We start from the raw sequence: 57,671 nt of genomic DNA, 5'->3' as shown, positions 1-57,671 counted from the left end.
GCAGGTGTCCGTGTGGACGGCGATCCTGGCCATCCACGTCGTGCTGTGGCTGGTGATGCGCTACTCGCTGGTGATCATCCGGATCATCAAGGACGGCGGTGTGGTCCTGGTGACACGGCTCGCGGGCATGATGCTCTCCGCGATCGCCGTGCAGCAGATCATCAACGGCGTCACCCAGGTGATCCGGGGGAGCTGACCGGGCCCGTCCGGCCCGGCCGAGCCGATCGCGCCGGCCGCTTCCGAGTGGGCGAGGCGCTCGTCGATGGGGTGCGCGCGGTCTCGGCCGCTGGAGACGGCCGGCTGGGCTTGCCCCGGCGCTCGTCCTCCAGCGGACAGCCGATGGCCACGCCGTCGGTGCGGCACCGGACGTTGACCCAGTCGCGCACCCTCGGCGGCCGGTGCGGGCGGGCCGCGGGCCGGGAGCCGTTCACTGACGCCGTCCAGTTCGTGCGGTTCCTCGTCCGGCCGGCCCGTCGCCGTCATGTGGTCCACCGTCCCGTTCTCGCTCGCGTAGTGGCCCTCGGCCAGTACGCCCCCGGTCGCGGAAGTCCGCGACAGCGAAGCCCCCGCACGGCCGATGCCGGGCGGGGGCTGCGAAGTGTGGGAGAGCGGCGCGCGTTATGAGGCCGTGGTCTCGGCCGGGCGGATCCACAGGCGCTGCCCGATGGCGGCGGCCTGCTGAACGATGCGGTTGACGGAGGCGGCGTCCACAACGGTCGAGTCCACGGGTGTGCCGTCGACGTCGTCGAGTCGCATGATTTCGAAGCGCAAGGGGCTTCTCCCTTCGTCTGGTCATCCTCCTGAGGAGAACTACTTGGGTGTGCGGCCCACCGGGCTTCTGTGCCCGGTGTTCCTTATGGGTCAACAGTGCTGCACGTTCCAAACATTCCCTACGCTAAGGAAATTTTTCGAACTGCTAATTACTGAGCCGTAAGAGTGTCGTTACAGGACCGACCGGGACCGGTTGTGTTCGCAGCGTGACCGCCGGGACAATGGAGGTGATGAACGACGACCTCGCGGCCCTCAGCGCCCGCATCGACCGCACCAACGAGCTGCTCCAGCGCATGCTCGCCGAGGTGGCGAAGACGCCCTCGACCCACGCGATCTTCGTCGATGCCGGGTATCTGTACGCGGCCGCGGGACGCCTCGCCACCGGCACGGAGGACCGCCGGGCCTTCGACCTGGACGCCGAGGGCCTGATCGACGCGCTCATCGACAGGGCCCGCACGATCTTCGCGGACAGCAGGTTGCTGCGGGTCTACTGGTACGACGGCGCCCGCCGCCGCATCCACACGGCCGAGCAGCAGTCCATCGCGGAGCTGCCGGACGTCAAGGTGCGGCTGGGTAATCTCAACGCCAACAACCAGCAGAAGGGCGTCGACTCCCTCATCCGCTCCGACCTGGAGTCCCTCGCCCGGCACCGCGCCATCAGCGACGCGGCCCTGCTCGGCGGCGACGAGGACCTGGTGTCGGCCGTGGAGGCGGCCCAGGGCTACGGCGCCCGGGTGCACCTCTGGGGCATCGAGGCGCCCGAGGGCCGCAACCAGGCGGAGCCCCTCCTGTGGGAGGTCGACAGTCAGCGCACCCTCGACCTCGACTTCTTCAAGCCGTACGTCTCCCGCCGCGCCGCCCCTGCCTACGAGGCGACCCCGGCCCGGCCCGCCCGCGAGGACGTGCGGTTCGTGGGCGCGCAGATCGCGGCGAAGTGGCTGGCGGCACGCGGCCGGGACACGCTGGTGGAACTGCTGCCCGGGCACCCGTACCTGCCCGGCTCGGTGGACCAGGACCTGCTCGTCGAGGCGGAGGGCCTCCTCCAGTACTCGCTGCGTGGCCAGGCCGACCTGCGGCGGGCACTGCGCGACGGCTTCTGGGAGCACCTGCGGACGCAGTACTAGACCGCTCGGACGCCGTCCCAGAAGTCGGCGAGGGCGTGGGCCGTCGGCACCGGCTGATCGGCGTTGGGGGAGTGCTCGGCGCCGGCGATGACCGTGCGGCGCGCGTTCAGCCGTACGGCCATGTCGTCGAGGGTCGCCACCGGCCAGGTGTCGTCGTGCGCGCCCGACAGGACGTGGAACGGCAGTGGAACGGCGGCCAGTTCGGCGACGCGGTCCGGCTCGGTGCACAACTGACGGCCGGTCGCGAGAAGCTGGGCGGGGCTGTGGCCCAGCCAGCGGCGGCGCAGCTGCTCCTGGTCACCGATACCGCGGGCGGGTCCGCCGACCTCCTCCGGCGGTCCCATCGCCTGGATCGCCTCCCACACCTCTGCCATCGACATCACGGCGAGCGCGTCCCGCAGCAGCTTCACACGCTGCTGCTGGGAGACGGAGATCTCCGCCGGGCCGGACGAGACCAGGGTGAAGGAGAGGAAGGGGGAGTGGTCGAGCAGCACGGCGGCTCGGGCGATCTGCCCGCCGAGCGAGTGCCCGACGAGGTGCACGGGCACGCCGAGCACCTCGGCCTGCGCGTGCACGTCACGGGCCAGTTCCGGCTGGGCGTAGGCGGATTCGTCGTCCAGCGGCCCGTCCGACTCGTGCTGACCCCGCCCGTCCACGGCGACGACCCGGTACCCCCGCGCCGCGAGCGGCTCGTGCAGCAGCCCGAAGTCCTCCTTGCTGCCGGTGAATCCGGGCAGCATCAGGACGACCCCCCGGACCTCGGTCCCCGCCCTCGGCGACGAGTCGACGGTGGCGAACTCACCCTGGGCCGTGCGCAGGTGGCAGGCGCGGGCGCCCGGAGGCGTGGGGAAGGTGGGGTGGCTGGTCACGGGGGTGAAGGGTAGCGGGTGGGGCGGGACTGACCGGGTGCCCGGGGTGAACGTCGACGCCAGGCATGGGACCGGGGCGGGGCCGGCCGGGTGCACCCGGTGCACGCCGACGGCCCGGCCCCATGGGGTGGGGCCGGGCCGTCGAAGAGGGAGTGTCAGCCCTCTGTGGGCTCCACTGCGGCGGTGGCCTTGCGGGTGCGGCGGGCCTTGGGCTTCGCCTCCGTAGCGTCCTGCGAGTCAGCGGCCGGGGCGACCACGGCCGCCTTCCGCGTCCGGCGCGGCTTGGCCTCGGCGGCCTCCGGCTCCTGGGCCGTCTGGGCCGGGATCTCGGCGGTGGTCTCGGCGGCCTTGCGGGTGCGGCGGCGCGGCTTGGCTTCCGTGCCCTCGGCCGTGTCGACGGTGGCCTCGGCCGCGGCGGCGGTCTTGCGGGTGCGGCGGGGCTTGGCCTCGGCGGCTTCAGCCGTGTCGACGGTGGCCTCGGCCGCAGCCGCGGTCTTACGCGTCCGGCGCGACTTGGCCTCGGTGGCCTCCGCCTCGGGAGCCGCGGCGGCGGCAGCCGTCTTCCGCGTCCGGCGCGGCTTCGTCTCCGCCGGCTCCGGCGTGGACTCGGTGGTGCCCTCGGCCGTGTCGACCGCAGACTCGGCAGCGGGCGCCGTGGTCTTGCGGGTGCGGCGACGCGGCTTGGTGGCGGCGGCCTCGGGCCCCGTGGTCACCGACGTGGCAGCCGCGGCAGCCGTGGGCTCCGTGGCCGACGGCGTCACCGCGGCCTCGGTCTCCGCTGCGGGCGTCTCCGCCGGCGACTCCACGACCGGCGTCTCCGACCGGCGCGTACGGCGCCGGCGCGGCTTCGCAGCCGTCTCGGCAGCCTCCGCGGCCGTGCCCTCCGCCGTCGTCACGGCGTGCTCCGCCTGCTCGGACGCGGGGGCCTCGACCGTCGTGGCCGGTGCTGCCTCGGCTGACGCGCCGCCGCGGGTGCGGCGACGGTGGCGCGGCGTGCGGGGAGCCGTGACGGCCTCCGCCTCGGCGGCACCGCCGGTGGCGGGGATCTCCGGTGCGGTGGTGCCCGCGGTGGCGACGGTGGTCTCCGGCGCTCCGTCCAGCGGGGTCCCGCCGCGCGTACGGCGGCGGCGTCGCGGCGTGCGCGACGGACGCTCGGGGGCGGCCGACCGGGACTCGTTCCGGTCGCCGCGGCCACCCCGGCCGCGCGGCCCCCGGCCGCCCGTTTCGCCCAGGTCCTCCAGCTCCTCCGCGGCCAGCCCGGCGCGCTTGCGCTCCGAGCGCGGCAGGACGCCCTTGGTGCCCTCGGGGATGCCGAGGTCGGCGTAGAGGTGCGGGGAGGTGGAGTACGTCTCCGGCGGGTCGTTGAAGCCCAGGTCCAGCGCCTTGTTGATGAGCTGCCAGCGCGGGATGTCGTCCCAGTCGACGAGCGTGATCGCGATGCCTTTGGCGCCCGCGCGGCCCGTACGGCCGATGCGGTGCAGGTACGTCTTCTCGTCTTCCGGCGACTGGTAGTTGATGACGTGCGTCACGCCCTCGACGTCGATGCCGCGGGCGGCGACGTCGGTGCAGACGAGTACGTCCACCTTGCCGTTGCGGAAGGCCCGCAGGGCCTGCTCGCGGGCGCCCTGGCCGAGGTCGCCGTGGACCGCGCCGGACGCGAAGCCGCGCTGCTGGAGCTGGTCGGCGAGGTCCGCCGCGGTGCGCTTCGTGCGGCAGAAGACCATGACCAGTCCCCGGCCGTCGGCCTGCAGTATGCGCGCGACCATCTCGGGCTTGTCCATGTTGTGCGCGCGGTAGATGTGCTGCTTGGTGTTCGCCACCGTCTTGCCCGCGTCGTCCGGCGCCGTGGCGCTGATGTGCGTGGGCTGCGACATGTAGCGGCGGGCCAGTCCGATGACCGCGCCCGGCATGGTGGCCGAGAACAGCATCGTCTGACGCCGGACCGGCAGCATGTTGATGATCTTCTCGACGTCGGGCAGGAAGCCCAGGTCGAGCATCTCGTCGGCCTCGTCGAGGACCAGGCACCTGACGTGCTTCAGGTTCAGCTTCTTCTGCCCGGCGAGGTCGAGCAGCCGGCCCGGGGTGCCGACGACCACGTCGACGCCCTTCTTCAGGGCCTCGACCTGGGGCTCGTAGGCCCGGCCGCCGTAGATCGCGAGGACGCGCACGTTGCGCACCTTGCCCGCGGTCAGCAGGTCGTTGGTGACCTGCGTGCACAGCTCTCGCGTGGGGACGACGACCAGGGCCTGCGGGGCGTCGGTGAGGTCCTCGGGCTCGGCGCGTCCGGCCTCGACGTCGGCGGGGACGGTGACGCGCTCGAGGAGCGGGAGGCCGAAGCCCAGCGTCTTGCCGGTGCCGGTCTTGGCCTGGCCGATGACGTCCGCGCCCGAAAGGGCCACGGGAAGCGTCATCTCCTGGATGGGGAAGGCGGTGATGATGCCGACGGCCTCCAGGGCCTCGGCGGTCTCGGGAAGGATCCCGAGCTCTCGGAACGTGGTAGTCAGGGTGCTGCCTCTTCTGTGTGGGCGACGCGAGGCGAGCGCGGGGGTCGTGTCGGACCGTGCCGGGGACGTCGGCTGCCTACGGGCGGGCCGTGGAGCACGGGACCGCGCCGACGCTCGAGCGCTCGTGCCGCTGAGGGTGTCCCCTCCGGGTCTCGTACGCACAGTGCCGTACGGCCGGGGAGGGCTGTCGGGTCGGAGCCGATCGGGCCACCGACCGGGCATCCTCATACGTGCGGCCTGTCGAGGTACGGCGACGTACCAGCAGGCGCATTACCACCATACCCCGGAATCGCGCACACGCGATGGCCGATTTGGTCACGTAGTCGTCGTCACAGTGATTGACCAGGGCCTTACGCCTCCCGGCGGGCGAGCTATTGTGCGCTTCATGACGAGCTCTGACAAGCCTGAGAACGCCTCGGACACCGCTGCCGCATCCACCTCAGTCGCCGCCCGGGACTGGGCGACGGCCTCCGCCGACCCGCAGTACCGTGCCGCGGTCGTGGACCTGCTCGGGGCGCTCGCGTACGGGGAGCTGGCGGCGTTCGAGCGGCTCGCGGAGGACGCCAAGCTGGCACCGACGCTGGACGACAAGGCGGCGCTGGCCAAGATGGCCTCGGCCGAGTTCCACCACTTCGAGAGGCTGCGCGACCGGCTCGCCGAGATCGGGGAGGAGCCGACGCGCGCGATGGAGCCGTTCGTCGCCGCGTACGACGGGTTCCACAAGCAGACGGCCCCCTCCGACTGGCTGGAGGGCCTCGTCAAGGCCTACGTCGGCGACTCCATCGCCAGTGACTTCTACCGGGAGGTCGCCGCCCGGCTGGACTCCGACTCCCGCAGCCTGGTGCTGGCGGTGCTCGACGACACGGGGCACGGCGGTTTCGCCGTGGAGAAGGTGCGCGCCGCGATCGACGCCGACCCGCGGGTGGGCGGGCGGCTCGCGCTGTGGGCGCGGCGGCTGATGGGTGAGGCGCTGTCGCAGTCCCAGCGGGTTGTCGCCGACCGGGACGCGCTGTCGACCATGCTCGTGGGCGGTGTCGCGGACGGGTTCGACCTCGCCGAGGTCGGCAAGATGTTCTCCCGGATCACCGAGGCCCACACCAAGCGGATGGCCGCGCTGGGCCTGGCCGCGTAGCGCCGCGCGAAGGGTACTCCCGGCCGGAACGCGATCGCGACAGCGGGCGGGCCACGGGCGGACGGGGTGGCCGGGGGCGGTGCGCCTCGCCCCTGACGGCTCCGGCTACGCCGTGGCCGCTCCGGCTTACGCCGTCGCTGATCGGCGCAGCCGGCCCGCGGGGCGCAGCAGCAGCGACAGCGAGGCCACCGAGACGATCACCGCGCCGAGCAGGACGAGTAGCAGATGCCCCGCGTCCAGCGCGCTGTGCATCACGAAGGCCCCGAAGAGGGCACCGGCGACACCGGTCGACACGACCAGGGGGCGCGCCGGGAGACGGTGCGACAGGCGGTGCGTGGCCGCCCAGGCCAGAGCCAGGCCGAGGATCGCGGAGCTCAGCGCTTCCAGGAGCATGTCGGGGGTCCCTCCCACATGGCCGGCCTGCCAAATCGGTCGTAGGCCGTCTTACCCCTGACCTGCGGAATCCAATCCACTCGCGTGGGCGACTTGTGCTCCATCCGTGGAGGAACCGGTGTGCCGCAAGGGGACATCGCGAAGGCGGGGAACGCGACGGGGGAGATCGACGATGGCGGAGATCGCGAAGACGGAGATCGCGAAGGAGTGAACGCAAAGGGGGCGGGTCGGCCGACAGCCGTCCCGCCCCGCTTCGCACCGGTGCCTACAGCGCGCCGAAGCCCACCTTGCGCGGGGCCGGCTCGCCGATCTCGATGTAGGCGAGACGGTCGGCCGGGACCAGAACCTTGCGGCCGTGCTCGTCCACGAGGCTCAGCAGCGGCGACTTCCCAGCCAGCGCCTCGGACACGGCCCGCTCGACCTCCTCGGCACTCTGACCGCTCTCCAGAACGATCTCGCGGGGCGCGTGCTGCACGCCGATCTTGACCTCCACGGCTATGTCCCTCCGACGGTCAGTGATGTGCGCGACCTTCCGCGCCGTACGCAGCACACATTAGCCCGGTGAGGGGACGTACAGGCTCCGCCCGAGAACGCCACGAGCGAACATCGGGCGGGAACAACGCGCCCGTCAGTGGTGCTGCTGGTCCGTCCCGTGCAGCGGGAACCCCGCGATGCCGCGCCACGCCAGCGAGGTGAGCAGCTGCACCGCCTGGTCACGGGGCACGCTGCGGTCGCTGTGCAGCCAGGAGCGGGCCACCACCTGGGCAAGTCCGCCCAGGCCCGAGGCGAGCAGCATCGACTCCGCCCGCGACAGGCCGGTGTCCTCGGCGATCACGTCGCAGATCGCCTCCGCGCACTCGTTCGTGACCTTGTCGACGCGCTCGCGCACGGCGGGCTCGTTCGTCAGGTCCGACTCGAAGACCAGGCGGAAGGCGCCACCGTCGTCCTCGACGTACGCGAAGTAGGCGTCCATCGTCGCCCGGACGCGCTGCTTGTTGTCGGTCGTCGACGCGAGCGCGTTCCGCACGGCCTGGATGAGCGACTCGCAGTGCTGGTCCAGCAGCGCGAGGTAGAGGTCGAGCTTGCCCGGGAAGTGCTGGTAGAGCACCGGCTTGCTGACGCCCGCGCGCTCCGCGATGTCGTCCATCGCGGCCGCGTGGTAGCCCTGGGCCACGAAGACTTCCTGGGCGGCACCCAGGAGCTGGTTCCGTCGGGCACGGCGCGGCAGGCGTGTGCCCCGCGGGCGAACCGCCTCTGTCTGCTCGATGGCTGTCACGCCGCCTCCCATAGTCGTCCACGTGCGGATCTGGCCGCGTCGCCATCGTACTTTTCGGTAACCGTGGTGTGCGCGGTGAGAGCGCAGAATTTCACGGACCGGACGGTTGCGAAAGCGGTTGCGAAGGTTTCAAACAGGGTCAGAGCGGGCAAAATGCTGCCCCTTTCCTGCTCGACGGCGTCCTCCGCCGCCCCTCCGGCGGCGTGCGTCACCGGTAGTCGTCCTCGTCCAGTGAGACGATCCGGGTCTGCTCCACCAGGTCCGCCTCGTTGGCGCGGTCCGGGTCGACGCCGGTCAGCGGGTCGTCGCGGTCCGGCGCGATGTCCGCCTGCTGCTCGGCCGCGTCGACCTCCGGGGCCTCGACGTCGAACTCCTGTACCTCCGGCGCGTCCTCGGTCTCGAACGTCTCCGGGTCGGTGGGGTCTACGGCCATGCTGGGCTCCCTTCCTACGAACGTCCCTGGGAATGCAGGGGCCACACGCGGGTGCCCTCTGTACGAGCCTAGGAGACACCCGATCCGGACGCTATGCGATCCGCGTCCGGAGCGTGACGCGGTGCGTATCCCTTCGACTGCTTTCCATGGTGCTCCCGGTTGCCTTTTCCGCCGCCCCCTCAATGGGCCGATTCCTGTGACGGCGAACACAGGCGAACACATGAGTCACTGCGTGATCGTCTCGTAACATTGCCGCATGTCTTCGACCGAGCTGCCGTTCGTGCCGCCGCCCGCCAACGTGCTGCCGAGGGTGGGGACCGTCAGGGTCGCGGAGGGCGAGCGGCTGAGGTCGGTCCAGCTGCCCGGGGTCACGCTGACGGTGCGGTCGAGGCCGCCCGCGCGCGAGGGGCTGCCCCCCGCCCTGTACGTGCACGGGCTCGGGGGTTCCTCGCAGAACTGGTCGGCGCTGATGATGCTGCTGGAGGACACCCTCGACGGCGAGGCCGTCGACCTGCCGGGCTTCGGTGACTCGCCGCCGCCGGATGACGGCGACTACTCCGTCACGGGGCACGCGCGCGCGGTCATCCGGTACCTCGACGCCTCCGGGCGCGGTCCCGTGCATCTGTTTGGGAACTCGCTCGGCGGCGCCATCACCACCCGTGTCGCGGCGGTTCGGCCCGATCTGGTCCGTACGCTCACGCTTGTGTCGCCCGCTCTGCCGGAAATCCGCGTTCAGCGCACCGCCGTGCCCACGGGGCTGCTGGCGGTGCCCGGCGTGGCCTCGCTCTTCACCCGGCTCACCCGGGCCTGGACCGCGGAGCAGCGGGTCCGCGGCGTGATGGCACTGTGTTACGGGGATCCGGGGCGGGTGACGCCGGAAGGGTTCAGCAACGCCGTGCATGAGATGGAGCGGCGGCTGCGGCTGCCGTACTTCTGGGACGCGATGGCGCGCTCCGCGCGGGGGATCGTGAACGCGTACACGTTGGGTGGCCAGCACGGACTGTGGCGTCAGGCCGAGCGCGTTCTCGCACCGACCCTGCTCGTCTACGGCGGCCGTGACCAACTGGTGGGCTTCCGCATGGCGCAGAAGGCGGCCCGGGCCTTCCGGGACTCCCGGCTGGTGACGTTGCCGGATGCGGGTCATGTGGCGATGATGGAGTACCCGGAGACGGTGGCCATGGCATTTCGTGAACTCCTGCAGGATCCGGGAGAGTTGGGTGCGCAACATGCGCAGCCTGCGCAGCGTGAGCCGGAGGCCAAGGGCGCCGCGACGGGTGAGGGTGAGTCAGAGGGCATCAACGAGAGCATGGGGGGCTGAGGCGCGACGTGGGACGCCACAGCCGCCGTGGGTCCGTCGCCAAGGGCGACGCCGCGGACACCGGGGCCGGGTCGGAGCAGCGCCCGGCGCGGGGCCAGGGGCAGGGTCCGGACGCGAGCCGGGGCGGCCGTACGGCACCGCCCGGTTCCCCGCAGGGCGGCTGGTCGCCGCCGGGCCCGCGTCGAGTGCCGGGGCCACGGCCCGCACCTGCCCCCGGAACACCGCCGCACGGCACGCCGCGCCTGCCGGACGGCTGGCTTCCGGACGGGACTCCCGCGCGTGGTGTGCCGCGTTTTCCTGACGGGACTCCCGCACAGGGTGCGCCGCGGCTTCCCGACGGCACTCCTGCGCACGGTGTGCCGCGTTTTCCTGACGGGGCTTTGGCGCACGGTGTGCCGCGTTATCCCGATGGCACCCCCGTGCAGGGCTTTCCGCAAGCGCGTGGAGGGCACCCAGAACACCGGGAAGCCGGTGGTGGCTGGAGTGAGTTGAGGGGGAGTGGCGGGGGGCCCGCCGGCGGCGGAGCGCCGATACCGCGGCAGCGCCGGGCCTCCGGGCCCGGGCCGCGGCAGGACTATCTCGATGCCTTCGACGAGGAGGACGACGTCTTCGCGCCCCGAACGCCCGCCTCCGCGCACGCCGCCGACGTCTACGCCTCCGTCTCGGACTGGAACGTCGGCACCCCGGCCGACTCCGGGTCCGGTTCCGGCGACGCGGGGCCCACAGGCACGCCTGCGCCGGGCAAGGCCGGCAAGGGCCGTACCTTCACCGGTATCGCGGCCGCCGCCGTCACCACCGTGCTGGCCGTCATCGTCGCAGGTCAGGTCGCAGACGACCCCGCCGGTGGCGACGTGCAGTCGCAGTCCGCCACCGACCAGGCCCGCGACGTCCGGGACGCCGCGTCCCGCGCGGACGGACGGGCGCCCGCCCCGGAATCCAGCGCGGCGCCGCTGACCTACGACCAGAAGATGGGTCGCGTCTACCCGCTCGACGCCCAGCTCAAGGCCTCGGGCAAGTTCGACGCCGTCCCCGGCATCGCCAAGGCGCCGGGCGCCGGGCAGAAGTACACCTACCGTGTGGACGTGGAGCAGGGGCTGGGGCTCGACGGGGAGTTGTTCGCCGAGGCCGTGCAGAAGACCCTCAACGACCAGCGCAGCTGGGCCCACAACGGTGCGAGGACCTTCGAGCGCATCCACTCCGGGCGACCCGACTTCGTGATCACTCTCGCCAGCCCAGGCACCACCGCCGACTGGTGCGCCAAGTCCGGCCTGGACACCACCGTCGACAACGTCTCCTGCGACTCGGCCGCGACCGAGCGCGTGATGATCAACGCCTACCGGTGGGCACAGGGCGCGGAGACGTACGGCGACAGCAGGATCTACGCCTACCGGCAGATGCTGATCAACCACGAGGTAGGACACCGCCTCGGCTACGGCCACGTCACCTGCGACAAGGACGGCGACCTCGCCCCGGTGATGCAGCAGCAGACCAAGTTCCTCGACCACGACGGCGTCCGCTGCCGCGTCAACCCCTGGGCGTATCCCGGGAGCTGACAGTCACGGTGGGCCGTGTGGCGCGTTTCGCGTCGACCTGTGCCGACCTGTGTCGACCTGTGCCGACCTGTGTCGACCTGTGTCGACCTGTGTCGACCTGTGCGGAGAGTGCCCACACCTTCCGGGCATGTCGCCCGAGCCGCGGCGCGAACCGGGGCTCGCGCTGGTCTTCGTCGCGCATCACCTGGCTGTCGTACGCCAGGTCGGCGGCCAGGGTGCGGTGATGCGGCGGGGCAGGATCGCCGGGCAGGGCCCGTCGGGAGGCGTACGAGGCGTACGAGGCGTACGGGCCGTACGAGGAGCCACGGGACCTCTGCCCTGGGTGGTCGCCGGCCGCCCGCCGTACCCGCGCTCGACCTCGAGGCCGCCGCACGGCGCCGGGCGGAGCGACGGGGGTGGGGGTGGGCCGCGGTATGACGATCCGTGTCTGCTTGATCTCCTAGCGCGACAGAACGCGACCCGCACGGGAAAGTTACGACCGTTCACCCCTTTTGGTGGTGTGATGGACAACCGTCCGTCGCACCACCGCCTTGTCCGCATACGTTCGTCCCGCTGCGAGCCGCCGGGCAACGGCGGCTCCCCATACGGGAGATCGGGGGTGCACTCGTGCGCATCGGACTGCTTACGGAGGGTGGGTATCCGTACGTGAGCGGTGACGCCAGGCTCTGGTGCGACCGGCTGGTACACGGGCTCGGACAGCACGAGTTCGACGTCTACGCGCTCAGCCGCAGCGAACACCAGGAGGACGAGGGCTGGATCCCGCTGCCCCCGAACGTCCGCAGGGTGCGCACCGCACCGCTCTGGCAGGCCGAGGACGACGAGGTGGGGCTGGGGCGCCGCGCGCGTCGGCGGTTCGCCGAGTGCTTCGGGGAACTGGCGCGAGTGTTGTGCGGGGCGGCCGGCGGTGCTGCTGGCTCTCGTGCCTCCGGGGGTGCGGCGGTCGCTGCCACTGGGAGTGTGCCGGCCTCCGCCTCCGGCGCTGCTCAGGGCGGGGTGGATGCGGAGGCGGACCGTTTCGCCAACGCTCTCTACGGGCTGGCCGAACTCGCTCGGGAGCAGGACGGCCTGGCGGGAGCCCTCCGCTCCGAGGCCGCCGTCCGCACGCTGGAACGCGCCTGTCGTGCGCCCGGCGCCCAACGTGCGGCGCGTGAGGCGCGCGTACCGGATCTGCTCGCCGTGGCCACCTACCTGGAACGCGCCCTGCGCCCCCTCTCCCTCGACTGGTACGAGGACGACGGCCTCGGCGCGGTCGACCTCTGCCACGCCGCGTCCGGCGGCACCGCCGCCCTGCCCGGCCTGCTGGCCCGCCACTTCACCGGCGTGCCCCTGATGGTGACCGAGTACGGCGTACGCCTGCGGACGCACTACCTTGTCGCCTCCGAAGCCCCACCCGCCGTACGGTCCCTGCTCGCCGCGTTCCAGGGCAGACTCACTGCCGAGGCCTACCGGCAGGCCGAGGTCGTCACCGCCGGTAACACGCACGCCCGCCGCTGGCAGGAGCGCTGCGGAGCCGACCGCGCAAAGCTCCGCACGGTCTACCCCGGCATGGACGGCCGGCCCTTCGCGGAGGTCGGTGAGTCCCCGGAGGGCGCGGATCCGGACACGCTCGTCTGGGTCGGCCGCGTCGGGCCCGCCAAGGACCTGGTCTCGCTGCTTCACGCCTTCGCGGAGGTCCGCAGGCAGAGGCCGAGGGCCCGCCTGCGCGTCGTCGGCGCCGCCGCAGGCCCCGAGGGTGCGGCATACCTCGGCCACTGCAGGACGCTGGCCGCACAGCTCTTCCCCGACGAGGCCGAGGGACCGCACGCCGCCGGCGACAATCCGGTGTCCTTCGAGGAGGTCGGCGGCCCGGAACTCCCGTTGCCCGCCGATGCCTACGCCTCGGGGGCGGTGACCGTCCTGTCCAGCGTGGTCGAGGGCTTCCCCGTCGGCCTCGTCGAGGCCATGCTCTGCGGACGCGCGACGGTCTCCACGGACGTCGGCGCGGTCGTGGAGGTCATCGGTGGCACGGGGCTCGTCGTACCGCCACGTAATCCGCGGGCGCTCGCCGAAGCATGCGTGGCGCTGCTGCGCGACCCCGAGCGCCGTGCGCGCCTGGGTGCCGCCGCTCGCGCCCGTGCCCTCGAACTGTTCACAGTCGAGCAGAACATCGAGGCGTTTCACGGCATTTACCTGGAGATCGTCTCCCGCGCGCCCGTCCGGCGAGTCGTCCTCGACGGGGCGGGGGAGCCGCTGCCCTTCGCCGTTCCCGCCGAGGCCCAGGTGCCGGTCCGGTGGGGCACCCCGACGCCTCGCCGCGTCACCCCCAACGGCCCCGGCTGGGCCGCCGGCAGCTCCGTACGGGCCACCACTGCCGTCCCTGCCCCGGAGGGAGCGCGATGAAGGACCTGGGAGCACCAACCAGCCCTGGGGCGCGGGATGCCGACTCGGAGCAGGTGCTGGACTCAGCGAGGACGGCGTCGGCAGCCGCCCCGGAGCCGACCGACGGCCGTACGCCGCCAGCTGGACGGGAGACGACCGCTGACCCCGAGAGTCCGGCGAAGCGCGGCGCGGCCGTCGGCGGCAAGCCGTCCGCCTCGCGGCGCGGTGCCGCCGACCCAGTGAAGGCGCTGATCCACCGTCACCGGGAACTCTGCGAGCGTGCCGTGGACCCCCTCGACATCGCGGCAGGCCTGGAAGCGCACGGCATCACGGAACGCACCGCCGCCCGCTTCCGCCACCGGGACGTCTTCTCCCTCGCGGAGGAGATGTACGCCCGGGTCTCCCGGGAAGGGGACGCACCCCCGGCCATCCCACCCCCCGCCCTCCGGGCACGCGCCGACTGGGCCCTCCTGACCCTCCTGCCCGGCGCGCTCTGTGCCGCCGCTGTGACCGCCGTCCACCTCACAGACGGCCAGACACGCCTGTTCGCGGCGGCAGCCGGCGCTGTAGCCGTGGCCCTGGCCCTCCGCGCGGCCCTGCGGCGGGGCCCCCTGAGCAGGACCGGTGCGGGCCGACCGGGGCTCAGGCCAGGCGCAGCCGAGGGCGGGACCACCACGTGGACCCTGTGGCTCCTCGCGTACTCCCTCGGGGGTAACGGCCTTCTCCACAGCGCCCTCACCGGAGGTCCCGACGCCCCCTGGCCCCTCACCGCCGCTCCGCTCCTCGCTCTCGCCCTGGCCTGTGCGCCCGCGGCCTGGACCGCCCACCTCTTCACCGCCCGCGCCCGCCACAAGCTCGTGATGAGCCGCGGCCTGGAGGACTTCGCCGCCGCCGTACGCCCGCTCCTGCTCGGAATGGTCGCCCTGTTCCTGACCGCCCTGGCGGCCCTGCTCACCCTCTGCACCGCCTTCCTCGACGAATCCCCGGCCTACGCGGAGACCCTCGCCCTGGGCGGCCTCCTCTTCCTGGCCCGACTCCTCACCACCCATGGATTCACCTACGCCCCGGCCGTCGTCCTCACCGCGACGGCCACGGTCGAGGCGGCAGCCCTCGCCGCGGTCTTCACCTCCCGCCTCCCCGGCTGCGGCTTCCTGGCCACCCCCGTGGAAGCCCTGGCCACCACCTCGGGCGTCGGCAGCGTCCCCACCCTGGCCTGCGGAGCGGCGGCCCTGGCCCTCCTGGTCCACGCGACCCGCAAGCTGACCCGGGCCTCGGCCCACGCACCGCCGGAGCCCGCACGGTGACCGCCCCGGCCACCGGCGCCACTACCGACGGCAGCACCCGTCACACCCCTCCCTTCCGCCCTCAAGGAGAACCGGCATGACCACCCACCCAGGAGCCCCGGCCACGACGGGAGCCGCGCGATGAGAGTCCTGCTGATCGGAGCCAACGGCTACATCGGGCGCTTCGTCGCCGACCGCCTGCTCGCCGACCCGGCCGTGCAACTCACCGCACTCGGCCGCGGTGACGACGCCGACGTCCGCTTCGACCTCGCGTCCGGCAGCCCGGGTGCCCTCACCCGCTTCCTCGACGCGGTCCACCCGGGCGTCGTCGTGAACTGCGCCGGCGCCACCCGCGGCGGTGCGCGCGAACTCACCCGCCACAACACCGTCGCCGTGGCCACCGTCTGCGAGGCCCTGCGCCGCAGTGGCTGCGGCGCCCGTCTGGTGCAGATCGGGTGCAGCGCGGAGTACGGCCCCAGCCAGCCCGGCTCCTCCACGGCCGAGGACGCCGTGCCCCGTCCCGGCGGCCCGTACGGCGTCAGCAAACTCGCCGCCACCGAACTCGTCCTGGGCTCCGGCCTGGACGCCGTCGTCCTGCGCGTCTTCTCCCCGGCCGGACCCGGCACCCCGGCCGGCTCCCCGCTGGGTCGGCTCGCCGAGGCCATGCGCCGCGCCATGCAGTCCGGCGACGGGGAACTGAAACTCGGCGGCCTCGGCGCCCAGCGCGACTTCGTCGATGTCCGCGACGTGGCCCGCGCCGTGCACGCCGCCTCGCTCTCGGCCGCGCAGGGCGTCATCAACATCGGCTCGGGCCGCGCCGTACGACTGCGCGATGCCGCTGCGGTCCTCGCCCGCGTGGCCGGATACGGCGGCGCCCTCCACGAACTCGACGGCCCGCCCGGTGCCCTGCGCCCGGCCATCGGCCACCCCCGCCCCGACCCGGACCACGCGCCCCCGGTCGCGTACCCGTACCCGGACGGCTGCGGCGGCTGGCAGCAGGCCGACGTGCGCACCGCGCGCGACCGGCTCGGCTGGCGTCCCCGGATCGGGCTGGAGGAGTCCCTCGCCGACATCTGGATGGAGGCGGCATGCCGCATCTGACCAGGACCCAGGCCCGTACCCCGGGCACCGAACTCCGCCCCGGCGTCGGCGTCCCGGGCTATGCGCACCCCTCCTCGCCCCCACCGAGTGGGGCGAACTCACCCGCCCCGGCACCCCGCTGCACTGGGTGGTGCTGAACGTGGCCGACGGCCCCGGCGCCCGCCCCGACCCGCACTGCCTGGAGGCGGCCGGCCGCCTGCGCAACGCGGGCATCCGCGTCCTCGGCCGTCTCGACACCGGGTACGGCACCCGGAACTTCGGAGAGCTGATCTCCGACGCCCACCGGTCGACTGGTACCAGGTCGACGGCTTCCTCCTGGACCGCTGCCCGGCGGACCACGTCGCGCTGCCCGAGGTGCGCCGCACCGTCGCCACGCTCCGCGTGATCCGGGACGCTGCCCACATCGTCCTCGGCCACGGCATCCACCCGCACCCGGGCTACGCCGAGCTCGCCGACCAGTTGGTCACCTTCTCCGGCCCGTGGAGCGACTACCGCTGGTCGCAGGTGGCCGAGTGGACCGCGGACCATGTGCCCGAGCGCTTCTGCCACTTCGTCCACGGTGTGCCCCGCGACCATCTGGAGGAGGCGCTGTGCGTCGCCCGCTGGCAGGGCGCCGCGACGATCTGGTTCACCGACCACACGGACCGTGGGGGCCGGACCGACCCCTGGGAGACCATGCCCGGCTACTGGGACGAAGTCGTCTCGCTGGTCGGGACAGGTGTCTCGGAATGAAAAAGCACATGGCACTGTTACGGGGAGAACAACCGTAGTGATTGACCGACCAACGGAGTCCCCGTGTCGTTGCCACCCCTGGTCGAGCCGGCTGCCGAGCTCACCGTAGACGAGGTTCGCAGGTACTCCCGCCACCTGATCATCCCCGACGTCGGGATGGATGGGCAGAAGCGGCTGAAGAACGCCAAGGTGCTGTGTGTGGGCGCCGGCGGCCTGGGCTCGCCGGCGCTGATGTACCTGGCCGCCGCGGGCGTCGGCACCCTCGGCATCGTGGAGTTCGACGAGGTCGACGAGTCGAACCTGCAGCGCCAGATCATCCACAGCCAGGCCGACATCGGCCGCCCCAAGGCCGAGTCCGCCCGCGACAGCGTCAAGGGCATCAATCCGTACGTGAACGTGATCCTTCACGAAGAGCGGCTCGAGGCCGAGAACGTGATGGACATCTTCAGCCAGTACGACCTGATCGTCGACGGCACGGACAACTTCGCGACCCGCTACCTGGTCAACGACGCCTGCGTGCTGCTGAACAAGCCGTACGTGTGGGGTTCGATCTACCGTTTCGACGGCCAGGCCTCCGTCTTCTGGTCCGAGCACGGCCCCTGCTACCGCTGCCTGTACCCGGAGCCCCCGCCCCCCGGGATGGTCCCCTCCTGCGCCGAGGGCGGCGTCCTGGGCGTGCTGTGCGCGTCCATCGGCTCCATCCAGGTCAACGAGGCCATCAAGCTCCTCGCCGGCATCGGCGAGCCGCTGGTCGGCCGCCTGATGATCTACGACGCCCTGGAGATGCAGTACCGCCAGGTCAAGGTCCGCAAGGACCCCGACTGCGCGGTCTGCGGCGAGAACCCGACCGTCACCGAGCTCATCGACTACGAGGCCTTCTGCGGCGTCGTGTCCGAGGAGGCCCAGGCGGCGGCCGCGGACGCCACGATCACTCCCAAGCAGCTCAAGGAGTGGATCGACGACGGCGAGAGCATCGACATCATCGATGTCCGCGAGCCGAACGAGTACGAGATCGTCTCCATCCCGGGCGCCCGGCTGATCCCGAAGAACGAGTTCCTCATGGGCACCGCCCTGGAGAGCCTCCCGCAGGACAGGAAGATCGTCCTGCACTGCAAGACGGGTGTTCGCAGTGCGGAGGTCCTCGCGGTCCTGAAGTCCGCGGGCTTCTCGGACGCGGTCCACGTCGGCGGCGGCGTGATCGGCTGGGTCAACCAGATCGAGCCGGACAAGCCGGTCTACTGACCGGACGAGCCCGTCTACTGACCGGACGAGCCGGCATACCGAGCCGTATCCGGCCTCCCTTCCCGAGCGGCGGGGGCTTCGCGCACCACGGGTGCCCGGAGCCCCCGCCGTCGTCATGAGCAGACCTTGCCGTCCTTCGGTACCGAGCCGTCCAGCAGATACGCGTTCACCGTGGAGTCGACACAGTCGCTCCCGCTGCCGTACGCACCGTGCCCCTCGCCCCGCCAGGTGAGCATCACTCCGACACCCTTGCCCAGTTCGTCGGCCATCCTCCGGGCACCCTCGTACGGGGTGGCCGGGTCGCCCGTGTTGCCGACCACCAGGACCGGTGCCGCACCGGGGGCGCTCACCTCCGGGGTCTCGTGCTGTCCGGGCACCGGCCAGTCGTGGCACCAGCCGGCCGTGTCCCAGCCGAGGAACGTCCCGAAGACCGGGGAGATCTTCTCGAACTGAGGCAGCAGCTTCTTCGTCCGGGCCGCGGTCGGCCGCTGCCTGTCGTCCAGGCACGATATGACCCGCTGTGAGTGGGTGGTCGTGCCGTAGCGCCCCGAGGGGTCGCGTTCGTTGTAGCCGTCGGCAAGGGCCAGCAGCTCCGAGCCGTCTCCCCGCTCGGCCGCGTCGAGGGCACTGGTCAGCGTGGGCCAGCTGTCCTTGCTGTACAGCGGCAGGATGATGCCTGTGACCGCGAGGGTCTGGGTCAGCTTCCGCCCGGGCGTGGCCGTCGCAAGGGGCCGGGCGTCGATCCGCTGCAACAGGGCCGCGATCTTCCGCGAGCCCGTCTGCGGGTCCTGGCCTGTGGACTTGAGGTAGCCGTTCAGCGCGCGCTGGAAGCCCCTGGCCTGGTTCTGGGCATGGCCCACGGTGTCGGCGCCGGGGTCGACGACCGCGTCCAGCGTCATGCGTCCCACGTTCTCGGGAAACAGGTGGGCGTACGTGCCGCCCAGTTCCGTGCCGTAGGAGATGCCGAAGTAGTGCATCTTCTTGTCGCCGAGGACCTCCCGGATGCGGTCCATGTCGCGGGCCGAGTCGGCGGTTGAGACGTGCGCCATCAGTTTCCCGGCGTCCTTCTGGCAGCCCTTGCCGAAATCGGCTGCGTCCGCGAAGTACGCCTTCTCCTCGGCGGGGGTGTCCGGGGTGACGTCCACCGACTCGGCCGCCTGGATCTCCTTGTCACCGCGGCAGCGCACGCCCTCGCTGGCGCCCACCCCGCGCGGGTCCCAGCTCACCAGGTCGTACCGCTCGTGGAGCCGGGACACCGTCGGGGCGTACGACGGCATCATGGACACGCCCGAGGCGCCCGGGCCGCCGAAGTTGAACAGCAGCGAGCCGACGCGGTCGTCCCCGCGGGCCTTGGCGCGGATCAGCGCCAGTCCGACCGTCTCGCCGTCCGGCTTCGACCAGTCCAGCGGCACCTTCAGCGTGGCGCACTGCCATTTGCTGCCCGGCGCGGGCGCGTCGGCGGTGGCCTTGCAGCGGCCCCAGGAGAGCCCGCCCTTGGCGTCGTCGGACGAGCCGCCGCTGCAGCCCGCTGCCAGCAGAGCCGAGGCGGCCGCCAGAGCGGTCCATCGTACGAAGCGCGTCATTGCCCATCCCCCTCACAGGCCGTCCGCTTCGTGCCGCGGATGGCGGTCAGGCCATGGTAGGCAGATCCCACGCCGACCGCCCCAGCCTGTGGATAACCGTCTGACCTGCGCAGATGTCGGGTGGGTTGCGGATGTCAGGTACAGACGGTGCCCGTCGGCGGCACCTTTCCGTCCAGCAGATAGCCGTTCACCGCGCCCTGCACGCACGTGTTGCCGCTGTCGTACGCGCCGTGCCCCTGCCCCCGGTACGTCAGCTCGACCCCGACGCCCTTGCCCAGCGCGTTCACCATCGCCCGCGCGCCCTCGTAGGGGGTGGCCGGGTCGCCGGTGTTGCCGACGACCAGGATCGGCGCCGAGCCCGGAGCGCTCACGTCCGGGTGGTCGGCCGCGCCCGGCACGGGCCAGTCGGTGCAGCTGATCATGCCCCAGGCCAGGTAGTCGCCGAACAGGTCGGACGCGGCCCGGAACTCGGGCAGTTTCCGCTCCACGTAGGCGGCGTCGTAACGCGGCTTGTCGTCGGCGCAGTTGATGGCCGCGTTGGCGGCGGCGATGTTGCTGTACTCGCCGTTCTCGCTGCGCCCGTTCATCGAGTCGGACAGCAGCATCAGGATGCTGCCGTCACCGTCGTACGCCTGCTGCAGGCCCTCGGTGAGGTACTCCCAGAAGTCCTGCGAGTACAGCGCCTGGGCGATGCCGCTGGTCGCCGCGGTCTGTGTCAGTTGGCGGGGGAAGACACCCGGCAGCGGCCTGCGGTCGAGGTCCCTCAGCAGCTTGGCGATGCGGTCCTTCACGTCCTGGGCGCTGTCGCCGACCGGGCACTCCTCGGTCTTCGACACGCAGTCCTCGGCATAGTTGTCGAGCGCGCGCTGGAAGCCCTTGGCCTGCCCCAGTGAGCCCTGCTCGGGGTTCTGAGTGGGGTCGACGACGGCGTCGAACACGGCACGGCCGACCTTCTTGGGGAACAGGTGGGCGTAGACACCGCCCAGTTCGGTGCCGTAGGAGATGCCGAAGTAGTGGAGCTTGCCGTCGCCGAGGACCTGGCGCATCAGGTCGAGGTCGCGGGCCGCGTCGGTGGTGCGCACGTGCGGCAGCACCTTCTTGGAGTTCTCCTCGCAGGCGTCGTTGAAATCCTTGGTGCTGTCGAGGAGTTCGGTGCGCTCGACGGCGTCGTCGGGGGTCGCGTCCTGCTGGAAGTACGCGTCGAGCTGCTGGTCGCTCTCACAGATCACAGGCTCGCTGCCGCCGACCCCGCGCGGGTCGAAGCTGACCAGGTCGTACCGGGTCCGCAGGGTCTCGTAGCCCTCCGCGAAGGCGGGCAGCGAGGTGACGCCCGAGCCGCCGGGGCCGCCGAAGTTGAAGATGAGTGAGCCGATGCGCCGGCTGTCGCCCCCGCTCGCCCTGGCCCGGATCAGTTCGAGGCCGATCGTGTCGCCCTCGGGGGCGTCCCAGTCGAGGGGGGCCTTCATGGTGGCGCACTGCCACTCCCCGCCGTCCGGCAGCGGCGAGGGCGGAACGCCTCCGCCCTGGGCCTCGTCCGGGGCAGGGCAGGCCTTCCAGTCCAGCTTCTGCTGCGTGAGGTCTTCGTCCTTGGTGCCGTCGCCACCGCAGCCCGCCAGCACGGTGGACAGCAGCAGGGCGGAGGCGGTCAGGGCGGCGGTGCGCAGCCGGGGGCGCGATGGCATGGTTCCATCCTGCGGCGGCTCAGGGCGGGGCGCGCGGGACACGTGCCGTATGAGGTAAGAGGGGCGGAAGGGGGCAAAAGGGCCTGCTAGTCGGGTCTACCGGACCGGCTGCCACCCCGGGCCTACCGGACCGGCTGCCCGGGGCGTGCTTGTCGGGGCTGCTCGCCGGGCTTCCGGCGCCGGAGACCCGCTTGCCGGGCCGCCGGCGCCGAAGGCCCCGCCCGCCTGGCTGCTCGTGCCGGAGGCCCACCGGCTTCGAGGCGGAGTGACCGCGTGCGGGCCGGTCATGGCGAAGGGCCCGATCCGGCCGGTCGGGTCAGAGGGCCTGCTTGCGGGTGAGGTGGTTGAAGGCCAGCCAGCCCGGCAGCACCGGCAGCCACAGCGTCAGCAGGCGGAAGAGCAGGACCGCCGGTGCCGCGACCTCCTTCGGGAGCCCGAAGGCGATGAGACCGACCGTCAGGGTCGCCTCGACCGCGCCCACGCCGCCCGGCGTCGGCGCGGCGGACCCGAGGGCGTTGCCCGCGAGGAAGACGACGGCGACGCCGGCGATGCTGATCGAGGTGGTCTCGTCGCCGAAGGCACGGATCGACGCGTCCAGACACATCACGAAGCAGGCCGTCAGCAGCAGCATGCCGCCGATGCCGGTGACCAGCTTCTGCGGCCGCTGCAGCACGTCCAGCATGCGCGGCACGACACCCGCGAACAGCGACCGCACGCGCGTGACGACGAACTTGCGCAGGAACGGCACCGAGGTCATCACGAGCACCAGCACCGCCACCGTCAGCAGACCGGCGATGACCGTACGGGACGGCGACAGCGACGGCGTCTTCTCGGTGCCGGTGAGATAACCGAAGGCCAGCAGCATCAGGATGTGGCAGCCGAGCCCGAACAATTGCGACGCGCCCACGCTCGCCACCGCGAGCCCCGGCCGCACTCCCGCGCGCTGCAGGAAGCGCGTGTTGAGGGCCACGCCGCCCACCGCCGCCGGGGCGACGATCTTCACGAACGACCCGGCGACCTGCGCCGCCACGGTCCGCAGGAACGGCACCCGCTCGGGCACGAACCCCAGCAGGGCCATGGCCGCCGCGAAGTAGCTGGCCATCGAGAACAGTACGGCCGCGGCGACCCAGCCCCACTCGGCGTTCGCGATGAGCGGTCCGAACTCGATGTGCGTGAGCTGCGTCAGAAGGAAGTACGCGCCGATCGCGCCCGCCATGAAGCTGATCAGCGTGCGCGGCCGCACCCGCTCCAGCCGGGCCGGCTCGACCGGTGCCTGCGGCCTGATCCGCAGCACCTCGTGGCGGATCTGCGTGAGCAGGTCCTCCTCGCGGGCCTCCTCCAGAGCCTCGTCGATCGCCCGCTTCTCGGCCCGCTGCTCCGCCCGTACGGCCTTCTTGTCGGGCTTCTCCAGGATCGGCGCGGGCTCGTCCGAGGATTCCTCCAGGCGCGCCTGCTTGGCCTGCTGGGACGCCTCCAGGACCGCCTCGCGCTCGCGTTGCGCCCGCTCCCGGGCCAGTCGGCGCAGCGTCGCGCGCGTGGAGCGGCTGAGCGCGATGGGCTGGAGCATCGGCAGACAGTCCGCCACCGCGTCCGGACCGAGTACACCCACAGCCGAGGCCACCGCCCGCTCGCCGCCCACCCGGAGGCCGAGGGTCACCAGCAGTTGGGAGATGTCCATCCGCAGCAGCAGATCACCGGCCGCGATCTCGCCGACGCGCAGGTCGGTGAGGATCACCGTGCCGGAACGAGCCACCAGAATCGCGTCGCCCACCAGCCTGCGGTGCGCGATGCGCCGGGACTGCAGCGCCTTCACCTGGTCCCAGGTGTCGCGCAGCAGGCCGTCGGTGATCTCCTCGTCCGGCAGCGAGTCGAGGGTGCGTCCGCCGCTGTGCTCGTAGACGAGCATCACCGCGTCGGGCCCCAGCTCGGAGGTGGCGATCAGCTTGGGAGCGTTGGCCCCGGCCGCGATCGCCGCGTACGCCAGCAGCGCCTCCTGCTCCAGGGCCTGGCGCAGCGACTGGAGGCTGCTGCGGGTGGCGAAGCCGCGCAGGGTCAGGTTCCGCCAGGCGCGGTAGAAGAAGCCCTGGGCCTGCTGCTCCCGGTCGACCACCGTCACGTCCAGCGGCGGGCCGTCTTCGAGCGTGACGAAGTAGCGGCGGCCCCGGTCGCCGGTGTCCGGGGTGTCCGGGGTGTCCTCGCGCGACGCGCTGACCGGGCGGAAGCCGACGGTCCGCAGGCCCGCCATCAGGGTCTGCCCGGTGGGCCGGACGTTGGGTGAGCCGACCGCGTAGAGCGTGCCGTAGGCCACGGTCCAGCCGATCAGCACGGTCAGGATGATCGAGAACGGTGTCGTGTACCCGGTGACGAGCATCGAGAAGGCGTCGAGGAGCAGCACGACCCACAGGACCGCGCGCCATCTCGGTCTGCGGGACATGCCGACGGCCGTCATGTACGCGATGACCGGCGCGAGATAGCCGTGCACGGGATCGGTCAGGGCGTGGATGTCGCCGGGGGAGGGCTGGGTGAGCGCCTCCTGGATCGAGTCGGGTGCGGCCCGGGCGACCCACAGGTCGGTGGCCAGGGTCACACCGTGAGCAAGGACCGCCGCCAGCACGCCGTCGGCGATCCTGAGACCGTCCCGTTTGATCAGCCGTTCGATGGCGAAGGCGACCGGCACCAGCAGGATGGCGATGCTGGAGGCCAGCCCCGCGATCTTGATGAGCAGGTCGGGCGCCTGGCCGGTGCCCTTGTTGATGTCCTGTTCGAGGCCCGAGGTGGTGCCGTGCGCGAACGCGGCGATCCCGATCAGCAGCGCGACGGCGAGCATGCCCACCAGGAGCCGCATCAGGTCGGGCGGGCGGTGCACGCGCGCGGGGAGCAGCGGTTCGTCGCCCTCCACCTCGTCGATGTGCACGGAGACGGGCTCCTCGGCGGCCCGCCGCGCCTTCTTCCCAACCGGCTTCGGGCCGTCGTCGGGAGGGCCCGGGCGCGACGAAGCGTCAGAGGTGCCCTCCGTGTCCTCGGGGTGCGCACCCTGCTGCTTCATCGTCTCTTCTTGGTCTCGTATCACCGGTCACCGCCCGCACGATGGTGGCATGCCGCACCGACACACGGGGGCATCAGGGTGCACATGCGGGGGCGGACAGTCTGCCCGACGCTCTCCTCGCGAGTGGGGGAAACGCTCGGGAGTACGCGCCTCCCGTTGTCGGTGGGGTGGGGCAGGATGGGGCGGATGAGCGAGGAGAGTCTTCCGGAGGACGCCCGCCCGCAGCACACCCACGGGGGGTACGGCGGCGCCCGCGTCCGTGACGAACCCGGGCGAGCGTTGCCGGCGTACGCCGAGCGGGTCCTCGACGTCGCGGAACTGATCCCGCCCGGCCGTGTCATGACCTACGGGGACGTCGCCGAGTGGCTGGAGGAGGGCGGCCCGCGGCAGGTCGGCCGCGTGATGGCGCTCTACGGGGGAGCCGTCCCGTGGTGGCGCGTCGTCCGCGCGGACGGCGTCCTGCTCCCCGGGCACGAGCAGCGGGCGCTCGGTCACTACCGGGCGGAGGGCACGCCCCTGAAGGAGGCGAGCCGCGCCGCCGAGGGCCACCTGCCGCGCGTCGACATGAGACGGGCGCGGTGGGACGGCGGCGATCGCGCGGAGGGTCACACCTGACAGCTTCCGCCATCGGGCGGCCTCCCGTGTGACCCGTGATCCGGACGGGGGAATCGGGACACGTCGGTGGCATGACGTACGTTCGTGAGGCGAGGGGCACGAGAGCAGCGCGTGCCATGCGTGGCAGGCGGGAAGAAGGGGAAGCCCTGCTTCCGCCCCGCCCGTCGGCGTAGCGTCGGCTGCACCCGTCCCCGTCACCCCGCGGTCACCGCCCGCCACGCGCGGTGGCCCGCCCACCAGCACTTCCACCAGGACCGGCGAACCACGTGAGCTCCTCTTCCTCCACCAGCGGCCTGTCGCGCCCCCGGGTACGGCGGGGGAGCCGTGGCGCTTACCGATTGGTACGTACCCCCCCTGCCCGCGTGGACCCCCCTCTTTTGGACGCCTCACAGCGCTCCGTGGTTGACCACGCGGCCGGCCCTCTGCTCGTCCTCGCAGGTCCGGGTACCGGCAAGACCACCACGCTCGTCGAGTCCGTCGCCGAGCGGATCGCCCGGGGCGGGGACCCCGAGCGCGTCCTGGTGCTCACCTTCAGCCGCAGGGCGGCCGTCGGACTGCGCGACCGCATGGCTCTGCGGACCGGGGCGGCCCGTGCTCCCCGGGCGACCACCTTCCACTCGTTCTGTTACGCCCTCGTCCGCGCCCACCAGGACAGCGACCTGTTCGTGGAGCCGATGCGGCTGCTGTCCGGCCCCGAGCAGGACGTCTCGGTGCGAGAACTGCTCGCGGGCCAGATGGACCTGGAGCGGCTCGGGCTCGCGCACGTGCGCTGGCCGGACGAACTGCGCGCCTGCCTGACCACCCGTGGCTTCGCCGACGAGGTCCGCGCGGTCCTCGCCCGCAGCCGTGAACTGGGTCTCGGTCCCGACGCCCTGGACGCCTTCGCCCGCCGTACGGGACGCCCCGACTGGCGGGCCGCGGCCGCCTTCCTCGCCGAGTACCTCGACGTGCTCGATCTGCAGGGCGTGATCGACTACGCGGAACTCGTCCACCGCGCGGTGCTCCTCGCCCGCCGGCCCGAGGTCGCCGCGCGGCTCGCGGCCCGGTACGACGCCGTCTACGTCGACGAGTACCAGGACACGGATCCGGCTCAGGTACGACTCCTGCAGGCCCTGGCCGGCGGTGGCCGCACGCTCGTCGCGTTCGGTGACCCCGACCAGTCGATCTACGCGTTCCGCGGTGCGGACGTGAACGGCATCCTGGAGTTTCCGTACGCCTTCCCGCGCGCGGACGGCCGTCCGGCTCCGGTCGCGGTGCTGCGCACGTCCCGCCGCTCCGGCGCATCCCTGCTGGCCGCCACGCGGCTGCTCACCCAGCGCATGCCGCTGACCCGCCTGCCCGCCGAGAAGGTGCGCGCCCATCGCGAACTCGCCCCCGTACGGGACGGCGGTCGCGTCGAGGCCTACACGTACCCGACGTCCGGGACGGAGCTGGACAACATCGCCGACATCCTCCGCAGGGCCCACCTGGAGGACGGGGCCCCCTGGAGCGAGATGGCCGTCCTGGTGCGCGCCGGCTCCCGGACCATCCCGGCGGTCCGCCGCGCCCTCACCGCGGCGGGAGTCCCCGTGGACGTCGACGGCGACGACGTGCCGCTGCGGCATGAACCGGCGGTGGCGCCGCTGCTGACGGCGCTGCGGGCGGTGGCTGCGGCGGAGGCGTCGGGGACCGAGGGGGAGGTGGTTTCGGGGGAGCTCGGGGCGGTTGATGGGGGTGTGCTTTCGGGGAATTTTGGTGCAGCTGATGGGGATGTGGTCTCGGGCGATTCTGGCGCCTCTGATGGGGATGTGACTTCGGGAGAGTCTGGTGCGGCTGATGGCGGTGTGATTTCAGGTGCCCCCGCGACCGCCGATGGGGAGGTGGCTACCAAGGATGCCGAGGATGCCGAGGATGCCGAGGATGCCGGGGAAGCAGGGGGCACCGGGGATGCCGGGGGTACCGGGGCAGCCGATGGGAAGGCGGCTTCCGCAAAGGTCGCGGCGGCCGACGGGGGCGTGCCCTCCGGGGAACCCGAGCCGAGCTCCTGGCTCGACACCGAGACCGCCCTGACCCTCCTCACCTCACCGCTCGCGAGCATGGACGCCGCCGACCTGCGCCGTCTCGGCCGCGCCCTGCGCGACGAGGAGAGGGCGGCGGGCAACCCGCTGCCCCCACCCTCCGACGTGCTGCTCGCGCAGGCCCTCGCCGAGCCGGAGCGGCTCGCCGTGCACGACCCCGCGTACGCGCGTGGCGCCCAGCGCCTCGGCGCGCTGCTGCGCAAGGCCCGCGAGCGGCTGGCCGGCGGCGGTACGGCCGAGGAGGCGCTGTGGGACCTGTGGGAGGGCACGCCGTGGCCCGGGCGGCTGGAGCGGGCCGCCCGCCGGGGCGGCGCGGCCGGGCGCAACGCGGACCGTGACCTGGACGCCGTCTGTGCTTTGTTCGCCACGGCGGCCCGCGCCGAGGAGCGCACCGGCGGCCGGGGCGCACTGAACTTCCTGGCGGAGATCGACGCCGAGGACATCGCCGCCGACACCCTCACCCGGCGGGCCGTACGCCCCGATGCCGTCCGGCTGATGACCGCGCACCGCTCCAAGGGCCTGCAGTGGCGCCTCGTGGTCGTCGCGGGCGTCCAGGAAGGCCTGTGGCCGGACCTGCGCCGCCGCGGCTCCCTCCTGGAGGCCGACCGCATCGGCCGCGACGGCCTCGCCGAACCCCTCACGCCCGGCGCGCTGCTCGCCGAGGAGCGCCGCCTGTTCTACGTGGCCGCCACGCGCGCGCGTGAACGGCTCGTCGTCACCGCCGTCAAGGCCCCGGCGGACGACGGCGACCAGCCCTCCCGCTTCCTCACCGAACTCGGCGTCGAACCCAAGGACGTCACGGGACGCCCCCGCCGGCCCCTGTCCGTCGCCGCACTCGTCGCCGAACTGCGCGCCACCACGGTCGACCCACGCGTCTCGGACGCCCTCCGGGAGGCCGCCGCCCGCCGACTGGCCCGGCTCGCCGCCCTCGCCGACGAGGATGGACGCCCCCTGGTGCCGTCCGCGCACCCCTACCGCTGGTGGGGCATGTTCGAGCCGACCGAGTCCAAGGTGCCGTTGCGCAACCGCGACCAGCCCGTCGTGCTCTCCGGCAGTGCCCTCGACCAGCTCGCCAACACCTGCGCGTTGCAGTGGTTCCTGGGCCGCGAGGTGAAGGCCGACGCGCCCGCGACCGTCGCGCAGGGGTTCGGCAACGTGGTGCACGTCCTCGCCGACGAGGTCGCCTCCGGGCGCACGCCGGCCGACCTCTCCGTCCTCATGGAACGCCTCGACTCCGTGTGGAACGCCCTGGCCTTCGACGCGCCCTGGAAGTCGGAGCAGGAGAAGGCCAACGCGCGCGTGGCGCTCGAACGGTTCCTGCAGTGGCACGTCATGGACCGCACCGGGCGTACTCCGGTGGCCAGCGAGCACGACTTCGACGTCACCCTCGAGGCGGGTGACTACCAGGTGCGCATCCGCGGTCAGATGGACCGCGTCGAGGCGGACGGCGACGGTCGCGCCTACGTGGTCGACTTCAAGACCGGCAAGCAGGCGCCCACCGGCAAGGAGGTGGAGCGTCACCCGCAGCTCGCCGTCTACCAGCTGGCCGTCCGCGAGGGCGCCGTCGACGAGGTCTTCGACGGTGTACGCCCCGAACCGGGCGGCGCCGAACTCGTCCACCTGCGCCAGGGCGCCGCACAGCGCGACGGTGGCGAGACCCTGCCCAAGGTGCAGGCCCAGGAGCCGCCGACGGGGGAGTGGGTCGGCGACCTGCTGGCCACGGCCGCCGGCAAGGTCCTAGACGAACGGTTCACACCGACGGCCGGGCAGCACTGCACGCACTGCGCCTTCCGGGCCTCGTGCAGCGCGCGCCAGGAGGGGCGCCACGTGGTGGAGTGATCCATCGCACTACATGTGCTGACCTGCGATTCTCCCTCCCCGGGAGGTCGATCCGGCCGCCACTGTCAGTGCGCGCCGCTAGCCTCTGCGATGTGCCCGCCCGTATCACCGATCCCGAGCAGCTCAAGGAGCTCCTCGGGATCCCCTTCACCCCGGAGCAGACGGCCTGCATCACAGCGCCGCCCGCCCCGCAGGTGATCGTGGCTGGAGCCGGCTCGGGCAAGACGACGGTGATGGCGGCACGCGTGGTGTGGCTGGTCGGCACCGGCCAGGTCGCCCCCGAGCAGGTGCTCGGCCTCACCTTCACCAACAAGGCCGCCGCCGAACTCGCCGAGCGCGTCCGCAAGGCACTGATCAAGGCCGGCGTCACCGACCCGGACGCCATCGACCCGGACAACCCGCCGGGCGAGCCGGTGATCTCCACGTACCACGCCTTCGCGGGCCGCCTGCTGACCGACCACGGCCTGCGCATCGGACTTGAGCCCACGTCCCGGCTGCTCGCCGACGCCACCCGCTTCCAGCTCGCCGCGCGGGTGCTGCGCGAGTCCCCCGGGCCCTACCCGGCCCTGACCCGCTCCTTCCCGGACCTCGTCGGCGACCTCCTCGCCCTCGACGCCGAGCTCGCCGAGCACCTTGTCCGCCCGGAGGCGCTGCGCGCGTACGACGCCGAACTGCTGCTGACCCTGCGCGGCGCCAAGCTCACCAACGCCGACCTGCGCAAGGTCCCCGACACGGCCGCCGCCCGACGTGAACTCGCCGAGCTGGTGACCCGCTACCGGGCCGCCAAGCGCGAGCGGGACCTGCTCGACTTCGGCGACCAGATCGCCATGTCGGCCCGGCTCGCGACGATCCCCGAAGTGGGCCGCGTGCTGCGGGATGAGTTCCGCGTGGTCCTGCTCGACGAGTACCAGGACACGTCGGTCGCCCAACGCGTCCTCCTGGCAGGCTTGTTCGGCGAGGGCGCCGGTCACCCGGTCACCGCCGTGGGCGACCCCTGCCAGGCGATCTACGGCTGGCGCGGCGCCTCCGTCGCCAACCTCGACGACTTCCCCGAGCACTTCGCCCACGCCGACGGCCGCCCCGCGACCCGCCAGGCCCTCAGCGAGAACCGCCGCAGCGGCGGCCGCCTCCTCGACCTCGCCAACGGACTCGCGCGGCCCCTGCGCGCCCTGCACGCGGGCGTGGAGGCCCTGCGCCCGGCCCCGGGGGCCGAACGCGACGGCATGGTCCGCTGCGCCCTGCTGCGCACCCACGCCGAGGAGCTCGACTGGGCCGCCGACTCCGTCGCCCACCTCGTGCGGACCGGGACGGCACCCGGCGAGATCGCCGTCCTGTGCCGCACGGCGACCGACTTCGCCGAGATCCAGGGCGCCCTGGTCGCCCGGGACATCCCGGTCGAGGTCGTCGGCCTGTCCGGGCTGCTGCACCTGCCCGAGATCGCCGACCTCGTCGCCGTCTGCGAGGTCCTCCAGGACCCCGGTGCCAACGCCTCCCTGGTCCGCCTGCTGACCGGCCCGCGCTGGCGCATCGGCCCCCGCGACCTCGCCCTGCTGGGGCGGCGCGCCCGGCTCCTGGTGTCCCACGCGCGCGTGGCGGGCGACGACGACCCGGACCGGCGGCTCGCCGAGGCCGTCGAGGGGATCGACCCGTCCGAGGTGATCTCCCTCGCGGACGCCCTCGACACGTTCCTGGAGACGCCGCTGGACGGCCACGGGGACGACGACGCACTGCCCTTCTCGCCCGACGCGCGCGTGCGCTTCGCCCGCCTGGCCACCGAACTGCGCGAGCTGCGCCGCGCCCTGGCCGACCCGCTGATGGACGTCCTGCACCGCGTCCTCGCCGTCACCGGCCTGGAGGTCGAGCTGTCGGCGTCCCCGCACGCACTGGCCGCCCGCCGCCGCGAGACCCTGTCCAACTTCCTCGACGTCGCCGCTTCCTTCGCCGCCGGGGACAACGAGGCCACCCTGCTGGCCTTCCTCGGCTTCCTGCGCACCGCCGCCCAGTACGAGAAGGGCCTCGACAACGCCCTCCCCGGCGGCGAGAACACCGTCAAGGTGCTCACCGCCCACAAGTCCAAGGGCCTGGAGTGGGACGTCGTGGTCGTCCCCGGCCTGGTCACCGGCACCTTCCCCAGCAGCCAGGGCCGTGAGAAGTGGACCTCCCAGGGCAAAGTCCTGCCGCACCGGCTGCGCGGCGACGCCGACACCCTCCCCGACGTCGCCTCCTGGGACGCCAAGGGCCTGAAGGCCTTCCACGAGGCCATGAAGGACCACCAGCACACCGAGGAACTCCGCCTCGGCTACGTCACCTTCACCCGCCCCCGCTCCCTCCTGCTGGGCTCCGGTCACTGGTGGGGCCCCACCCAGAAGAAGCGCCGCGGGCCCTCCGCGTTCCTGCAGGCCCTCTACGAGCACTGCGAAGCCGGGTACGGCGAGATCGAGGCCTGGGCGGACGAACCCGCCGAGGCCGAGGAGAACCCGGCCCTGCACCAGGCCACCGCCGAGCAGGTCTGGCCCCTGCCCCTGGACGAGGCGGCCCTGGCCCGCCGCCGCGCCGCGGCCGAGACCGTCCTGGCCCACCTGGAGGACCTCGCGTCCCACGAGGACGGCCACCCCGCAGCCGTGCACGACCCGGACGCGCCCGACGACCCGGAGTGGCCCCCGCCGCCCGAGGACGAAGAGCTCCCGTACGACGAACGGGATCCGTGCGACGACGACCCTTTCGGTGACGACCCTTTCGGTGACGACCCTTTCGGTGACGACCCCTTCGGCAACGACCCCGACGACCAGGCCCCCTTCACGGGCGACGCACTCGCGGACGACCCCGTGGACCGGGACGCACGCCCGGCGGACCGCCCCACGGTCCCCCACCAGGCGGTCCCACCGGAGCCCCCGCACTCCAGGGACCACCCCCGCCTCACCCCCGAGGAGGCCCGCACCATCGCCTCCTGGGACCGCGATCTCGACGCCCTCACCGGCGAGCTCCTGCGCGCCCGCGACAGCGTCACCGAAGTCCCCCTCCCGGCGTCGCTCACGGCGTCGCAGCTGCTGCGCCTCGCCGCAGACCCGGACGGCTTCGCCCAGGAGCTGGCCCGTCCCATGCCCCGCCCGCCCCAGCCCGGGGCCCGCCGTGGCACGCGCTTCCACGCCTGGGTCGAGGCCCGCTTCGAAGAGCTCACCCTGCCCATGCTGGAGCCGGAGGAACTGCCCGGCAGCGAGGCCGAGATCGCCGACGAACAGGACCTCGAGGCCCTCAAGGAGGCTTTCGAGCGCACCGAGTACGCGCACCGCACCCCCTACCGGGTGGAGACCCCCTTCCAGCTCGCGATCGCCGGCCGCGTCGTCCGGGGCCGCATCGACGCCGTCTACAAAGAAGGCGACGGGCAGGACGCGACGTACGAGATCGTCGACTGGAAGACCAACCGCTCCCGCACCGCCGACCCGCTCCAGCTGGCCGTCTACCGCCTCGCCTGGGCGGAGCAGCAGGGGGTGCCCCCGGAGTCGGTCACGGCCACGTTCCTCTACGTCCGCAGCGGAGAGGCCGTACGCCCTCAGGATCTGCCCGACCGGGCCGCCCTGGAGCGGCTGCTGCTGGACGAACCGTCCAGTGGGGCGGCCGGTGAGGAACCGCACTCCGAGGACGTCAGTGCGGGCCGATAGGCTCGTGACCATGAGCCAGACCCCGGACAGCGTCGTCCGTACGTACATACAGCAGCACCGCGCCGCCTTCCTCGACGACCTCGCCGAGTGGCTGCGCATCCCGTCGGTGTCGGCCCAGCCGGACCACGCGCCCGACGTACGACGCAGCGCCGACTGGCTCGCGGCCAAGCTGAAGGAGACCGGGTTCCCGACGGCCGAGGTCTGGCCGACCCCGGGCGCGCCCGCTGTCTACGCCGAGTGGCCCTCCGACGACCCGCAGGCGCCCACCGTGCTGGTCTACGGCCACCACGACGTGCAGCCCGCCGCCCGGGAGGGCGGCTGGGACAGCGAGCCCTTCGATCCAGTAGTGCGCGAGAACCGCCTCTACGCGCGCGGGGCGGCCGACGACAAGGGCCAGGTCTTCTTCCACACCCTCGGCGTCCGCGCCCACCTCGCCGCCACCGGCCGCACCACCCCGGCCGTGCACCTGAAGCTGCTGATCGAGGGCGAGGAGGAGTCAGGCTCGCCGCACTTCCGGGCCCTGGTCGAGCAGCAGGCCGAGCGGCTCACCGCCGACGCCGTGATCGTCTCCGACACCGGCATGTGGTCCGAGGACACCCCCACGGTGTGCACCGGCATGCGCGGCCTCGCCGAATGCGAGATACGGCTGTACGGCCCCGACCAGGACGTCCACTCCGGCTCCTTCGACGGCGCGGTGCCCAACCCCGCGACGGCCGCCGCCCGCCTGGTGGCCGCCCTGCACCGCTCCCGCCCGCCGGACCCGGTCGCCTCCCGCCGTACATCCCGCTGAACAGTCCGCCGAACCCAACCGTTCCACCGGGGGAGTAGGAAGCACCCGTGACCACCTGGACCGACCACAACGCCGACCGTCCCATCTCGCTCACCGCCCCGAGCGGGATCGACCGGGCCGCCCACCACCGGCTCGACGAGGCCTGGCTCGCGGCGGCGTGGAGCCATCCCTCCACGCGCTGCTTCGTGGTTTCCGGCGGCCAGGTCCTCATCGACGAGACGGCGGACGGACGCACCGAACTCGTCATGACGCCCTCCTTCGAGGCCCCCCTCACCGAGGCCCACCGCTACTTCCTCGGCAACGACGAGGACGGCGTCAGCTACTTCGCCCTCCAGAAGGACGCCCTGCCCGGGCGCATGGACCAGTCCGCGCGCCCGGCGGGCCTGCGCGAGGCCGGCCTGCTGCTGTCGGCCCGTGACGTGGGTCTGATGGTGCACGCGGTCGGGCTGGAGAACTGGCAGCGTACGCACCGTTTCTGCTCCCGCTGCGGCGAGCGCACCGTCATCGCCGCGGCCGGCCACATCCGCCGCTGCCAGGCCTGCGGCGCGGAGCACTACCCGCGCACCGACCCGGCCGTGATCATGGCCGTGACCGACGAGGACGACCGCATCCTGCTCGGCCGCCAGGTCCACTGGCCCGAGGGCCGCTTCTCGACGCTCGCCGGTTTCGTCGAGCCGGGCGAGTCCATCGAGCAGTCCGTGCGCCGCGAGGTCCACGAGGAGGTCGGTATCACCGTCGGCCAGGTCGAGTACGTCGCCAGTCAGCCCTGGCCCTTCCCGTCCAGCCTCATGCTGGGCTTCATGGCCCGCGCCACCTCCACCGAGATCGACGTCGACGGCGACGAGATCCACGAGGCCCGCTGGTTCTCCCGCGACGAACTGCGCGCAGCCTTCGAGTCCGGCGAGATGCTCCCGCCCTACGGCATCTCGATCGCGGCCCGCCTGATCGAGCTCTGGTACGGCAAGCCGCTCCCGACGCGGAGCGTGGCCTGACGGCGGCAAGGTGAGAGCCCCGCCTTGTGCAGCGGTGCGCCCACGACTGCCCCCTCACGTCGACAGTCCTTGTCGTGAAAGCCGCACACTCGGCGTTCGACGTGAGTGGTCCCGGCAGTTGTCCTCGCGTGTACGAGGGCCCAACACCCGAGCCCGTCAGTCGGGAACGAAGGTCAGCTGCTCACGACCGTCAGCGGGGGCCCACGGGAGTCGGAGCCGCGTCGAAGCCGTGCTCTTTCAGCGCCAGGAGGTGGGCATGGAGGGCGTGTGCGTTGCGCGGTGCCGGGCGTTCCACCAACTCACCCCGGCGGAAGACCGCCCCCGCGTTCACCGTGCCTCCGACCAGCGCCTCGCCGTCCCCCTCGTCTTCGGTCGTCATGCCGGTCACGCTACCGCCGAGTCGGCCCCGTACAGGCCGGGCATACAAAGACCCCCGATCCGGCGCCAGGCCGCTCGGGGGTCGTATGCGTCATGTGGGTCAGACGCCGAGCGCCTGCTTCACCTGGGCAAGGCTCGGGTTCGTCATCACGACCTCGGCGCCACCGTTGGAGGGAACTACCTGAAGCGTCGGCACTGTCTGGTTTCCGCCGTTCGCCTTCTCCACGAAGGCGGCGGACTCCGGGTCCTGCTCGATGTTGATCTCGGTGTACGCGATGCCCTCGCGGTCCATCTGGCTCTTCAGCCGGCGGCAGTAGCCGCACCACGTGGTGCTGTACATCGTCACAGTGCCCAGCATGTCTCTCGTGCTCCTTCGGTGGCTCGGGGACGGGGTTCGCAGTGGAGGGAACGTATGTGAAAGGTCCACCATTCCCGGGGCCCGCGTCCCACCGGACGTGACGCCTGCCGCATTGATACGACTATCAGTGCCTGCCTGTGGACAACCGGCACAGCCGTCTCTCGCGACCTGGCAGCATGGCTGTGTGACAGCAGCAACGCACTCCACCCTGTTCCCGCAGGTACCGGGCTCGGCCGACGCGGTGCTCGACGGGCTCGACCCCGAGCAGCGCGAGGTGGCCACCGCCCTGCACGGTCCGGTGTGCGTCCTGGCGGGCGCCGGCACGGGCAAGACCCGGGCCATCACCCACCGCATCGCCTACGGAGTGCGCGCCGGCATCCTGCACGCCTCCAGCGTGCTCGCCGTCACCTTCACCAACCGCGCCGCCGGAGAGATGCGGGGCCGGCTGCGCCAGCTCGGCGCCGCAGGCGTCCAGGCGCGCACGTTCCACTCGGCGGCCCTGCGTCAGCTCCAGTACTTCTGGCCGAAAGCGATCGGCGGTTCTATGCCCCGGCTGGTCGACCGCAAGATCCAGCTCGTCGCCGACGCGGCCACCGCCTGCGGCATCCGGCTCGACCGGGGTGAGCTGCGGGACGTCACCGCCGAGATCGAGTGGTCCAAGGTCACCCAGACCGTCCCCGCCGACTACGCGCCCGCCGCTGCCAAGGCCGGCCGCGAGACCCCCCGCGACCCCGCCGAGATCGCCCAGCTCTACTCCTCCTACGAGGATGTCAAGCGCGAGCGCTCCGTCATCGACTTCGAGGACGTCCTGCTGCTGACCGTTGCCGTCCTCCAGGACCGGCACGACATCGCCGAGCAGGTCCGCGCCCAGTACCAGCACTTCGTGGTCGATGAGTACCAGGACGTCAGCCCCCTGCAGCAGCGCCTGCTCGAACTGTGGCTGGGCGAGCGGGACAGCCTCTGCGTGGTCGGCGACGCCAGCCAGACCATCTACTCCTTCACCGGCGCCACACCGGACCACCTGCTCGACTTCCGCACCCGCCACCCCGGCGCCACCGTCGTCAAGCTGGTTCGCGACTACCGCTCCACCCCACAGGTCGTTCACCTCGCCAACGGCCTGCTCGCCCAGGCGAAGGGCCGCGCCGCCGATCACCGCCTGGAGCTCGTCTCCCAGCGCGCCCCGGGTCCCGAGCCGGTCTACACCGAGTACACCGACGAGCCCGCTGAGGCGGAGGGCGCGGCCCGCCGGATCCGCGAGCTCATCGACTCGGGGGTCCCGGCCGCCGAGATCGCCATCCTGTTCCGCACGAACGCGCAGTCCGAGACCTACGAACAGGCCCTCGCCGACGCCGGAGTGCCCTACCAACTGCGCGGCGCCGAGCGGTTCTTCGACCGCCCGGAGGTGCGCAAGGCGGGCGTCGCCCTGCGCGGCGCGGCCCGCTTCGGCGGCAACGACTCCCTCCTGGACGACGTCGTCGACCTGCCCTCCCAGGTGCGCGCCGTGTTGTCCGGAGAGGGCTGGACGCCGCAGCCACCGGCCGGCTCCGGAGCCGTGCGGGAGCGCTGGGAGTCGCTGGCCGCCCTGGCGAACCTCGCCCGGGACTTCGTCGCCGCCAAGCCGGACGCCACCCTTGCGGACCTCGTCACCGAGCTCGACGAACGGGCGAACGCCCAGCACGCCCCCACCGTGCAGGGCGTCACCCTGGCCTCCCTGCACTCGGCCAAGGGCCTGGAGTGGGACGTCGTGTTCCTGGTCGGCGTCGCCGAGGGCATGATGCCGATCACCTACGCCAAGACCGACGAGCAGGTCGAGGAGGAGCGCCGCCTGCTGTACGTCGGCGTCACCCGCGCGCGGGAACACCTCCATGTCTCCTGGGCGCTCTCCCGCTCACCCGGCGGCCGCCCCAACCGCCGCCCGAGCCGCTTCCTCGACGGGCTGCGCCCCGGTTCGACGGCCACCACGGGCCGCGCCACCGCCGGCGGCGGTGGCGGAATCGAGCGCGGCACCCCCGGAACCAGGGGCTCCGCCCCGAGGCGGGCCCAACGAATCCCCGCCCGCTGCCGGGTCTGCGGCCGCACGCTGACCGACGCGGGCGAGATGAAGCTGATGCGCTGTGACGACTGTCCCTCCGACATGAACGAGGGCCTCTACGAGCGGCTGCGTGAGTGGCGTGCCGACCAGGCACGCACCAGTGGTCAGCCCGCCTTCTGCGTGTTCACCGACAGGACCTTGATGGCCATCGCGGAGACCGTGCCTGACGACGCGCACGAGCTGGCGCGCATCCCGGGCGTGGGGATGCGCAAGCTCGATCGCTACGGTGCCGATGTCCTGGCCATCTGCGCAGGCCAGTACGGCTCGGGGGACACGGATCAGGACTGACACGAACTCGTCGAAAAAATAGTTTGCGCATGCCCCGGCAATCCCCATAGGTTCTTAGGCACGAGAGCAGCGGCCTTCTCGAAGGCCCTGATTCCGTGTTGTACTTGCATATCCGTCGGGCTGGATCATCCAGTCCCCCGAGACGCCGAGAGGAGGCGAGTCCAGTGATCAGCATCAACACCAGCTCCGTCAGCATCGTGAAAATGACCGATCGCTCGGCCGTCTCCGCGTGCATGCTCGGCGTTTCGAACCTGGGTACCGGTCTGTCCGGCATTCGTGCCGTGCGTCCGGCGTGCCCCTCCGTTGCCCCCGCGGGCCTTCCCGTCCGTGAGCGCAATGAGCGACCGACCAAGGCACTGGAAGCAGCAGTAGAGGCACAGGCTCAGGCCTATGCCTTTGGGGCGACCGGTGCCGGATTCCGGAAGCAGACGACGCAGCACCACCTGATGTGGGCCTTCCGTGGGCCAGAACCCTGGAGTGATCCAGCCTGATTCGATCAGGCCGGCGCCTTCAGGGCCGCGGAACCCCATCCGGGATCCGCGGCCCTTCTGTTTGTCCCTGACCAGGGGCGACGGACGAAGGAGCCTCGGGACAGGAAAAGAACCCGGTACCAGCCGCCCCCGGCCAACAGGCCGGAACGACCAGACGAGGAAGACGAACCGTGCAACTCGAAGCGCACGCCCCGTCCGTACCGCCTTCCGACACGATCCCCAAGCCCGGCCCCACGGAGGACTCCGCCTTGACCCCGCTCACCGCGCTCACCGCGCTCGACGACGCCATCGAGAACCTCGGCGTACCCGTCCCGTGCCGTTCCTACGACCCGGAGGTCTTCTTCGCCGAGTCGCCTGTGGACGTCGAGTACGCCAAGTCCCTCTGCCGCACCTGCCCGCTGGTCGAGGCCTGCCTCGCCGGCGCGAAGGAGCGGCGTGAGCCCTGGGGCGTCTGGGGTGGCGAGCTGTTCGTCCAGGGTGTCGTCGTCGCCCGGAAGCGGCCGCGTGGCCGCCCGCGCAAGAACCCGGTCACGGCATGAACACCACAGGAACAATCGACCGTCCCCTCACGCACGACCCCCAGAAGCAGGCCCCGATGAAGCCGTCCACGTACGAGCCCGCAGGCTCCGCGACCCAAGACTTCACCATCAGTGGCGCGAAGGACTCGCGCCAGAACAGGACCCGAGAGATGCAACTCATTCCAGAAGCCATGGCTCGTGCGCATATGCGCGAGCGCCTGCAGGAGGCGGAGCGGGAACGCCAGGCCGTGCGCCTGGTCGCCGCCCGCCGCATGCAGCGCAGGGCGGAGCGCGCCTCCCGGCGTGCCCGCCGGGCGCTCGCCATGGCGGTCATGCAGTAGCCGACCTCATCTGAAGCGGTGGCCTCCCGTCCCGGAGGCCGATGCCTCTCCGCGGGGGCCGGTCCGTACCGAACGGATCGGCCCCCGCGGGGCGTTGCGCCCCATGAGGCCGGTGTGTGGGTGTCGGCGAAGGCGGCGCGTTGTGCCCGCGAGGCTGGTGCGTGCCTGTGGGGCCGGCGCGCGGTGTCCGCGGGCCGATGTTCGTATCCGGGCCGGTGTTCGTGCCTGCTGGCCGGTGTTCGCTTCCGCGCGGCGGGCGTGGTGGCTGCGAAGCCGGTGCGGGTGATGCCCGAGCCGCCCGGGCACGGCGTATCGTCGCGGCGTGACGAGTCCTCCCGGAGGCGGTGACGACGGCGACGGCTTCGCCGCGGGGCCGGCGCGCTTTGTCTGTGCCCGCTGTGGCGCGTCGGCTGAGGCCGACGGCCCGCCCGTTACCTGGACCTACTCGGTGGAGGACGGCGTCCGCCGCCACTTCTGCGAGACCTGCTCCCGGGAGAACCTCAGGTCGATCGAGGGGCGCCTGGACTCGGAGTGGTGGTGAAGCGCGGCCGGGCTCACGCCTCCGCCACCGAGTCCCCGCCGTCCGCCCGGTCCTCCGGGACGAACCCCGGCAGCCACTCCTCCAGCTCCTCGCGCAGTCGCACCGTCGCCCCCAGCTGACACAGCACGCCGATCGTGCTCAGCGTCACCCGGTGGATCAGCAGGTACGACGGGGGCAGGTTGAGCTGCTTGCCGAGCTGGTAGGCAGGAGAGCGCGGGTCGGCGACGCGGGCCGCCTGGCTGCGCATCCATCCCCGGGCGAAGGTGAACTCCTCGACCTGGGCCGGCTCGATGATCGGCAGCAGGTACTCCATGACGGCGTCCGGGTCCAGCTCTATGGTCTCCTTCACGAAGCCTTCCGCGCACAACAGCTCGTAGACCGCCTCGGCCTCGCCGTCGAGCGTCATGCGCAGGGACTCGCCGATGGTGGCCGGCAGACCGCCCGGGAGCCGGTCGACCGTGCCGAAGTCCAGGACACCCAGGCGCCAGTCGTCCTCATCCTCCGGGCCGCCGGGCAGCAGCCGGAAGTTGCCCGGGTGCGGATCGGCGTGCAGCAGGCCGGTGCGGGCGGGGCCGGAGAAGAGGAAGCGGGCCAGGAGCTGGCCGGCACGGTCGCGCTGCTCCTGGGTGCCGTCCGTGATGATCTCCGACAGCGGGATGCCGTCGATCCACTCCGTGACCAGCACCTGGTCGGACTGGTGGACCACCTGCGGCACCACCACATCCGGGTCGTCCGTGAACTCCTCCGCGTGGGCCTGCTGGGCTTGGGCCTCCAGGCCGTAGTCCAGCTCCTCCGAGACGCGGTCCTTCAGCTCGGCGATGAGCGGCTTGATGTCCATACCGGGGATCAGTGGACCGAGCAGGCGGGAGAAGCGGCTCAGCTGGTTCAGATCGGACAGCAGGGCCTCGCCGGCGCCCGGGTACTGCACCTTGACGGCCACCTCACGGCCGTCGTGCCACACCCCTCGGTGCACCTGGCCGATCGAGGCGGCCGCGGCGGGCTTGTCCTCGAACTCCAGAAACAGCTCCTGCCAGTCCTCGCCGAGCCGCTCCTGCAGCACCGCGTGCACGGTGCGGGTCGGCATCGGAGGCGCCGCCTCCTGGAGCTTCGTCAGCGCGGCCCGGTAGGGACCGGCCACCTCCTCGGGCAGCGCGGACTCGAAGACGGACAGCGCCTGGCCGAACTTCATCGCGCCGCCCTTGAGCTCGCCGAGCACCTTGAAGAGCTGCTCCGCCGTGCGCTGTTGGAGTTCGCGGCCGACGAGCTCCGCTGACTCGCCGACGATCCGCTTGCCGAATCCCCAGGTCGCCCGCCCGGCGATGCCGAGCGGGAGCGCGGCGAGCTTGGCGGTCCGGGTGACCGCCTTCCGGGGAAGATCAGACATGCGCCCTCCAAGTCCCAGCCGGCCGCTCCGCCTCTGCCTCACGGCACTGCTCCGACGGCCGTTGCACCGCCATTGTCTCGTGCGGCTCCCCGTCCGCCGAGAGGTGCTCCCCTTCTCCTCTCTCCGCCGCAGCGCACGGGCATGCCGGATGCGCCCGGACCGGCCACGCATGCCAGTGCAGACCAGGGACGGAGACCTCCCAGCGCGCCCCGGTGCTCGACGGGACCCGGCCGTCCAGAAAAGCCAGCGCATGGGCGGCCGCCAGCCCGGCCACGGAGGTGGCCAGTGTCAGGTCGCAGGGCCGCACCTGCCGCTGCCTGCCGGAGCGCCACTGGGTGACCAGGCGTGGCCAGGTCGGGTCCCGGTCGGTGCGGTTCTCGTGCAGACACCCCGCGCAGCCCGTCTCCCCGGGCAGCACGAGAGGGCCGACCACGCCGGTGCCCTCCACCACGCCGGCATACAGATGAGGTGTCCCGGAGGACATCAGGGGTTCGGCGGCGGGCGGGTCGGGCGCGTGCACGGCCACATCGTCCCGCGGGGCAAGGATCACCAGCGAGAAACCCGGGTTGCCTTCCACCGGAGGTGCCTGGGCCGGCGAGCGGCGCGGCGGCCGGTCCGGGGCCGCCCGGCGCACAGCACGGCGGGCCGCCTCGTCCCTGCGGTCGCCGACGGCTTCCGCCGGCAGCCCGCCCGGCGCGACGTCCCACGGCTCCACCCGGCCGCCGTCGAGCACGTCGACCTCGCCCACGCCGGCCCCGGCCAGCAGAGAGGCCAGCACGGCGCCCACCCGTCCCGCGCCCCGCACCTGCACCCGCTGCGCCCGCCGGGCGGCCAGCTGTCCGATCGCCTCGCCGGGTACCGAGGTCGTCAGGGACAGAGACGCCAGGTCGGGGCCCAGCCTGTCGAGGACCTCCCTTTTGTGCCGCAGGGCGTCGGCGGCAGGGCCACCGCCCCGGGCGTCGTCGAGAAGGCCGGCCCTCGCGAGCCCTCGCACCAGCCTGTCGACATGGCCGTCGGGCAGGTCCATCCGGCGCCCCTCCTCGCGCAGCAACTCCAGTCCCCGCGTGCCGTTCAGCAGGTCGAGGAAGCTGCCCGTCGCCTGGTCCAGCGGGCCGAGCGTCATCGCATGCGCCGGTGTCATCCCGAACTGCACGGTCTTGAGGTCGCGCCAGCCGCGCCTGAGCGCGGGTTTCACCATCGGATGCATGACAGTTCCCCCGTATTTCCTTTATCCCCGTGTTCTCGATCGTCCCCGTATGCCGGTCGCGTGGGAGTGCGGTCCGAACCTGGCCGCGTGAAGGCCCGATCGCAGGCCGAACACGACGCAGGCCCGGCCCCTGGTCCCGGACCGGTCCCGCACATCGCTGCGCCGACGAGATCCAGCATGCCCAAACCCGCCTCCGGCCGCCGAAAGTTGTCCACAGGCGCCGGAATTCGTCGTACAAATCCGGCGACCGGAGGCGGCGTCGGCACCGAACCGCCCCTGAGGCGGGACTTCCCCGGGGGCAGCGGGTAACGTCAGGGCGTGCCCGCCGACCCACTGCACCGCGCCGGAAAGCCACAGCGCAGCACGACGAGCCAGCCGCCGAGCGGCTCGGGGGCGCGCGCGATCGAGGTCCGCAGGAGCGCCCGCCGACGCAGAACGGTCTCCGCGTACCGCGAGGGCGATCGCACCGTGGTGCTCATCCCCGCCCGGATGTCCGAGGCGGAGGAGCAGCGCTGGGTCAACGTCATGCTCGACAAGCTGGCCGCCCAGGAGAGCAAGCGGTCCCTCGGCGACGCCGAGCTGACCGAGCGGGCCCGGCGTCTGTCGGAGCAGTACTTCGACGGGCGGGCCCGGCCCGCGTCGGTGCGCTGGGTGACCAACCAGAACACGCGCTGGGGGTCCTGTACCCCCGCCGAGGGCAGCATCCGCCTCTCGCACCGCCTGCAGGGCATGCCCGAGTACGTCGTCGACTACGTCCTCCTCCACGAGCTCGCCCATCTGCTCGTCCCCGGACACGGCCCCCGCTTCTGGGAACTGCTTCAGGCCTATCCCCGGACGGAGCGGGCCCGGGGTTACCTCGAAGGCGTGGTCGCCGCCGAGCGGTTGCCCCATGTGCCCGGAGCGCGAGGTGAGAGCCCCGCGGGGTGACTGCCCGCTTGCCGTGAGCGAGCAGCCGATACGGCTCAGCGCGGGTTCTGTACCGGGTCTGTACCGACTACCTCCGGTGTCCGGATTTTGCCGTTAGCCTGACGCGACGCACTCACGTTCTGGATGGGGGACGGTCGTTACGCATGGCCAGGGAATTCCAACGCGGCCACAAGGCCAGGATCAGTGACCTCACCGCGGGCACGGATCTGTACGTCGGCGTACAGATCACCGGCCCCGGGCTGAGCTTCGACATCAGCTGCTTCGGCCTCGACGCCGACGAACGGCTCTCGGACGACCGGTACTTCATCTTCTACAACCAGCCGAAGTCCCCCGAGGAGTCCATTCAGCTCCTGGGCGCCCAGGCGGGCGACACGGAGTCCTTCCGGGTGACGCTCGACCGGATCCCGCCGCAGGTCCAGAAGCTGTCCTTCACGGCTGCGCTCGACGGCGCCGGGCAGATGTCGCAGATCGCCCCCGGCTACATCCGCATCGTCGCGGGTGGCGAGGAAGTGGCCCGCTACCCCTTCAGCGGCTCGGAGTTCTCCACCGAACGTGCTGTGATGCTGGGCGACTTCTACCTCAAGGATGTCTGGCGGTTCGCCGCTGTCGGACAGGGCTTCGACGGTGGTCTCGACGCGCTGCTGCGGAACTTCGGCGGTGAGGTGGCCGAGGAGGAGACGCCCGCGCCCGCCCCGCAGCAGCCGCAGGCCGGCGCTGCCCCGGGCTTCGCACCGCCCGCGTTCGCCGCCCCAGCCGCCCCGGCTCCCGCGCCGGTAACACCCCCGGCCCCGGCACCCACTCCCCAGCCCGCAGCGCAGGGCTTCGCGCCCCCGCCCGGAGCCACGCCGCCTCCGGCCCCGGCGCCCGCACCCCAGGTGCACGCCGCCCCGACCATCGTCGCGCCCATGCACACCCCGCCCGGCGGCTCCCCGGTGCCGCCTCCGGCCCCGGCGCCCGCGCCGTACGGCCAGCCCCCCGGCCAGACGGCCCCGCCGCCCCCCGGCTACGGCCAGCCCCAGGCCCCCCACGCCCCGGCCCCGCCCCCCGGCTACGGCCAGCCCACCCCGCCCCCGGGCTACGGCCAGCAGCCGCCGTTCGGGCAGACCCCGGCCCCCTACGGAGCCCCGCCGCAGGGCGTCCCGCAGGCCGGTGCCCAGCAGGGCCCGGGCGTGGCAGCCGCGCTCCAGCAGTTCAAGGAGACCCCCACAGGGCTGCGCTGGACGCAGCAGAACAAGAAGCTCGTGCGTGTCGACCTCGGCATCGGCGGGCAGCCCGTGCTGGCCCGGCAGGGCAGCATGGTGCTCTACCAGGGCAAGGTCGACTTCAGCTACAAGGGCGCCGGATTCGCCGGCCGGATCGTCGGCAACGCGACCGGCCAGGAGATGCAGCTGATGCGCTGCACCGGCCAGGGCCAGGTGTTCCTCGCCGAGAACTCGACGATGCTGCACCCCATCGAGCTCCAGGGCGACGCCGTCTGCGTCTCCGCCGAGAACGTCCTCGCGTTCGACGAGAGCCTCACCTACGAGGTCCGCCGTATCGAGGGGCACGGCATCCCCGGCGGCGCGCTGTTCACGATGCAGTTCCAGGGCACCGGCACGATCGTCGTGAAGACGCACGGCACGCCCGTGGTGCTGCCCGTCACACCCACCACGTTCGCCGACTGCAACGCCGTGGTCGCCTGGTCGGCCGCCGCCCAGGTCGTCGTCTCCAGCCAGGTGCGGATGCGCCGCAACGCCTACCCCGGGGACAGCGGCGAGAGCGTCAACCTCCAGTTCCGGGGAGCGCCCGGCAACTTCATCGTCGTCCAGCCGTACGAGGTCTGAGGGAGCCCGTCATGACACAGCAGCTCGCGGGCCATGCCCCCGCACCCGTCACCGCGCGCATGGAGAACCACGGCAACCACATGCTGAAGGTCGCCATGCAGACCGGGAACGACCTCCTCGCGCGCGTGGGTTCGATGGTCGCCTACGAAGGGTTCGTGCAGTACGAGCCCAACCCGCCGGCCGTGCGCCAGATCGCGAAGGACTGGATGACCGGCGAGGGCGCGCCCCTGGTGAAGTGCTCCGGCGACGGCCTGCTCTACCTCGCCGACTACGGGGCGAACGTCGTCGTCATCAACCTCAACGGCGACGGCATCTCCGTCAACGCCACCAACCTGCTCGCCTTCGACGCCCACCTCACGTGGGGTGTGGAGCGGGTCAAGGGCCTGGCCAAGTTCGCCGGGCAGGGCCTGTGGAACACCAGGATCTCCGGGCAGGGCTGGGTAGCGCTGACCTCCCGGGGCAAGCCCATCGTCGTCGACTGCGGAGGCGGCGAGGACGAGACCTACGTCGACCCCGACGCGCTGGTCGCCTGGTCCCCGAACCTCAAGGTGAAGGGCAAGCGCAGCTTCCGGGCCCAGTCGCTGATCGGCCGCGGCAGCGGCGAGGCCTACCAGATGGCCTTCTCCGGTCAGGGCATCGTCGTCGTCCAGCCCAGCGAGGACAGCACCGACCGCCTCCGGGCACGGGGCTGAGGGGGAGCAACACGCCATGCAGAGCCCGATTTTCGCCTATAACGAGCAGCAGACCCAGGAGCGCTGGAGTCTGCAGAACAAGCAGATGCTGCGCGTCGCCCTGGAGGGCCACGACGACGTCCTGGCCCGCAAGGGCACCATGGTCGCCTACCAGGGCCTCGTAGAGTTCGACGCCGAGTACCAGAGCAATGACCAGGCACGCGCGCGTGCGCACACCGGTGAGGGACTCGACCTGATGCGCTGCCACGGGCAGGGCACGGTCTACCTCGCCAACCTCAAGCAGCACGTCCACGTCATGGACGTGGACCAGGACGGCCTCACCGTCGACAGCAGCTACGTCCTGGCGATGGACTCCTCCCTGCACCACGAGGTCATCGCAGTGGACAGCCTGTACGGCATCGCCGGCTCCGGGAAGTACCAGCTCAACATCACCGGCCGGGGCAAGGTCGCCCTGATGACCTCGGGCATGCCGCTGCTGTTGCAGGTGACACCCGACAAGTACGTCAACTGCGACGCCGACGCGATCGTCGCCTGGTCGACGAGCCTGCGCGTGCAGATGCAGGCCCAGACGCACTCCTCCGGGGTGTGGCGGCGCCGCGGCAGCACCGGTGAGGGCTGGGAGCTGAGCTTCATGGGCACCGGCTACGCGCTCGTCCAGCCCAGTGAGCTGCTGCCGCCGCAGAACGCCCAGATCGGCTCGGGCCTCTCCGCTCAGTACGGCATGGGCCAGCAGGGAGCACGCGGGCAGAACCAGGGCAACGTCTGGAGCTGACGGGCCTGTGACAGATGTAAGGGGCGGCCGTCACAGCGGTCGCCCCTTACCCGTCCATGAGGCTCACAGCCTGGCGCGTGTCGCCTCCAGCAGCCGGACGACGGACTCGTCGGCCAGGTCCGCCACCTCGTCGTACCCGAACCAGCGCACGTCGAGCGACTCGTCGCTGATCTCGTGCGCCGCGTCGGGCGGCGCCACGACCGCGTACTGGACGTCGAAGTGGCAGTGGCACGGCGGCGGGATCGGGTGCCGGTCCAGACGCACCGGGCCGCCCGGCAGCAGGGAGAGTCCCGAGACGCCGGACTCCTCCGACGCCTCACGCAGGGCCGCGGCCGCCAGGGTGGCGTCGCCGGGCTCGCAGTGGCCGCCCATCTGCAACCACATCCGCAGCTTCCGGTGCAGGGTCAGCAGCACCCGGCCGCACCCGGGGTCGATCACCAGGGCGCTCGCCGTGATGTGACCCGCGTGGCAGGCCTTCCACAGGCCGTCCGGGTGCTCCGCCAAGTGGTCGAGATAGGCCTGGCGCAGATCGCCCTGGTCCTCGTACCCCTTCAGCACGAGGACCGCGTCGTCATACAGGCTCACCCGGCGTCGTCACCCTTGTTCTTGTCCTCGTCCTTCTTCTTGAGGTCGGGCTTGTCCGCGGCCTCGCCGAGCATCTTGTCCAGCTCGGAGAAGTCGATCTGCTCGCGGTGCACGAACCCGTCCGGGTCGTCGAGATCGGTGGCCGTCGGCAGCATGTCCGGGTGGTGCCACAGGGCGTCCCGGCCGTCGACACCGCGCGCGTCGGTGAGCGAGGCCCACAGACGGGAGGCGTCGCGCAGGCGGCGCGGGCGCAGCTCCAGACCGATCAGGGTGGCGAACGTCTGCTCGGCCGGGCCGCCCGAGGCGCGGCGGCGGCGCAGCGTCTCGCGCAGGGCGTCGGCGGACGACAGACGGGGCTTCGCGGCGGCGTGGACCACCGCGTCCACCCAGCCCTCCACAAGCGCCAGAGCCGTCTCCAGACGGGCCAGGGCGGCCTTCTGCTCGGGAGTGTCCTCCGGCTGGAACATGCCCTGCTGGAGAGCCTCCTGCAGCTGCTCCGGGTTCTGCGGGTCGAACTGGCCGACCACGTCCTCCAGCTTGGCCGTGTCGACCTTGATGCCGCGGGCGTAGCCGTCGACCGCGCCGAACAGGTGCGAACGCAGCCACGGCACGTGCGCGAAGAGGCGCTGGTGGGCGGCCTCGCGCAGGGCGAGGTACAGCCGCACCTCCTCCTGGGGGACGCTCAGGTCCTTGCCGAAGGTCCCGATGTTCACCGGCAGCAGCGCGGCTTTGCCTGCCGGACCGAGCGGCAGGCCGACGTCGGACGAGCCGACGACCTCGCCCGCGAGCACGCCGACGGCCTGCCCGATCTGCGTGCCGAACATGGCGCCGCCCATCGAGCGCATCATGCCGATCAGCGGGCCGGCCATGGCCTGCATCTCCTCCGGCAGGACGTCACCCATGGCGGTGCCGACACGCTCGGCGACCGGGTCGACGAGCTCCTTCCAGGCGGGCAGGGTCGCCTCGACCCACTCCGCGCGGCTCCAGGCCACCGCAGAGGCGGCGCCGGACGGCAGGGACGTGGCGTCGTCGAGCCAGAGGTCGGCCAGACGGACGGCCTCCTCGACGGCCCTGCGCTCGGCCGGACCCACGCTCGCGTCCTTGGTGCCGTCAGGGGAGCCCTGGGAGACCGTCTGGCGGGCGATCTGCTTGGCCATGTCCCAGTTCACCGGGCCGCCCTCGTAGGAGAGCATCTGGCCCAGCTGCTGGAACGCGGCGCCCAGGTCGGTGGGGTTCAGCGACCCGAACATGGCTGCGAACGGATTGTCCGCACCGGGGCCGCCGGGGCCTCCGCCGAACCCTCCGGCTCCGGGCAGGCCGCCGAAACCGAACGGGTTGGCCGGTCCCTGACCACCACCGCTCTGCTGGTCCTTCTTCTTGCCCTCGTCGCCGTCGTCCGGCTCCTCCGGCGAAGGGCCGAATCCGAATGGGGTGTCACTCACGGGATTCCTCGGCTGGTAGGGCCGCCGGTTCTTTCCGGCGGCACGGCTGCCCGACAACACCACCCAGCGTAGACACCTGGGGCGGATCGGGCCTCGGTGCTTCGCCGACTGACGGCCTGCGGCAGGATGGATGCCACCTGGTACGCACGCATCGCTTTGTGCTCGTACTGAAGACAACCGCTGGAGACGCCCGGTGAGTTCCCCAGATCCGCAGGTTCGCGCAGCGCGAAACCAGTCAACCAGTTCCGCGAGCCCCGCGGCGCGCGGACCCGTCGTCGCGGTGACCGGCGCCGCGTACGGCGTCGGCGCGCTGCTCACGGAGCAGCTCGCGGCATCCGACGAGGTCAAGCAGGTCGTGGCCATCGACGAGCGGCGCGGCGAGTGCGACGCGGCGCAGTGGCACATCCTGGACGTCCGGGATCCCGCCATCGCGGACAAGCTGCGCGGCGCCGACGTGGTGGTGCACCTGGCGCTGGATCTCGACCTGGAGACTGACGCGGCCGCCCGAACGGCCTACAACGTACGGGGGACGCAGACCGTCCTGACGGCGGCCGCGGCGGCCGGAGTGCACCGGGTCGTGCTGTGTACCTCGGCGATGGTCTACGGGGCGCTGCCCGACAACGAGCTGCCGCTCTCCGAGGACGCGGAGCTGCGGGCCACGGCGGAGGCGACGGGTGTCGGCGACCTCCTGGAGATCGAGCGGCTGGCCCGCCGGGCACCCCGGGCGCACCCGGGTCTCAACGTCACCGTGGTACGGCCGTCCGTCCTGGTAGGCGGCACCGACACCGCGCTGACCAGGTACTTCGAGTCTCCCCGGTTGCTCGTCGTCGCCGGGTCACGGCCCGCCTGGCAGTTCTGCCATGTCGATGACCTGTGCACTGCGCTGGAGTACGCCGTCCTGGAGAAGGTCGACGGGGAACTCGCCGTCGGCTGCGAGGGGTGGCTGGAGCAGGAGGAGGTCGAGGAGCTCAGCGGCATCCGGCGGATGGAGCTGCCGTCGGCGGTCGCGCTGGGCGCGGCGGCACGGCTGCACCGCATCGGGCTCACCCCGTCCCCGGCGGGGGACCTGGCGTACACGATGTACCCCTGGGTGGTGAGCGGCAGCCGGCTGCACGACGCCGGGTGGCGGCCGCGGTACACCAACGAGGAGGTGCTGGAGGAGCTCCTCGGGGAGGTCTCCGGCCGGCACACGGTGGCCGGACGCCGGCTGGGCCGCAAGGACGCGACGGCCGCGGGTGCCGCGGGTGCGACAGTGGCGCTGCTGGGCGCGGCAGCGGTGGTACGGCGGGCGCGGAAGGCTCGGCGCCGGATCTGAGAGCCGCCCCTGGAGGAGACGCCGCCCTTGTACTGGAGGAGACGCCGCCCTTGTAGGAGACTCCGAACGTGTACGCGCGCGTGCCGGGCGATAGCTCTATTCCGTGCCGCCGGTCCCGTGCGGCACGATGGAGGCATGGCATCCACGAGCGATCACCCCGGCGAGCAGGCCGCGCAGGACCCGATCAGGCTGATCGGGATTCGGGACACGGCTCTCTCCGTGGACGAGGTGTTCCGGGCCGTCGGGGACGACGCGGCCGGAGGCACCGCGCTCTTCGTGGGGACCGTGCGGAACCACGACGGAGGGGCCGACGTCGCGGAGCTCGGCTATTCGTGCCACCCCAGTGCCGAGGCCGAGATGCGGCGGATCGCCGAGAAGGTCGTCGCCGAGTTCCCGGTACGGGCGCTGGCCGCCGTGCACCGGGTGGGTGACCTGAGCGTCGGGGACCTCGCCGTGGTCGTCGCCGTCTCCTGTCCGCACCGGGGAGAGGCCTTCGAGGCCTGCCGGAAGCTGATCGACGACCTCAAACACGAAGTGCCCATCTGGAAGCACCAGAAGTTCTCCGACGGCACCGAGGAGTGGGTCGGCGCCTGCTGATCACGGGAGCCGTACTCCGGTTGCGTAACCGCACCCCTGGCGTGAGCGTTGTCAATGCGGATGGTTAATCTGCTGATCAGTCAGTTGCGGATGCTCAAAGGGGTTGGAGGTCGGCATGGCGGCGCTCGCCTGGTTGCTGATTCCGCTTGTGGCTGCGATCGGCGCGGGCCTCTGGGGCAGTTGGGCCAACCGGACCCGCAAGGTCCGTGGCGACGGCCCGGAACTCATCGGCTACGCCCGCTTCCGCGAGGCCATGGAGAAGCCCCGGCCGGGTAGCTGACGGCCGAGGAAACAGCAGGTCAAAGGCACTATAAAGCGCAGGGTCGCCCCGTACGGGCGGCCCTGACGGTGCGCTGACAGGACCGTCCCGTACTGTCGAGTCATGCCACGCCGCACCGCGACGATGCTCGCCTCCACCCTGATGCTGATCGCGCTCCTGTGCGCGGGAGTGTTCATCCCCGTGCCGTATGCGGAGATGTCCCCGGGGCCGACGGTGAACACGCTGGGCGATCACGATGGCGAGCCGGTGCTGCAGATCGCGGGACGGAAGACCTATACGACCAGTGGGCATCTGAACATGACCACGGTCCGGGTCACGAGCGCCGACTACCGGATGAACCTGGTCGAGGCCGTCTACGGCTGGCTCGCGCACGACAACAAGGTCGTGCCGCGCGAGACGCTCTATCCGGACGGCAAGACCGAGGAGCAGTCCACCCAGGAGAACGCCGAGGAGTTCAGCCAGTCCCAGGAGAGCGCCAAGGTGGCCGCCCTGAAGGAACTCGACGTTCCGGTGAAGTCGTGGGTGATCGTCTCCACGGTCGTCAAGGGCTCCCCGGCCGAGGGCAAGCTGCACGCCGGGGACGTGATCAAGGCCGTCGACGGTACGGCGGTGAAGGCGCCGGCCGACGTTGCGAAGTTGGTCACCGAGCACAAGCCCGGCCAGGACGTGCGCTTCACGATCGTGCCGGCCAAGGAGCAGGTTGCCGCGGAAAAGGAGAAGCGGACGCCGACCAGGACGGAGAACGTCACCATCACCACGACGACGTCCGACGACACCGGCGAGAAGCGCGCCGTCGTGGGGATTTCCGCGGGGACCGACCACACCTTCCCGTTCACCATCGACATCAAGCTGGCGGACGTCGGTGGGCCGAGCGCCGGGCTGATGTTCGCGCTCGGCATCTACGACAAGCTCACGCCCGGCAGTCTGACCGGCGGCAAGTTCGTGGCAGGCACGGGCACGATCGACGACGCCGGCAAGGTCGGCCCGATCGGCGGCATCGAGATGAAGACCGTGGGCGCGCGGGCCAAGGGCGCGCAGTACTTCCTGACGCCCGCCGACAACTGCGCGGCCGCCGTCAAGGACACCCCCGAGGGCCTTACCCTCATCGAGGTGGACACCATCGAGGACGCCCTCGGCGCCCTCGAGGACCTCCGCAGCGGGGACACCGCGGATCTTCCGACGTGCGGTAAGTAGGCGCCGCGGACCAAGGGCCCGGCAGACCGGGCCACACGGTCCTCCCGGCGCTTAGGGGTCCTTTCACCATGGGCGTCCGATCAGGTCACGTGGTCTGGCGCCTTGCGATGCACGGCACCAGACCACGCGACCCGGACGGGCATAGTGAAAGAACCCCTTACTCCTCGAACGTCGCCGACAGCGCCCCCGCCAGCCCGGGGACGAGGTCGGAGCCGGTCAGGACCTCCGTGGGGGAGTCCTTCTCACGCAGGCGCAGGGCCGAGTCGCGGGTGCCGTCGCGCAGGACCGCGACCGTCATGCGGACCTCCTGCCGCTCCGGGTGGTCCGCCACCCACTTCGTCAGCGCCGCCTCGCTCAGATCCTTCGGAACCTGGGCCTCCGCGGACGGCGGCAGCATCAGGCGCTCCACGGTCAGGGCGCAGCCGGCCACCGCGTCGGGCCAGGCGATGGTGGCGAGGAACTCATCGAGCGGCTTGCCCGTTGGAACTTCGTCCTGCTCGATCGGGGTGAGGCCGGTGGTCTCCGGCTCGTCGCCCAGACCGAGCCGGTCGGCGAGCGAGGGTTGTTCGGCTCGCAGTCGGGCGGTGTCGACGAGGGCGAAGAGGCGGGCCGGCTGGTCCCAGCCGAGGCCGGAGACGTACTCGTCGATCTCGAGCACGGCCCGGGTGAGCGGGTTGGCAGCCATGGGAGTGTTGGACATGGTCACAATCCTGCCTCGTTCCTGGCCGGAATCGGGAACCGAGTAAACGGTGAGTAAGTTGCATAGGTGGGGGCCCACGATCACGGGGGCCACAGAGCGGTCCGTGAAGACGCGGGCCTGACGAATCAACAGCGAACTTTGAGGTGCGCACCTTGGCTTTCCAGATGCCGGACCGCGGCGGAGGCCCGACGGGGCCGCGGATCAGAGTGGGCCGCCCGTCCCGGCGTGTCCGGACCCTGCTCATGACGCTGGGCGTCCTGGCCGTTCTCGGCATGACGTTCACCATGTTCGCGGGCTTTTGGACGGACTGGCTCTGGTACCGGTCGGTGAAGTACTCCTCCGTCTTCACCACCACCCTGTGGACCAAGATCGGGCTCTTCTTCGTCTTCGGTCTGCTCATGGCTCTCGCCGTCGGCTTCAACATCTGGCTGGCGCATCGGATGCGGCCGCCGCTGAGCGCCATGTCGATGGAGCAGCAGAACCTCGACCGATACAGGATGGGCATCGCGCCCTACAAGAAGTGGCTGCTGCTCGGGATCACCGCCCTGGTGGGCCTGATCGCCGGCGCCTCGGCCTCCGGCCAGTGGCGCACGTGGCTGATGTGGGTCAACGGCGTGCCCTTCGGCCAGAAGGACCCCCAGTTCAACCTGGACGTCTCCTTCTACGCCTTCGACCTGCCCTGGTACCGGTTCCTGCTCGGCTTCGGCTTCGCCGCCGCGATCCTGTCCGTGATCGCCGCCGCGCTCACCCACTACCTGTACGGCGGGCTGCGCGTCACCAGCCCCGGCGCCCGCGCCACGGCGGCGGCCACCGGGCATCTGTCGGTGCTCATCGGCATCTTCGTCGCCCTGAAGGCGGTCGCCTACTGGCTCGACCGGTACGGACTCGCGGTGAAGTCCAGCGACTTCCGGGCGACCGACAACTGGACGGGCCTGAGGTACGTCGACGCCAACGCCTATCTGCCGGCCAAGACGATCCTGTTCTGCATCGCCGTCATCTGCGCGCTGCTGTTCTTCGCCACCCTGTGGCGGCGGACCTGGCAGCTGCCCGTGATCGGCTTCGGCCTGATGGTGCTCTCCGCGATCCTCATCGGCGGCCTGTACCCGGCGATCGTGCAGAAGTTCCAGGTCCAGCCGAACGAGCAGGCCAAGGAGGCGCCGTACGTCGAGAAGAACCTCGAGGCGACGCGCAAGGCCTACGGCATCGACGGCACCCAGGTCACGGACTACTCGGGCACGAGGAAGACCGAGGACAAGACCCAGCTCCGCGACGACGTCGATTCCACGGCGAGCATCCGGATCATGGACCCGAACATCGTCTCGCCGACGTTCCAGCAGCTCCAGCAGATCAGGAACTACTACGCGTTCCCGGACAACCTGGACGTCGATCGCTACACCAAGGACGGCAAGGACCAGGACACGGTCATCGGCCTGCGTGAGATCAACCTCGCGGGCATCCCGAAGAAGAACTGGATCAACAACCACTTCCGTTACACCCACGGCTACGGAGTGGTCGCCGCCGAGGGCACCAGCGCCGACGCGCAGGGACGCCCGGTCTTCACGGAGTCCGACCTGCCCTCCAAGGGCACCCTCGGCACGTACGAGCAGCGCGTCTACTACGGCGAGAAGACCAACACGTATTCGATCGTCGGCGGTCCCCAGAAGGAGATCGACTACTCCGACGACAACGGCGAGAAGACCACCAGCTACAAGGGTGACAGCGGGGTCAACCTCTCCAGCCCGGTCAACCGGGCCGCGTACGCGGCGGCGCTCGGCGAGCCGCAGATCCTGTACTCGGGTGCCATCGGCGAGGGTTCGCGGATCCTGTACAACCGCACGCCCAAGGAGCGCGTCGAAGCGGTCGCCCCCTGGCTGACCATCGACGGCGACGCCTACCCGGCGGTCGTGGACGGCCGTATCCAGTGGATCGTCGACGCGTATACGACGACGAACGGATACCCGTACGCCTCGCGTACGACCCTCGGTGACACCACGGCCGACTCGCTGACCGCCGCCAACAACAACCGCGCGGTGGTGGCCCAGCAGAACCAGGTCAACTACATCCGCAACTCGGTGAAGGCGACCGTTGACGCCTACTCCGGCGAGGTCAAGCTCTTCCAGTGGGACACCAAGGATCCGGTCCTGAAGACCTGGATGAAGGCTTTCCCGGACACGGTGGAGCCCAAGAGCGAGATCTCCAAGTCGCTGATGGACCATCTGCGCTACCCCCAGGACCTGTTCAAGGTCCAGCGGGAGCTGCTCACGCGCTACCACGTGAAGGACGCGACGACGTTCCTCAGCGGCAGTGAGGTGTGGCAGGTGCCGGACGACCCGACGAACCAGTCGGGCAACGCGGTGCCGCCGTACTACCTGAGCATGAGAATGCCCGACCAGGAGGCCCAGGCGTTCTCGCTGACGACGACCTTCACGCCCAACGGCCGGGACAACCTCAGCGCGTTCATGGCGGTCGACGCCGAGGCGGGCACCGATGACTACGGCAAGATCAGAATCCTGAAACTGCCGACGAACACGACGGTCAACGGACCCAAGCAGGTCCAGAGCCAGTTCAACTCGCAAGAGGAGATCGCCGAGTCCATCAGGCTTCTGAGAGGCGGCGACTCCGAAGTCGAGTACGGCAACCTGCTGACGGTGCCGCTCGACGGCGGACTGCTCTACGTGGAGCCGGTCTACGTTCGCGGTGGTGGACTGAAGTATCCGCTGCTGCGGAAGGTGCTGGTCACCTACGGAGGCCAGACCGCCTTCGAGGACACCCTCGACGAGGCCCTCAACAAGGTCTTCGGAACGGAGGAGCAGGCTCCGGAGCCACCGGACGAGGGTGACACCACGACGCCACCGCCGACGTCCGACAACCCGACGGTCCAAGAGGCCCTGGAGGATGCCCAGAAGGCGTTCGACGCGGGCCAGGAGGCCCTGAAGGAGAACGACTGGGAGGCGTACGGCCGGGCGCAGAAGGACCTCGAGGACGCCCTGCGGCGGGCCGAGGACGCGCAGGCCGAGGCGGGCGGGGGCGCCGGGGGCGGCGAGAGCAAGCCCAGTGCCGCCCCGAGCGGCAGTCCGAGTCCGAAGCCGAGCAGTTAGGCCCTGGCCTGGTGAAATGCTCACCCCGCGCCGTGATACGGTTGTGAACACAACGGCGCGGGGTGGAGCAGCTCGGTAGCTCGCTGGGCTCATAACCCAGAGGTCGCAGGTTCAAATCCTGTCCCCGCTACTGCAGTCGCGACGTCCGAGTGACCAAGCGGCAACGAAGGCCCGGATTCCACAGAGGAATCCGGGCCTTCGTGATGTGTGAACGCATGTGCTGGCGCTGGCTGTGGCCGTGCCGCCGGGGGGAGTTGAGCAATCTGTGTTTGACTTGTCTCTCTGTGGGCATGTCGACAAAACGCTGTAGTGACCTCACTGGCTGCGGTATACCAGGTGTACCCAGGTTGCAGGTGGTGCGACGATGGACGTTATGGGGGACAAGGCAACTCTGTTCGAGACAGGGCGTTTTGTGCAGACTTCCAGCCGGGAGGACACCGACACCCCGGACGAGGCCGGGGAACTCGCCGACGAGGCCGCCGAAGAGCTGCGTCAGCGGCTCGCCGCGGAGGCCGGCGACGTCGAGGCGATGAGTGTCCTCGGGGCCATGCTGCTGCGCCGTGGTGATCTCGACGGTGCCGAAGCCCATCTCCGTGCCGCCACCGCCGCGGGCGACCGGGCCGCCGCCAACAACCTCGGAGTGCTGCTCCATCAGCGCGGATACGCCGACGAGGCCGCCGGGTGGTGGCGGATCGCCGCCGTCGCCGGATCCGCGGCGGCCGCGCACGCGCTCGGCCGGCACCACCGCGAGCGTGGTGACGAACCCGCCGCCGAGTACTGGCTGCGCCAGTCCGCCGAACAGGGCCACACGCTGGGCGCGTACGCGCTCGCCGACCTGCTGGAGCACCGCGGTGAGGCCATGGCCGAGCAGTGGATGCGGGCCGCGGCCGAGCGCGGGCACCGGGAGGCCGCGTACCGCCTGGCACGGGTACTGGACCGCAAGGCGGCGGGGGAGACCGACGGTGACGACGGTGTCCAGGTGTCCGACGAGGCCGAGCAGTGGTACCGGCAGGCCGCGGCGCGCGGCCACCGGCGTGCCGCGCTGCACCTCGGGACCATCCTGGAGCGGCGCGGCGAGCTCAAGGAGGCCGGACGCTGGTACCTGACGTCCGCCAAGGACGGCGAGGCGCGGGCCGCCTGTGCGCTCGGCTTCCTCCTGCGCGACGCGGGCGACACCGAGAATGCCGCCGTGTGGTGGCTCCGGGCTGCCCAGGACGGTGACGGCAACGCGGCGAACGCGCTGGGCGCGCTGCACGCCGAGCGGGGCGAGACCCAGACCGCCGAGCGGTGGTACCGGGCCGCGATGGACGCGGGCGACGTGAACGGCGCGTACAACCTCGGGCTGCTCTGCGCCGAGCAGGGGCGCACCCCGCAGGCCGAGCAGTGGTACCGGCGCGCGGCCTACGCAGGGCACCGGGAGGCCGCGAACGCGCTGGCGATCCTGTTGCTGCAGGGCGGGGACGAGACCGGCGCGGAGCCGTGGTTCTCCAAGGCCGCGGAGGCCGGGAGCGTGGACGCCGCGTTCAACCTGGGCATCCTGAACGCCGGGCGGGGCGAGGAGAAGGCCGCCCTCGGCTGGTACGAGCGTGCCGCGGCCGCCGGGCACACCGAGGCGGCGCTGCAGGTCGGCATGGCGCGGCTGCGGGAGGGCGACGAGCAGGAAGCCGAGCGGCATCTGCGGTGTGCGGCCGGGGGCGGCAGCGCGGAGGCCGCGTACCGGCTGGCGACCGTGCTTGACGCGCGGCGGCCGCCGGAGCCGGCGCATGAGCTCGGGGAGCCGGTGCACCGGCGGAGCGAGTGCGAGGAGTGGTACGAGCGGGCGGCCTCGCAGGGGCATCGGCGGGCGCAGGTCCGGGTGGGCATGCTGGCCGCGGCCCGGGGCGATGTCGTCGAGGCGGCCCGGTGGTACCGGGAGGCGGCCGAGGCCGGGTCCCGCAACGGGGCGTTCAATCTCGGGCTGCTATTGGCCCGGGAGGGGAGTGAGCCCGAGGCGGCGGTCTGGTGGACGCGGGCGGCCGACGCCGGGCACGGGCGGGCGGCGTTGCGGCTGGCCCTCGTCTATGCGCGTCAAGGGGAGCTGGCGGAAGGACAGCGGTGGGCTGACCGGGCGGTGTCGCTCGGGCCGGCGTCAGTGGCGGAGAGGGCGGCCCGGCTGCGGGACGCGCTGCGGCAGGAACTGTCGGCCTGAGGCGCGGCCGGTCTGTGAGGTGCTCGGCGGGGGTGCTGAGGCCGGCTGGGTCCTCAGCCGGCGCGGTGGGTTGCCGTTGCGTCTACCGGTGGCGTACCAGCGGCGCGG

Annotated in this window: 45 protein-coding genes, 1 tRNA gene and 3 pseudogenes (1 of these 49 only partly in view); 31 read left to right on the top strand and 18 right to left on the bottom strand. The window is 71.8% G+C overall.

Annotation, left to right across the window (positions count from 1 at the left end; genetic code table 11):
• Positions 1–196, top strand: partial view of a MarC family protein gene (locus ACZ5TL_RS24125; RefSeq protein ID WP_468592262.1) — the 3' portion only. It extends 410 nt beyond the left edge of the window; 196 of the gene's 606 nt are visible here — the last part of the coding sequence; its start codon lies off the left edge, out of view; it ends in the stop codon at positions 194–196.
• 422 nt (positions 197–618) lie between these two features.
• Here the strand turns inward: ACZ5TL_RS24125 and ACZ5TL_RS24120 are convergent, their stop codons facing one another.
• A complete protein-coding gene (locus tag ACZ5TL_RS24120) occupies positions 619–771 on the bottom strand; it encodes a hypothetical protein (protein ID WP_003992775.1) in 153 nt (50 codons plus the stop codon).
• 230 nt (positions 772–1,001) lie between these two features.
• Between ACZ5TL_RS24120 and ACZ5TL_RS24115 the strand changes: the two genes are divergently transcribed.
• On the top strand, positions 1,002–1,895 hold the full coding sequence (locus tag ACZ5TL_RS24115; protein ID WP_468592260.1) for an NYN domain-containing protein: 894 nt from the start codon (positions 1,002–1,004) through the stop codon (positions 1,893–1,895).
• Here the strand turns inward: ACZ5TL_RS24115 and ACZ5TL_RS24110 are convergent.
• Both ACZ5TL_RS24110 and ACZ5TL_RS24105 read right to left on the bottom strand, forming a co-directional pair.
• A complete protein-coding gene (locus tag ACZ5TL_RS24110) occupies positions 1,892–2,764 on the bottom strand; it encodes an alpha/beta fold hydrolase (protein ID WP_468592259.1) in 873 nt (290 codons plus the stop codon). The two genes, ACZ5TL_RS24115 and ACZ5TL_RS24110, sit on opposite strands and share 4 nt — an antisense overlap.
• A gap of 155 nt (positions 2,765–2,919) precedes the next feature.
• Positions 2,920–5,175, bottom strand: a complete 2,256-nt coding sequence (locus ACZ5TL_RS24105) for a DEAD/DEAH box helicase (RefSeq protein WP_468592257.1) — start codon at positions 5,173–5,175, stop codon at positions 2,920–2,922.
• A gap of 478 nt (positions 5,176–5,653) precedes the next feature.
• Here ACZ5TL_RS24105 and ACZ5TL_RS24100 point away from each other — a divergent pair, with 478 nt between their 5' ends.
• A complete protein-coding gene (locus ACZ5TL_RS24100; RefSeq protein ID WP_468592256.1) occupies positions 5,654–6,400 on the top strand; it encodes a ferritin-like fold-containing protein in 747 nt (248 codons plus the stop codon).
• A 126-nt stretch (positions 6,401–6,526) separates the two neighbouring features.
• Here the strand turns inward: ACZ5TL_RS24100 and ACZ5TL_RS24095 are convergent, their stop codons facing one another.
• From ACZ5TL_RS24095 to ACZ5TL_RS24075, 5 genes are all read right to left on the bottom strand, one after another.
• Entirely contained in the window at positions 6,527–6,793 is a 267-nt protein-coding gene (locus ACZ5TL_RS24095) for a hypothetical protein (protein ID WP_468592254.1), read from the bottom strand.
• 265 nt (positions 6,794–7,058) lie between these two features.
• A complete protein-coding gene (locus ACZ5TL_RS24090) occupies positions 7,059–7,286 on the bottom strand; it encodes a DUF3107 domain-containing protein (RefSeq protein ID WP_425946511.1) in 228 nt (75 codons plus the stop codon).
• 135 nt (positions 7,287–7,421) lie between these two features.
• Positions 7,422–8,069, bottom strand: a complete 648-nt coding sequence (locus ACZ5TL_RS24085; protein WP_190049469.1) for a TetR/AcrR family transcriptional regulator — start codon at positions 8,067–8,069, stop codon at positions 7,422–7,424.
• Positions 8,066–8,281 carry a hypothetical protein gene (locus tag ACZ5TL_RS24080; RefSeq protein ID WP_468592253.1) on the bottom strand — a complete coding sequence of 72 codons (216 nt, stop codon included), beginning with the start codon at positions 8,279–8,281 and terminating at the stop codon, positions 8,066–8,068. The genes ACZ5TL_RS24085 and ACZ5TL_RS24080 overlap by 4 nt, the downstream gene beginning before the upstream one ends.
• Entirely contained in the window at positions 8,278–8,502 is a 225-nt protein-coding gene (locus ACZ5TL_RS24075; RefSeq protein ID WP_468592252.1) for a hypothetical protein, read from the bottom strand. The genes ACZ5TL_RS24080 and ACZ5TL_RS24075 overlap by 4 nt, the downstream gene beginning before the upstream one ends.
• Before the next feature lie 256 nt (positions 8,503–8,758).
• On the opposite strand from ACZ5TL_RS24075, the gene ACZ5TL_RS24070 reads away from it, so the two are divergent.
• The 7 genes and pseudogenes from ACZ5TL_RS24070 (at position 8,759) to moeZ (ending at position 18,089) form a co-directional block, all read left to right on the top strand.
• Positions 8,759–9,820 carry an alpha/beta fold hydrolase gene (locus ACZ5TL_RS24070; protein ID WP_468592251.1) on the top strand — a complete coding sequence of 354 codons (1,062 nt, stop codon included), beginning with the start codon at positions 8,759–8,761 and terminating at the stop codon, positions 9,818–9,820.
• Positions 9,821–9,828: 8 nt separating this feature from the next.
• Positions 9,829–11,373, top strand: coding sequence for a DUF3152 domain-containing protein (locus ACZ5TL_RS24065; protein WP_468592250.1), 1,545 nt, complete (start codon positions 9,829–9,831; stop codon positions 11,371–11,373).
• Positions 11,374–11,979: 606 nt separating this feature from the next.
• Positions 11,980–13,752 carry a DUF3492 domain-containing protein gene (locus ACZ5TL_RS24060; protein WP_468592249.1) on the top strand — a complete coding sequence of 591 codons (1,773 nt, stop codon included), beginning with the start codon at positions 11,980–11,982 and terminating at the stop codon, positions 13,750–13,752.
• Positions 13,749–15,035 carry a hypothetical protein gene (locus ACZ5TL_RS24055; protein WP_468592248.1) on the top strand — a complete coding sequence of 429 codons (1,287 nt, stop codon included), beginning with the start codon at positions 13,749–13,751 and terminating at the stop codon, positions 15,033–15,035. Before ACZ5TL_RS24060 ends, ACZ5TL_RS24055 begins: the two co-directional genes overlap by 4 nt.
• Positions 15,036–15,155: 120 nt before the next feature.
• Positions 15,156–16,115 carry an NAD-dependent epimerase/dehydratase family protein gene (locus tag ACZ5TL_RS24050; RefSeq protein ID WP_468592247.1) on the top strand — a complete coding sequence of 320 codons (960 nt, stop codon included), beginning with the start codon at positions 15,156–15,158 and terminating at the stop codon, positions 16,113–16,115.
• Positions 16,103–16,847, top strand: a pseudogene (locus ACZ5TL_RS24045) (spherulation-specific family 4 protein). The gene ACZ5TL_RS24050 and the pseudogene ACZ5TL_RS24045 overlap by 13 nt, the downstream one beginning before the upstream one ends.
• Before the next feature lie 63 nt (positions 16,848–16,910).
• Positions 16,911–18,089: an adenylyltransferase/sulfurtransferase MoeZ gene (gene moeZ, locus ACZ5TL_RS24040; protein ID WP_468592245.1), complete on the top strand. Its 1,179-nt coding sequence runs from the start codon at positions 16,911–16,913 to the stop codon at positions 18,087–18,089.
• Positions 18,090–18,202: 113 nt separating this feature from the next.
• On the opposite strand, the gene ACZ5TL_RS24035 is transcribed toward moeZ, so the two are convergent.
• The 3 genes from ACZ5TL_RS24035 to ACZ5TL_RS24025 form a co-directional block, all read right to left on the bottom strand.
• A complete protein-coding gene (locus ACZ5TL_RS24035) occupies positions 18,203–19,672 on the bottom strand; it encodes an alpha/beta hydrolase (RefSeq protein ID WP_468592244.1) in 1,470 nt (489 codons plus the stop codon).
• Positions 19,673–19,806: 134 nt separating this feature from the next.
• Positions 19,807–21,354 (bottom strand): alpha/beta hydrolase, encoded by a 1,548-nt coding sequence (locus ACZ5TL_RS24030; RefSeq protein ID WP_468592243.1) that lies wholly within the window; start codon positions 21,352–21,354, stop codon positions 19,807–19,809.
• A 316-nt stretch (positions 21,355–21,670) separates the two neighbouring features.
• Positions 21,671–24,400, bottom strand: a complete 2,730-nt coding sequence (locus ACZ5TL_RS24025; protein ID WP_468592241.1) for a lysylphosphatidylglycerol synthase domain-containing protein — start codon at positions 24,398–24,400, stop codon at positions 21,671–21,673.
• A gap of 186 nt (positions 24,401–24,586) precedes the next feature.
• Between ACZ5TL_RS24025 and ACZ5TL_RS24020 the strand changes: the two genes are divergently transcribed.
• From ACZ5TL_RS24020 to nudC, 5 genes and pseudogenes are all read left to right on the top strand, one after another.
• Complete coding sequence (locus ACZ5TL_RS24020) at positions 24,587–25,015, top strand: MGMT family protein (protein ID WP_468592240.1); 429 nt, start codon at positions 24,587–24,589, stop codon at positions 25,013–25,015.
• 266 nt (positions 25,016–25,281) lie between these two features.
• A complete protein-coding gene (locus ACZ5TL_RS24015; protein ID WP_468592238.1) occupies positions 25,282–28,911 on the top strand; it encodes an ATP-dependent helicase in 3,630 nt (1,209 codons plus the stop codon).
• Between the two features lie 92 nt (positions 28,912–29,003).
• Positions 29,004–32,570: a UvrD-helicase domain-containing protein gene (locus ACZ5TL_RS24010; RefSeq protein WP_468592236.1), complete on the top strand. Its 3,567-nt coding sequence runs from the start codon at positions 29,004–29,006 to the stop codon at positions 32,568–32,570.
• Between the two features lie 10 nt (positions 32,571–32,580).
• Positions 32,581–33,312 (top strand): annotated as a pseudogene (locus ACZ5TL_RS24005) (M20/M25/M40 family metallo-hydrolase); the annotation flags it as partial.
• A 95-nt stretch (positions 33,313–33,407) separates the two neighbouring features.
• Positions 33,408–34,352, top strand: a complete 945-nt coding sequence (gene nudC / locus ACZ5TL_RS24000) for an NAD(+) diphosphatase (RefSeq protein ID WP_468592235.1) — start codon at positions 33,408–33,410, stop codon at positions 34,350–34,352.
• Positions 34,353–34,514: 162 nt separating this feature from the next.
• On the opposite strand, the pseudogene ACZ5TL_RS23995 reads toward nudC, so the two are convergent.
• Together ACZ5TL_RS23995 and ACZ5TL_RS23990 are read right to left on the bottom strand one after the other, a co-directional pair.
• Positions 34,515–34,731 (bottom strand): annotated as a pseudogene (locus tag ACZ5TL_RS23995) (aminoglycoside phosphotransferase family protein); the annotation flags it as partial.
• A gap of 99 nt (positions 34,732–34,830) precedes the next feature.
• A complete protein-coding gene (locus ACZ5TL_RS23990; protein WP_468592233.1) occupies positions 34,831–35,088 on the bottom strand; it encodes a mycoredoxin in 258 nt (85 codons plus the stop codon).
• Between the two features lie 184 nt (positions 35,089–35,272).
• Between ACZ5TL_RS23990 and ACZ5TL_RS23985 the strand changes: the two genes are divergently transcribed.
• The 5 genes from ACZ5TL_RS23985 to ACZ5TL_RS23965 all read left to right on the top strand — a co-directional run bounded on the left by ACZ5TL_RS23985 (position 35,273) and on the right by ACZ5TL_RS23965 (position 39,359).
• The gene (locus ACZ5TL_RS23985) at positions 35,273–37,468 is read left to right on the top strand and encodes an ATP-dependent DNA helicase UvrD2 (RefSeq protein WP_468592232.1); all 2,196 of its coding nucleotides are present in this window, start codon (positions 35,273–35,275) and stop codon (positions 37,466–37,468) included.
• 164 nt (positions 37,469–37,632) lie between these two features.
• The gene (locus tag ACZ5TL_RS23980) at positions 37,633–37,959 is read left to right on the top strand and encodes a hypothetical protein (RefSeq protein ID WP_468592231.1); all 327 of its coding nucleotides are present in this window, start codon (positions 37,633–37,635) and stop codon (positions 37,957–37,959) included.
• 170 nt (positions 37,960–38,129) lie between these two features.
• Positions 38,130–38,498, top strand: coding sequence for a WhiB family transcriptional regulator (locus ACZ5TL_RS23975; protein ID WP_468592230.1), 369 nt, complete (start codon positions 38,130–38,132; stop codon positions 38,496–38,498).
• On the top strand, positions 38,495–38,818 hold the full coding sequence (locus tag ACZ5TL_RS23970) for a hypothetical protein (RefSeq protein ID WP_468592229.1): 324 nt from the start codon (positions 38,495–38,497) through the stop codon (positions 38,816–38,818). Before ACZ5TL_RS23975 ends, ACZ5TL_RS23970 begins: the two co-directional genes overlap by 4 nt.
• Before the next feature lie 322 nt (positions 38,819–39,140).
• Entirely contained in the window at positions 39,141–39,359 is a 219-nt protein-coding gene (locus ACZ5TL_RS23965) for a hypothetical protein (RefSeq protein ID WP_468592228.1), read from the top strand.
• Between the two features lie 13 nt (positions 39,360–39,372).
• Here ACZ5TL_RS23965 and ACZ5TL_RS23960 read toward each other — a convergent pair whose 3' ends face one another.
• Both ACZ5TL_RS23960 and ACZ5TL_RS23955 read right to left on the bottom strand, forming a co-directional pair.
• Complete coding sequence (locus ACZ5TL_RS23960) at positions 39,373–40,743, bottom strand: ABC1 kinase family protein (protein ID WP_468592226.1); 1,371 nt, start codon at positions 40,741–40,743, stop codon at positions 39,373–39,375.
• Complete coding sequence (locus ACZ5TL_RS23955; protein ID WP_468592225.1) at positions 40,736–41,950, bottom strand: ThiF family adenylyltransferase; 1,215 nt, start codon at positions 41,948–41,950, stop codon at positions 40,736–40,738. The genes ACZ5TL_RS23960 and ACZ5TL_RS23955 overlap by 8 nt, the downstream gene beginning before the upstream one ends.
• Positions 41,951–42,268: 318 nt before the next feature.
• Between ACZ5TL_RS23955 and ACZ5TL_RS23950 the strand changes: the two genes are divergently transcribed.
• The 4 genes from ACZ5TL_RS23950 to ACZ5TL_RS23935 all read left to right on the top strand — a co-directional run bounded on the left by ACZ5TL_RS23950 (position 42,269) and on the right by ACZ5TL_RS23935 (position 46,164).
• The gene (locus ACZ5TL_RS23950) at positions 42,269–42,877 is read left to right on the top strand and encodes a M48 metallopeptidase family protein (RefSeq protein WP_468592224.1); all 609 of its coding nucleotides are present in this window, start codon (positions 42,269–42,271) and stop codon (positions 42,875–42,877) included.
• Positions 42,878–43,020: 143 nt separating this feature from the next.
• A complete protein-coding gene (locus tag ACZ5TL_RS23945; RefSeq protein ID WP_468592223.1) occupies positions 43,021–44,700 on the top strand; it encodes a TerD family protein in 1,680 nt (559 codons plus the stop codon).
• Positions 44,701–44,711: 11 nt separating this feature from the next.
• Positions 44,712–45,392: an AIM24 family protein gene (locus ACZ5TL_RS23940; protein ID WP_468592222.1), complete on the top strand. Its 681-nt coding sequence runs from the start codon at positions 44,712–44,714 to the stop codon at positions 45,390–45,392.
• 16 nt (positions 45,393–45,408) lie between these two features.
• Positions 45,409–46,164 carry an AIM24 family protein gene (locus ACZ5TL_RS23935; RefSeq protein WP_468592221.1) on the top strand — a complete coding sequence of 252 codons (756 nt, stop codon included), beginning with the start codon at positions 45,409–45,411 and terminating at the stop codon, positions 46,162–46,164.
• A gap of 63 nt (positions 46,165–46,227) precedes the next feature.
• On the opposite strand, the gene ACZ5TL_RS23930 is transcribed toward ACZ5TL_RS23935, so the two are convergent.
• The gene (locus tag ACZ5TL_RS23930; RefSeq protein WP_468592220.1) at positions 46,228–46,749 is read right to left on the bottom strand and encodes an NUDIX hydrolase; all 522 of its coding nucleotides are present in this window, start codon (positions 46,747–46,749) and stop codon (positions 46,228–46,230) included.
• Positions 46,746–48,191, bottom strand: a complete 1,446-nt coding sequence (locus tag ACZ5TL_RS23925; protein ID WP_468592218.1) for a zinc-dependent metalloprotease — start codon at positions 48,189–48,191, stop codon at positions 46,746–46,748. The genes ACZ5TL_RS23930 and ACZ5TL_RS23925 overlap by 4 nt, the downstream gene beginning before the upstream one ends.
• Before the next feature lie 193 nt (positions 48,192–48,384).
• Between ACZ5TL_RS23925 and ACZ5TL_RS23920 the strand changes: the two genes are divergently transcribed.
• The 4 genes from ACZ5TL_RS23920 (at position 48,385) to ACZ5TL_RS23905 (ending at position 51,577) form a co-directional block, all read left to right on the top strand.
• Positions 48,385–49,506: an SDR family oxidoreductase gene (locus ACZ5TL_RS23920; RefSeq protein ID WP_468592217.1), complete on the top strand. Its 1,122-nt coding sequence runs from the start codon at positions 48,385–48,387 to the stop codon at positions 49,504–49,506.
• Positions 49,507–49,641: 135 nt separating this feature from the next.
• The gene (locus ACZ5TL_RS23915; protein ID WP_338782954.1) at positions 49,642–50,103 is read left to right on the top strand and encodes a molybdenum cofactor biosynthesis protein MoaE; all 462 of its coding nucleotides are present in this window, start codon (positions 49,642–49,644) and stop codon (positions 50,101–50,103) included.
• Positions 50,104–50,218: 115 nt separating this feature from the next.
• Positions 50,219–50,383, top strand: coding sequence for a hypothetical protein (locus ACZ5TL_RS23910; protein ID WP_190049437.1), 165 nt, complete (start codon positions 50,219–50,221; stop codon positions 50,381–50,383).
• A gap of 102 nt (positions 50,384–50,485) precedes the next feature.
• Complete coding sequence (locus ACZ5TL_RS23905) at positions 50,486–51,577, top strand: YlbL family protein (protein WP_468592216.1); 1,092 nt, start codon at positions 50,486–50,488, stop codon at positions 51,575–51,577.
• A gap of 157 nt (positions 51,578–51,734) precedes the next feature.
• On the opposite strand, the gene ACZ5TL_RS23900 is transcribed toward ACZ5TL_RS23905, so the two are convergent.
• Positions 51,735–52,277, bottom strand: a complete 543-nt coding sequence (locus ACZ5TL_RS23900) for a PPA1309 family protein (RefSeq protein WP_468592215.1) — start codon at positions 52,275–52,277, stop codon at positions 51,735–51,737.
• Between the two features lie 164 nt (positions 52,278–52,441).
• Here ACZ5TL_RS23900 and ACZ5TL_RS23895 point away from each other — a divergent pair, with 164 nt between their 5' ends.
• From ACZ5TL_RS23895 to ACZ5TL_RS23885, 3 genes are all read left to right on the top strand, one after another.
• A complete protein-coding gene (locus tag ACZ5TL_RS23895; RefSeq protein ID WP_468592307.1) occupies positions 52,442–55,375 on the top strand; it encodes a UPF0182 family membrane protein in 2,934 nt (977 codons plus the stop codon).
• A 56-nt stretch (positions 55,376–55,431) separates the two neighbouring features.
• Positions 55,432–55,505, top strand: a tRNA-Met gene (locus ACZ5TL_RS23890).
• 234 nt (positions 55,506–55,739) lie between these two features.
• The gene (locus ACZ5TL_RS23885; RefSeq protein WP_468592214.1) at positions 55,740–57,563 is read left to right on the top strand and encodes a tetratricopeptide repeat protein; all 1,824 of its coding nucleotides are present in this window, start codon (positions 55,740–55,742) and stop codon (positions 57,561–57,563) included.
• Positions 57,564–57,671 lie beyond the last annotated feature (108 nt).

It is taken from the genome of Streptomyces sp. NPDC033136, from assembly GCF_055578235.1.
The sequence above is the reverse complement of the archived record's forward strand: the minus strand, read 5'-3'. Positions and strand labels throughout refer to the sequence as shown.

What these genes read in the sequence shown, in the direction of transcription:
- ACZ5TL_RS24115 (WP_468592260.1), top strand. Translation starts at nt 1,002, where the DNA reads ATGAACGACGACCTCGCGGCCCTCAGCGCCCGCATCGACCGCACCAAC.
- ACZ5TL_RS24105 (WP_468592257.1), bottom strand. Translation starts at nt 5,175, where the DNA reads ATGACGCTTCCCGTGGCCCTTTCGGGCGCGGACGTCATCGGCCAGGCC.
- ACZ5TL_RS24100 (WP_468592256.1), top strand. Translation starts at nt 5,654, where the DNA reads ATGACGAGCTCTGACAAGCCTGAGAACGCCTCGGACACCGCTGCCGCA.
- ACZ5TL_RS24095 (WP_468592254.1), bottom strand. Translation starts at nt 6,793, where the DNA reads ATGCTCCTGGAAGCGCTGAGCTCCGCGATCCTCGGCCTGGCTCTGGCC.
- ACZ5TL_RS24075 (WP_468592252.1), bottom strand. Translation starts at nt 8,502, where the DNA reads ATGGCCGTAGACCCCACCGACCCGGAGACGTTCGAGACCGAGGACGCG.
- ACZ5TL_RS24070 (WP_468592251.1), top strand. Translation starts at nt 8,759, where the DNA reads ATGTCTTCGACCGAGCTGCCGTTCGTGCCGCCGCCCGCCAACGTGCTG.
- ACZ5TL_RS24055 (WP_468592248.1), top strand. Translation starts at nt 13,749, where the DNA reads ATGAAGGACCTGGGAGCACCAACCAGCCCTGGGGCGCGGGATGCCGAC.
- ACZ5TL_RS24050 (WP_468592247.1), top strand. Translation starts at nt 15,156, where the DNA reads ATGAGAGTCCTGCTGATCGGAGCCAACGGCTACATCGGGCGCTTCGTC.
- ACZ5TL_RS24035 (WP_468592244.1), bottom strand. Translation starts at nt 19,672, where the DNA reads ATGACGCGCTTCGTACGATGGACCGCTCTGGCGGCCGCCTCGGCTCTG.
- ACZ5TL_RS24030 (WP_468592243.1), bottom strand. Translation starts at nt 21,354, where the DNA reads ATGCCATCGCGCCCCCGGCTGCGCACCGCCGCCCTGACCGCCTCCGCC.
- ACZ5TL_RS24025 (WP_468592241.1), bottom strand. Translation starts at nt 24,400, where the DNA reads ATGAAGCAGCAGGGTGCGCACCCCGAGGACACGGAGGGCACCTCTGAC.
- ACZ5TL_RS24020 (WP_468592240.1), top strand. Translation starts at nt 24,587, where the DNA reads ATGAGCGAGGAGAGTCTTCCGGAGGACGCCCGCCCGCAGCACACCCAC.
- ACZ5TL_RS23990 (WP_468592233.1), bottom strand. Translation starts at nt 35,088, where the DNA reads ATGCTGGGCACTGTGACGATGTACAGCACCACGTGGTGCGGCTACTGC.
- ACZ5TL_RS23970 (WP_468592229.1), top strand. Translation starts at nt 38,495, where the DNA reads ATGAACACCACAGGAACAATCGACCGTCCCCTCACGCACGACCCCCAG.
- ACZ5TL_RS23960 (WP_468592226.1), bottom strand. Translation starts at nt 40,743, where the DNA reads ATGTCTGATCTTCCCCGGAAGGCGGTCACCCGGACCGCCAAGCTCGCC.
- ACZ5TL_RS23955 (WP_468592225.1), bottom strand. Translation starts at nt 41,950, where the DNA reads ATGCATCCGATGGTGAAACCCGCGCTCAGGCGCGGCTGGCGCGACCTC.
- ACZ5TL_RS23945 (WP_468592223.1), top strand. Translation starts at nt 43,021, where the DNA reads ATGGCCAGGGAATTCCAACGCGGCCACAAGGCCAGGATCAGTGACCTC.
- ACZ5TL_RS23940 (WP_468592222.1), top strand. Translation starts at nt 44,712, where the DNA reads ATGACACAGCAGCTCGCGGGCCATGCCCCCGCACCCGTCACCGCGCGC.
- ACZ5TL_RS23935 (WP_468592221.1), top strand. Translation starts at nt 45,409, where the DNA reads ATGCAGAGCCCGATTTTCGCCTATAACGAGCAGCAGACCCAGGAGCGC.
- ACZ5TL_RS23915 (WP_338782954.1), top strand. Translation starts at nt 49,642, where the DNA reads ATGGCATCCACGAGCGATCACCCCGGCGAGCAGGCCGCGCAGGACCCG.
- ACZ5TL_RS23910 (WP_190049437.1), top strand. Translation starts at nt 50,219, where the DNA reads ATGGCGGCGCTCGCCTGGTTGCTGATTCCGCTTGTGGCTGCGATCGGC.
- ACZ5TL_RS23905 (WP_468592216.1), top strand. Translation starts at nt 50,486, where the DNA reads ATGCCACGCCGCACCGCGACGATGCTCGCCTCCACCCTGATGCTGATC.
- ACZ5TL_RS23900 (WP_468592215.1), bottom strand. Translation starts at nt 52,277, where the DNA reads ATGTCCAACACTCCCATGGCTGCCAACCCGCTCACCCGGGCCGTGCTC.
- ACZ5TL_RS23895 (WP_468592307.1), top strand. Translation starts at nt 52,442, where the DNA reads ATGCCGGACCGCGGCGGAGGCCCGACGGGGCCGCGGATCAGAGTGGGC.
- ACZ5TL_RS23885 (WP_468592214.1), top strand. Translation starts at nt 55,740, where the DNA reads ATGGACGTTATGGGGGACAAGGCAACTCTGTTCGAGACAGGGCGTTTT.